Below are 56,756 nucleotides of genomic sequence, written 5' to 3'. Positions count from 1 at the left end.
CTTGAAGAACAAGGTACTGCCGGAAGCGATCAAGGCCAGCCCCAACCAGCGTCTGCGGATCTGGTCGGCGGCCTGCTCGTCGGGTCAGGAACCGTACTCGCTGTCGATGTCGATCGACGAGTTCGAGCGCAGCAACCTGGGCCAGTTGAAGATGGGCGTGCAGATCGTTGCCACTGATCTGTCGGGCCTGATGCTCAACAATTGCAAGACCGGCGAGTACGACAGCCTGGCGATCGGTCGCGGACTGTCGCCGGAACGCCTGCAACGCTATTTCGACCCGAAAGGGCCGGGGCGCTGGGTGGTCAAGGCGCCGATCAAGAGCCGGGTGGAATTCCGCTCGTTCAACTTGCTCGACAGCTACGCAGCGCTGGGCAAGTTCGACATCGTGTTCTGCCGCAATGTGTTGATCTACTTCTCTGCCGAAGTGAAGAAAGACATCCTGTTGCGCATTCACAGCACGTTGAAGCCGGGCGGGTATCTGTTCCTTGGCGCGTCTGAGGCGCTGAACGGTTTGCCGGATCATTACCAGATGGTCCAGTGCAGCCCGGGGATTATCTACAAGGCGAAATAACCGGTTCGCGGCAATACAAAAACGGGAGGCCCTCAAGGTCTCCCGTTTTTTATGCCTGAATGTTCTCTGCGAATCCTCTGTAGGAGTGAGCCTGCTCGCGATAGCGGCCTACCAGATGCCACATAAGTGACTGATACACCGCAATCGCGAGCAGGCTCACTCCTACAATGGATCTGCGGTGTCAGGGAGAGGGACGGCAAGCGGCAGAAAAGCGGCATCCAGCGGAAACCGGTTGCCGCTTTTCTGGCATTGCCGCTTTGCCTGTTCGGCGCAAAGCCCCGGAATACGGGGGTTCTTCCATTTGGCACGGCGCTTGCTAAAGCTCAGTTACGAAAAACCGGTCACCTGAAGGTTCCCGACATGAGCATCAGCTTCGACAAAGCGCTGGGCATTCACGAAAAGGCATTGGGCTTCCGCGCCCAGCGTGCTGAAGTGCTGGCCAACAACATCGCCAACGCCGACACCCCGAACTACAAGGCGCGGGATCTGGATTTCTCCAAAGTGCTCGAAGCACAGACCGAGAAGACCAAGACCGGCGGCCACTTTGCCCTGAACATGACCAACAGCCGCCACATCGAGGCTGAAGGGTTGGGTAACGGCGACGAGTCGCTGATGTATCGCACGCCGATGCAGCCTTCCATCGACCAGAACACAGTCGACGCTCAACTGGAACAGTCGAACTACGCGGAAAACGCGGTCGGCTTCCAGGCCAGCTTCACCTTGCTCAACAGCAAATTCAAAGGGCTGGTGTCAGCCCTGCGCGGAGAATAATCCATGTCCCTGTCCAGCGTTTTCAACATTGCCGGCAGCGGCATGAGCGCGCAGACCACGCGTCTGAACACCGTGGCGTCGAACATCGCCAACGCCGAAACCGTTTCGTCGAGCATCGACCAGACCTACCGCGCCCGTCACCCGGTGTTCGCCACCATGTTCCAGGGCGGCCAGGCCGGCGGCAGCGATTCGCTGTTCCAGAACCAGGACGCAGCCGGGCAGGGCGTGCAGGTGCTTGGCGTGGTCGAAGACCAGAGCAACCTCGAAGCGCGCTACGAGCCGAACCATCCGGCCGCTGACGCCAAGGGCTATGTCTATTACCCGAACGTCAACGTGGTGGAAGAAATGGCTGACATGATTTCCGCGAGTCGGTCGTTCCAGACCAACGCCGAAATGATGAACACCGCCAAAACCATGATGCAGAAGGTACTGACCCTCGGTCAGTAATAAGGGACGAATGCCATGAGCGTTACGGACACCACCAGCACCCTGAGCATGAAGGACATCCTGGCCAACTCGTCGAAGACGGCCAGCAGCACGACGCCGGGCGGCATCGCCTCGGCGACCAACAGTGCCACCGGCGGCCAGGCGCTGGGCAAGGATGCGTTCCTGCAATTGCTGGTCACCCAGCTGAAAAACCAGAACCCGCTCGACCCGCAGGACAACAGCGCTTTCGTGGCGCAACTGGCGCAGTTCAGCAGCCTTGAAGGCATCACGACGCTGAACTCCACCGTCAGTGGCCTTGCCGGCAACTACAACTCGTCGCAGGCGCTGCAGGCGTCGTCGCTGGTCGGTCGCAACGTGATCGTGCAGACCAACACCGCCCAGCTCGATGACCCGAGCAAAGGCCTGACCGGTTCGGTCACCGTGCCTTCGTCGATTGCCGGCGGCACCGTGACCATCACCGACAAGGACGGCAAAGCCGTGCGCACCATCGACCTCGGCAGCCGCGCCGCCGGCGATGCCAGCTTCACTTGGGACGGCAAGGACACTGCCGGCACCGTGGTTCCGGTCGGCACTTACACGTTCAAGGCCAACGCACCGATCAACGGCACCGCGACCGACCTGGCGACCTACCTGCCAGCGACGGTCAACAGCGTGACGATCAGCCAGACCGGTGGCGAGCTGATGCTCAACCTGGCCGGCAAGGGCACCGTTGCCCTGTCCAAAGTACAAACCATTGGTATATAGAGCCGACTAACCCGGCACGAAGGAGTGGAACATGTCTTTTAACATCGGCCTTAGCGGTCTCTATGCCGCCAACAAACAACTCGACGTGACCGGCAACAACATCGCCAACGTCGCCACCGCCGGTTTCAAATCCTCCCGCGCGGAATTCGAGGACGTGTATTCGTCGACCCGCCTGGGCAGCGGCAGCAAAGTCATCGGTAACGGCGTGCGCCTGGCCAACGTGTCCCAGCAGTTCACCCAGGGTGACATCAACAACACTGGCAACGTGCTGGACATGGGCATCAACGGTTCCGGCTTCTTCACCATGAGCAACAATGGCTCGATCTCGTATACCCGTGCCGGTACGTTCAAGGTCGACAACGCCGGTTACATCACCAACACCGACTACACCTCGCGTCTGCAGGGTTACGGTGTGGATGCCAACGGCAAGATCATCAACGGCGTGTTGACCGATCTGAAGATCGACACCTCGAACCTGGCGCCGAAGTCGTCTTCTTCGGTGACCTCGAGCATCAACCTCAATTCGTCTTCGCCAGTGATCGTTGATACCGGCGCCAGCGCCGTCAAATTCGACCCGTCGAAGCCTGAGACTTACACCAAGTCCTTCAGCACGCCGATCTATGACACTCAGGGTAACTCCCACGTCATGGATCAGTACATGGTCAAGACTGGCGAGAATACCTGGAAGGTTTACACCCTGGTTGATGGACGCAACCCGGACGCTACCGGCAGCAACCCTGTGACCACTGCGCCGGTTGCTTCGACATTGTCGTTCGACAGCTCCGGCAAGCTGGTTCAGGTGAGCACGCCTAACCCGGCGGATCCAGCCAACCCGATCATCAGCAGCGATCTGAAGATGACCGGTTGGGTGCCGGGCACTGTAACCAATGGCGTGTTTACGCCTAACGGCGCGGCAGCGAACCCGAATGGCGTGACCATCTCGATGGCCAACACCACTCAGTACAACGCTGATACCTCGCGTACGATCCCGACTCAGGATGGTTACGCCACTGGCCAGATCACTAACCTGACCATCGACGGCACCGGTACGCTGTTTGCCAACTTCAGCAACAACCAGAGCAAGGCGATTGGTCAGGTTGCGCTGGCCAGCTTCACCAACGAACAGGGCCTGCAGGCTGTGGGTGGCACTAGCTGGAAAGAGACGTTCGCTTCGGGTATTCCGGGCTACGACGCGCCGAAGACCGGTACTTTGGGTGAGGTGGTGTCCAACTCGCTGGAAGAGTCGAACGTTAACCTGACCAACGAGCTGGTTGATCTGATCAAGGGTCAGAGCAACTATCAGGCGAACGCCAAGACCATTTCGACGCAGAGCACGATTATGCAGACCATTATTCAGATGACCTGATTTGGGTTACTGACTGGTTTTTTGGGCCCCTCGGTTTTGAGGGGCTTTTTTTTTGGCCTTGGCGGCCTTTGGGCCGACCAGGCTTTGGTTGGTTTGGGTGAATATCCGTTTTTTGCGGTGTTGCGGATGGCGGTTTCGCCCTTACGGCGAGGCACTTTTTCCAGACGCCGAAAAAGTACCCAAAAAGGCTTGCTCCTGCGTTCGGCCCTCGCAGGCTCGGGTTCCTTCGCTGCGGGATCGATCCGGGCGCAGCGGCTCCGGTTTGCTTCGCTGCACCTACACTCGCTGTGTTTGGCTGCGCCAAACGGTCGCTGCGCTCCCACACCCGGATCAATCCCTCCACTCAGCCTTCCGACGTCGCCCGTAGATCAAAAGCACTCGAGCTTGCGCTCATTGTTGAGTGGTGCGGCTTCGCCGCGGGCAGCTGCGCTGTTTTGCTTTTCTGTAGGAGTGAGCCTGCTCGCGAAGGCGGCCTGCCAGACGGCCTGTTCTTGAGTGGTACGCGATCCAACTGTAGGAGCTGCCGAAGGCTGCGATCTTTTGATCTTGCTTTTGCTTTTGCTTTTGCTCTGGCTCTTGATCTTTTGCCCCTTCGGCAGGCTTCGTTACGGGATTGATCCGGGGGTGGGAGCGCAGCGACCGTACGACGCAGTCGTACACAGCGAGTGTAGGTGCAGCGGAGCAAACCGGAGCCGCTGCGCCCGGATCGGTCCCGTAACGAAGGTACCCCGAGCCCCAGCGAGCGGGCCGTACGCCGGGGCAAAGCCTTTTGCTTACTTTTTGGCGTTTGAAAAAGTGAGTCGCTGTAAGAGCGAAACCGCCAGCCGCAGCACCGAGAAAACGGATATTCACCCAAACCCCCAAGAGCCTGGTCGGCCCAGAGGCCGCCAAGCCCGGCAAAAACAAAACCCCCGACAAACCAGAAGTCTGTCGGGGGTTTCTTTTGCCTGAAGATCCCAAGCGTCTCGCAACGCCTGGGATCAGCTCAGCTTATTGGCAAGCTTCGCAATCCGGCTCGTCAATCGCGCAAGCCTTTGGCACTGGCGCCGGACCTGCCGGAGCGGCCAGGACCGAATCGTCGCCATGGTTGCCGCCGCTGGAAACAGCGTTCAGCTTGCCGGTGTTGATGGTCGACTTCTCGGTGCTGGTCGCGGCCAGGGCACGGAGGTAGTAAGTGGTTTTCAGGCCACGGTACCAGGCCATGCGGTAGGTCACGTCGAGCTTCTTGCCCGATGCGCCGGCGATGTACAGGTTCAGCGACTGGGCCTGGTCGATCCACTTCTGACGACGGCTGGCGGCGTCAACGATCCACTTGGTGTCCACTTCGAACGCGGTCGCGTAGAGCTCTTTGAGTTCTTGCGGGATGCGCTCGATCTGCTGCACCGAACCGTCGTAGTACTTCAGGTCGTTGATCATCACCGAGTCCCACAGACCGCGAGCTTTCAGGTCGCGAACCAGGTACGGGTTGATCACGGTGAATTCGCCCGACAGGTTCGATTTCACGTAGAGGTTCTGGTAGGTCGGTTCGATCGACTGCGAGACGCCAGTGATGTTGGCGATGGTCGCGGTCGGGGCGATGGCCATGATGTTCGAGTTACGGATACCTTTCTGTACACGGGCGCGAACCGGTGCCCAGTCCAGGGTTTCCTTCAGGTCGACGTCGATGTACTTCTCGCCGCGCTGCTCGATCAGGATCTGTTGCGAATCCAGCGGCAGGATGCCCTTGGACCACAGCGAACCGTTGAACGTCTCGTAGGCGCCGCGCTCGTCGGCCAGGTCGCAGGAGGCCTGGATCGCATAGTAGCTGACCGCTTCCATCGACTTGTCGGCGAACTCGACGGCAGCGTCGGAGCCGTAGGCGATGTGCTGCAGGTACAGAGCGTCCTGGAAGCCCATGATGCCCAGACCGACCGGACGGTGGCGGAAGTTGGAGTTCTTCGCTTGCGGCACCGAGTAGTAGTTGATGTCGATCACGTTATCGAGCATGCGCACGGCGGTGTTCACGGTGCGTTGCAGCTTGGCGGTATCGAGCTTGCCGTCGACGATGTGGTTCGGCAGGTTGATCGAGCCCAGGTTGCAAACGGCGATCTCGTCCTTGTTGGTGTTCAAGGTGATCTCGGTGCACAGGTTCGAACTGTGGACCACGCCGACGTGTTGCTGCGGGCTGCGCAGGTTGCACGGGTCCTTGAACGTCAGCCATGGGTGGCCGGTTTCGAACAGCATGGACAGCATCTTGCGCCACAGGTCTTTGGCCTGGATGGTCTTGAACAGCTTGACCTTGCCCGGGTACTCGGTCAGCGCTTCGTAGTACTCGTAGCGCTCTTCGAAGGCTTTACCGGTCAGGTCGTGCAGGTCCGGTACTTCGGATGGCGAGAACAGGGTCCACTTGCCGTCATCGAAGACACGCTTCATGAACAGGTCAGGGATCCAGTTGGCGGTGTTCATGTCGTGGGTACGACGACGATCATCACCGGTGTTCTTGCGCAGCTCGATGAACTCTTCGATGTCCATGTGCCAGGTTTCCAGGTAGGCACACACAGCGCCTTTGCGCTTGCCACCCTGGTTCACGGCCACAGCGGTGTCGTTCACCACTTTGAGGAACGGCACCACGCCTTGCGACTTGCCGTTGGTGCCCTTGATGTACGAACCCAGTGCACGCACCGGCGTCCAGTCGTTGCCCAGGCCGCCGGCAAACTTCGACAGCATGGCATTGTCGTGGATCGCGTGATAGATGCCCGACAGGTCATCCGGCACGGTGGTCAGGTAGCAGCTCGACAGCTGTGGACGCAGGGTGCCGGCGTTGAACAGGGTCGGGGTCGAAGCCATGTAGTCGAACGAGGACAGCAGGTTGTAGAACTCGATCGCACGGTCTTCTTTCTGCTTCTCTTCGATCGCAAGACCCATGGCCACGCGCATGAAGAAGATCTGCGGCAGTTCGAAACGCACGCCATCCTTGTGGATGAAGTAACGGTCGTACAGGGTCTGCAGGCCCAGGTAGGTGAATTGCTGATCGCGTTCGTGGTTGATCGCCTTGCCCAGTTTTTCCAGGTCGAAGGTGGCCAGCACAGGGTTCAGCAGTTCGAACTCGATACCTTTGGCGATGTAGGCCGGCAGTGCCTTGGCGTACAGGTCGGCCATTTCGTGATGGGTGGCGCTTTCGGCGACTTCGAGGAAGTTCAGGCCTTCGGCACGCAGGGTGTCCATCAGCAGGCGGGCGGTGACGAACGAGTAGTTCGGCTCGCGCTCGACCAGGGTACGGGCGGTCATTACCAGGGCGGTGTTGACGTCGGTCAGGGCCACGCCGTCGTACAGGTTCTTCAGGGTTTCGCGCTGGATCAGGTCGCCGTCGACTTCTTCCAGACCTTCGCAGGCCTCGGTGACGATGGTGTTCAGGCGGCCCATGTCCAGCGGCGCGAGGCTGCCGTCGGCGCGGGTGATGCGGATCGACGGGTGTGCATTGACGGCTGCTTCGGCCGGGGCGTGGGCAGCGCGCTCTTTCGAACGGCCGTCACGGTAGATCACGTAGTCACGCGCGACTTTCTGCTCGCCGGCGCGCATCAGGGCCAGTTCGACCTGGTCCTGGATTTCTTCGATGTGGATGGTGCCACCCGATGGCATGCGACGCTTGAAGGTCGCGGTGACCTGTTCGGTCAGGCGCGCAACAGTGTCGTGGATTCGCGACGAAGCGGCAGCGGTGCCGCCCTCAACTGCGAGAAACGCTTTGGTGATAGCGACGGTGATCTTGTCATCGGTGTAAGGAACGACAGTGCCATTACGCTTGATCACGCGCAGCTGGCCAGGCGCGGTGGCTGCCAGATCCGAAGTCGAATCGGCGGCCTGCGGCAAGGTGCCCTGCGGGTTCTCGCGAGTTGTGTCGGTTTGCATGGGGGGTGGTCTCCACATTCTCTATGTTTGTTTGGCACCGTCATGGTGCTCACCGTTCTGTACCGAAGCACTGCAACCGACGGGCGTCGGCATTACAAACTTCGGAACAGTAGGAAAAAGGCTGCAACGCCGCATCCTTGCCGAAGTTTTGGTCGTGAGCCGAAGCTCGCTACCGGATTCCTTCGCGGGTGACAGTCATGACTGCAACACCCATACCGTTTTGTCCGTTTCGGACCAAATAAAACGGTGCCATCCGCCAGTGCGGTTCGGACTTGAAAAAACTCGTTCGTTCTACCGGAAACTGGCCATAAAGCACTTGAGTTTCAGGTCTGAAATGTGGTTGGGCGATTTTGACGAAAACCCCATATGTAGGGTCTGCGTTTTCGCGGTGCTACAAGATAATGCGTTTCAGGGGAGGATTGCAACGTACTACCTGTGGATAAGCCTGTGCGTAATTTGTGTAAGAAACAGGGAAAACGCGTGTAGGCCGCGAACCTGCTGAGCCAGACCGTTTGTCACTGTTTTTTTGCCTGGAAAAACGCTTCAGCGGTTTTTTAAGGGCGCGAACCCTACCACAGAATTCCGCCTTGTCCGAACGCATTTACCGACTTGTTTTCCGGGTGATCGGCGTTTATACAATCGCTGGGTGCACGGGCATTTTTATCCTCCCGAAACATGACAAATGAACGGGAGGAGGGACCGCGTTCATTCAGCACAGCCTTCTCATATCAATAAAAACAGCAAGCAGAGGTCACCGGTGGAGCAACAAACCTGGCAGGTATTGATCGTCGAGGATGACCAGCGACTGGCCGAGCTGACCCGCGATTACCTGCAAGCCAATGGCCTGCGCGTGGAGATCGAAGGCAACGGTGCGCTGGCGGCGGCGCGGATCATCAAGGAGCAACCGGATCTGGTGATCCTCGATCTGATGCTGCCCGGCGAGGATGGCCTGAGCATTTGCCGCAAGGTGCGCGACCGGTACGACGGGCCGATCCTGATGCTCACCGCGCGCACCGACGACGCCGATCAGATCCACGGCCTCGACCTCGGTGCCGACGATTACGTGTGCAAACCGGTGCGCCCGCGCTTGTTGCTGGCGCGCATCCAGGCGTTGCTGCGACGCAGTGACACACCCGAGCCGGTCGCGGAAAAATCCCGTCGTCTGCAATTCGGTCCACTGGTGGTCGACAACGCGTTGCGCGAAGCCTGGCTTAGCGACAACGGCATCGAGTTGACCAGCGCCGAGTTCGACCTGCTCTGGCTGCTGGTCTCCAACGCCGGGCGGATTCTTTCGCGCGAAGAAATCTTCACTGCCCTGCGCGGCATCGGCTACGACGGCCAGGATCGCTCGATCGACGTGCGCATCTCGCGCATCCGCCCGAAAATCGGCGACGACCCCGACCATCCGCGCCTGATCAAGACCATCCGCAGCAAAGGCTACCTGTTCGTCCCTGAAGCCTGCGCAGACCTGGCCTTGTGAATTCGATTTTCCTGCGCATCTATGGCGGCATGTGCGCCGCGCTGATTCTGGTGGCGGTGCTTGGCGTGCTGGCGCTGAACCTGCTCAATCAGGTGCGCAGCGAGCAATACCGCGAGCGCCTGGCCCACGGCACGTTCTCGCTGATGGCCGACAACCTGCAACCGATGAACCAGACCGAGCGCCATCGCGCGCTGCTGGTGTGGGAGCGGCTGCTCGGTATTCCGCTGACGCTGAAGAAATTCGCCGAAACCGACCTCGATCTGGCCCAGCGCACCCGCGTGCTGCGCGGTCAGGCGCTGGTCGAGCAGACCGGGCCGCACGCGGCCAAGGTCTATCGGCTGATCAATGAAAAAGAGCAGCTTGTACTGGTAGGAGAGGTGCAGCAGATCAGCGAGCAACTGGCTCGGGCGACTATTTACCTGCTCGCCGATGAACTGGTGCGGGTGCCGGTCGGCGAACAGCCCAAACGTCTGGCGCAGATAAAGCAGGAAAAGGGTTTCGGCTTCGATCTGCGTCTGGTCACGGTGAATGACGCCGACATGGACGAAGACCAGAGTCGCCGCGTGGCCGAGGGCGACACGGTGATGGCGCTGGGCAAGGGCGGCGATTCGATTCGCGTGTTTGCCGGCATGGTCGGTACGCCGTGGGTGCTGGAAATCGGCCCGCTGTATCAAATGAATCCGTACCCGCCGGAATGGCTGGTGCTGATTGCCGCGCTGGGGCTGACGCTGATCGGCCTTATCGTTTATCTGCTGGTGCGTCAGCTCGAGCGGCGTTTGCGTGGTCTCGAAGCGGCGGCCACGCGCATTGCCAAGGGCAGTCTTGAAACCCGCGTGCCGGCGCGTGGCGCCGACTCGGTCGGGCGTCTGGCATCGGCGTTCAATGGCATGGCTGAGCATCTGCAACAGTTGCTGGCGATCCAGCGTGAACTGGTGCGCGCGGTGTCCCATGAACTGCGCACGCCAGTGGCGCGCCTGCGTTTCGGTCTGGAAATGATCGGCACGGCGACCACCCCGCAAGCGCTGGAGAAATACCGCGAAGGCATGGATCACGACATCGAGGACCTCGATAAGCTGGTCGACGAAATGCTCACCTACGCGCGACTGGAACAGGGCTCGCCAGCGCTGACTTTCCAGCGCATCGATCTGGATGCGCTGGTCAATCAGGTGATCGAGGAGCTGGCGCCGCTACGCGCCGAGGTCACTGTGCAGCGCGGTTTGTGTCTGTCAGCCGCCGACAACGATGGCGCGTGGGTCGAGGCCGAGCCGCGTTATCTGCATCGGGCGCTGCAGAACCTGGTGGGCAACGCGATGCGTCATGCCCATTCACAGGTGACGGTGAGTTATCAGGTCGGCCAGCTGCGCTGTCGCATCGACGTCGAGGACGACGGACCGGGCGTGCCGGAAGTGGCGTGGGAGCGGATCTTCACGCCGTTCCTGCGCCTGGACGACAGCCGTACGCGGGCGTCGGGCGGGCATGGCTTGGGGTTGTCGATCGTGCGGCGGATCATTCACTGGCACGACGGCCGGGCGATCATTGGCAAGAGCAAGAGTCTGGGCGGGGCGTGTTTCAGTCTGAGTTGGCCGAGAAATCAGGAGCGCCGGTAGGTTGTGTGGTGGCAGGGCTGGCCTCATCGCGAGCAGGCTCACTCCTACATTTGGAATGCGTTCACCCTGTAGGAGTGAGCCTGCTCGCGATAGCGCCAGTGCCGGCAATGCAAATCTTCAGGCCTGAATGCTGACCAGACTCAACAATTGCCCATCCTGCACCCCGAACTGCGCCTCCAGCTCCGAACCGTTGCGCCATTCGCTCGACAGATCCGTCAATAACCGCAGCCTGACCTGACCCGCCTCAGTCCATTCCAGCACTTCGGCGTGCTCGAAATAGAAGCGCTGCTGGACGATCGGGTACAGCGCCTTGAACAGACTCTCCTTGACCGAAAACGTCAAGGTCACCAGCAGCGCCAGTTGATCCTGCGGCCCAGCCGCCATGCGCTGCATTTCCGCCGGGGTGAGGATTTCCCCGGCCAGACGTTCGGCGCGCTCATGGCTCAGCAGGTTTTCCAGATCCATGCCCAAGCCGCGCCAGTGCCGCTTGTTGGCGACAATCGCTGCGGCGCGGCCGGTGCTGTGGGTGATCGAGCCGCAGATATGCGCTGGCCACACCGGCGCGCGGTCCTCGCCGATCGGCGGGATGACGTTCAAACCTTCGAGTTGTTGCAGCGCGGCACGGGCACAGATTCGCCCGGCGAGAAACTCGGCCTGACGCTTGGCCACTGAACGCTGAATGCTCGGCGGCGCGATGACAGCGCTGCGCTGAAAGTCATCGCCAAGCAACTGCGCCGGGTTGAAGTGGGTACTGAGCAGCACGGTGTCGGCCAACACCGTCGGCAACGGCCAGTGGCTGTCGAGCGCGGTGCAGCAGGCGGGCAGGGCGGGGATGGTATGCATGGCGGGCATTTTGCCGGTTAGCTTCGAGGCTGAACAGTAGGCCCTGTTTTTGTGGCGAGGGAGCTTGCTCCCGCTGGGGCGCGAAGCGCCCCCCCAAAAACCTGCTGATATCTGTCAGCGAGAAGGTCGCCAGCAGGTTTGGCGACGACTGCGTCGCCGAGCGGGAGCAAGCTCCCTCGCCACAAAGGCGCGTTAGCCGAAAATCTTCTTGAAGAACGCCTGCATGTCCGCCCAGGATTTTTCATCCGCCGCCTTGTTGTAACCAATGTCCGGCCCACCATGCTCGCCATGACTCAAGCGGTCGGCATCCGGATTGCTGAAGCCGTGCTTGGCGCCATCCAGGCTGACGAACTGGTAGTCCGCCCCGGCCTTGTCCATTTCCGCCTTGAACGCAGTGACGTTGTCCTGCGTGACCATGCTGTCCAGCGCACCATGCTCGACCAGGATTTTCGCCTTCACGCTGCCCGGGGTCGCCGGGGTCTTGGTCGCCAGCGCGCCATGGAAACTCACCACACCGGCCACCGGCACACCCTGACGCGCTGCATTCAGCACCACGCCGCCGCCGAAGCAGTAGCCGATGGCGGCAATCCTGTTCGGGTCGGTCTGCGTTTGCTGCTTCAGCAGCTCCAGCCCGGCGGCGAAGCGTTTACTGGCGGCATCGGCATCCTTGGTCGCTGCCTGCATGAAGGCCATGGCATCTTTCGGGTGCTCGGTGTTTTTGCCATCGCCGTACATGTCGATGGCCAGTGCGCTGTAGCCGAGTTCGGCGAGATCCCGTGCGCGGCGTTTGGCGTAATCGTTCAGCCCCCACCATTCGTGGACCACGACAACGCCGGGGCGTGGGCTTTTGATCGCGTCGTCATAGGCGTAGTAACCGATCAGTTTGCTGCCGTCGGCGCTTTGATAAGGGATTTCTTCAGTCTTGATCGCAGCCTGGGTGAAGCTGCTGACCGCCAGCAAAGCAAGGGCGAGGAACAGGCGCATGGTCGGGTCTCCTTATGGAAAGTGGTCAGAACAGCCTAGTCGATCTGGTTCAGGTCAGGTTCAGAGACGGTTCAGGGGCCGTACAGGGGCGGCTCAGTAACCTTGCGCCATACCCAAACAGCACTGTGAAAGAGGAAATACCCATGACTCGTATCAACAAACTGCTGCTGGCTTTTACCCTGTTAGGCTCCAGCATCGCGGCCAACGCCGACGACACCAGCAACTTCGCCGGCCTGACGTTCGGCCAGACCAGCGACAAGATCGACAAGTCCCACGCACTGAACAATAACCTCGGCCACCCCAACGCCACCGGAGCCATCGACGGCAACAACACCTACGGCATGCGCCTCGGTCAGCAAAACAGCCAGGGCCGCTACTACGCCACCTACGACAACGTTTCCGGCTCGCACAATGGCGTTAAACTGCGCCAGGAAAACCTGCTCGGCAGCTATGACCTGTTCTACCCGGTGGGCGGCAGCACCAAGTTGTTCGGCGGCGCCACGGCCGGTCTGACCAAACTGACTCAGGATTCGCCAGGCTTCAGCCGTGACAGCGACATCGGTTACGCCATCGGTGGCCAGGTCGGGGTCTTGCAGCAAGTTTCACAAAACACCTCGGTGGAACTCGGTTACCGTTACCTGCGCAGCAACGCCAGCACCGAAATGAAAGAGAGCGGCGGCAGCAAACAGGGCTCGCTGGACTTGACCAGCAGCGCGCAGACCTACCTGTCGGCCAACTACTATTTCTAAGCAGTTGTCGCCGATTGAATAGTGGGAGCAAGCCTGCTCGCGAAAGCGATGTTTCATTCAACATCATCGTTGACTGAATAACCGCATTCGCGAGCAGGCTCGCTCCCACAGGTTGTGTCTGGAGTGTTCAAGTGATGGGGAGAAGGGCATGAAACTGTTGGTCGTCGAAGATGAGGCGCTGTTGCGTCATCACCTGCAAACCCGCCTGACGGAGAGCGGCCACGTGGTCGAGTCCGTGGCCAATGCCGAGGAGGCGCTGTACCAGACCGGCCAGTACAACTTCGATCTGGCGGTGATCGATCTCGGCCTGCCGGGCATGGGCGGCCTCGACCTGATCCGCCAGTTGCGCTCGGGCGGCAAGACCTTCCCGATCCTGATCCTCACCGCGCGCGGCAACTGGCAGGACAAAGTCGAGGGCCTTGCCGCCGGTGCCGACGATTACGTGGTCAAGCCGTTCCAGTTCGAAGAACTCGACGCACGCCTCAACGCACTGTTGCGCCGCTCCAGCGGTTTCACCCAGTCGACCATCGTTGCCGGGCCGTTGCTGCTCGACCTCAATCGCAAACAGGCCAGCCTCGATGAACAACCGCTGGCGCTGACCGCCTACGAATACCGTATCCTCGAATACCTGATGCGCCACCATCAGCAAGTGGTGCCCAAGGATCGCTTGATGGAGCAGCTCTACCCGGATGACGACGAGCGCGATCCGAATGTCATCGAAGTGCTGGTCGGCCGTCTGCGGCGCAAGCTCGAAGGCCCGGCCGGGTTCAAGCCGATCGACACCGTGCGCGGCCTCGGCTACCTGTTCAATGAGCGCTGCACTTGATCCGTTCCCTTCGCGTTCGTTTGATGCTTGCCGCCACCACGTTGGCGGTGTTGTTCATGCTCGCCTTGCTGCCGGCGATGCAGGGTGCGTTCAGCCTCGCGTTGCAGGATTCGATCGAGCAACGCCTGGCCTCCGACGTCACCACACTGATCTCCGCGGCGCGGGTGGAAAACGGTCATTTGGTGATGCCCTCGCAATTGCCGGACGAGCGCTTCAACCTCACCGATTTCCGCTTGCTCGGCTATATCTACGACCGCGACGGCAAGCTGGTGTGGCGATCGAAAGCCACCCAGGAAGAGCAGATCAACTACAAGCCGCGTTACGACGGCCTCGGCAACGAGTTCGCGCGGATCCGTGAAGACAGCGGTCAGGAGTTCTTCGTCTACGACGTCGAAGTCAAATTGCTCGGCGGCAAGAGCGCGGCGTTCAGCATCGTTGCTCTGCAACCGGTCCGTGAGTACGAAACCACCCTGGAAGGCCTGCGCGAAAATCTCTATCTGGGCTTCGGCGCGGCATTGCTGGTACTGCTGGCATTGCTGTGGATCGGCCTGACTTGGGGCCTCAAGGCTCTGCGGCGATTGAGCCAGGAACTCGACGAAATCGAAGGCGGCACCCGCGAAAGCCTGACGGAAAAACACCCGCGCGAACTGCTGCGCCTGACCGGCTCGCTCAACCGCCTGCTGCTCAGCGAACGCCAGCAGCGCAGCCGCTACCGCGACTCCCTCGACGACCTCGCCCACAGCCTGAAAACCCCGTTGGCGGTGTTGCAAGGCGTCAGCGAAGACATGGCCCAGCGTCCCGAAGACCGCGATCAGGCCTGGGTCCTGCAAAGCCAGATCGAGCGCATGAGCCAGCAGATCAGCTACCAGCTGCAACGGGCCAGCCTGCGCAAAAGCGGCCTGGTTCGCCATCAGGTGCGCCTGCAACCGGTGCTCAAAAGCCTGTGCGATACGCTGGACAAGGTCTACCGCGACAAACATGTGCGCGTGACTTTTGATCTGCCTGAACATTGCTACGTGCCGATCGAGCAGGGCGCCTTGCTGGAAATGCTCGGCAACCTGCTGGAAAACGCCTATCGCCTGTGCCTGGGCGAAGTGCGCGTCAGCGTGCGCGAGTCACTGGCAGGGATCGAATTGTGTGTCGAGGACGATGGGCCGGGCGTGCCCCTCGATCAGCGGGCGCGGATTCTCGAGCGCGGCGAACGCCTGGACGCCCAGCATCCGGGGCAGGGGATCGGCCTGGCGGTGGTCAAGGACATCATCGAAAGCTACAACGCCCGCCTGGCTCTGGGCGATTCGCCGATGGGTGGGGCGGCGTTCAGGATTCATTTTCCTGCGGTGTGAATGAAGCGGCCCTCACCCTAACCCTCTCCCAGTGGGAGAGGGAACTGACCTAAGTGTCTTGAGAAATTTATCGACCTGAGCAACTTGCAGTGGATATGGATTCACTGAATAACTGTCAGGCCGGTCCAGATCTTCAGCATCCCCCAATCAATCCCCTCTCCCTCTGGGAGAGGGTTAGGGTGAGGGGCTTTTGATCTTTCACAACTCCTGCGCCCGATAAGCCCCCGGTGTCAGCCCCGTCCATTTCTTGAACGCCCGATGAAACGCCGACGGTTCGGAAAATCCGAGCTGCTCGGCAATCTGCTGCAACGACAAATCCGCCCGGCCCAGATGATAGATGGCGATATCCCGCCGCAGTTGATCCTTCAGCTCCTGAAAACTCGTGCCTTCCTCGCGCAAGTGCCGGCGCAAGGTTTGCGGGCTGATGTGCAGATGCGCCGCGACGGCTTCCAGATCCGGCCAGCGCGCAGCGTCACGGCTGAGCAAGCGGCGCAGGCGGCTGCTCAGGCTGTCGCCGTCGTCCGGGCGTGAGAGCAGGTCGGCAGGGGAGCGTTCGAGGAAATGTTTGAGGGTGCGTTCGTCCTGCAACAGCGGCATGGCCAAGTAGCGACTGTGAAACAGCAGGCTGCTCCGGGCGCCGTCGAAGGTCAGGGGGCAGGGGAACAGCAGGTCGTATTCGCTGCCGTGAGCGGGGCGCGGATAACTGAAGGTGGCCTGCTCAAGGCGAATCCGCTGGCCGATCAGCCAACTGCCGAAGCGGTGCCAGATCACCAGCAGGCTTTCGCTGAGAAAGTGGTCCGGGTCCCACAACAGCGCGTCATCCAGGCTCAACCGTACCCATTCGTCTTCGCGGCTCAAGCTCAGGCGCGGGGCATCAGGGAATAGGCTATAAAACAATAAACCGCGTTGCAGGGCCTTCTCCAGATTGCGGCAGTGAATCGAGGCGTGGCACATCATGGCAAAGCTGCCGGGCTTGCTCGGTGCGTTGCCGAAACCCAGGTATTCATCGTCCAGCGCCAGCCACAACTCCTGAATCAGGCGGGTGAACTGCTCCGGCGCGATGCGTGCGCGGGGCTCGTCGAGCAACTCCGGGCTGATTCCCAGTTGCTGCAACAGATTTGAGTAGTCGAAACCGCGACGGCGTGCGCCGCCAAGGGCGGCGCGGGCGAAATGGCTGGCGATGGTGCGTTCGCGCATAAGCGGCAATCCTTGTTCTGGCACCGATCGTAACGGCGGGCCTGCAACGCAACAAGGCGGATTTCCGCCAAATTGTAGGACGAGGGGCGGTGACTTGGCGGAAATCCGCCACGTTGAAGTAGTCAACGCGGTCCGGACAGATCTTGCAATGCCTGATATCAAAAGGCTTGCTGCCAATCGCACCAATCTGGCACGACGTTTGCGATACAAGCGACAGAAGCGTGCATTTCTCCCGCTCGGGAGGATGCCGTTCCAACAACAAATCCCTCCAGTGCAGGAGGGTTCGCAATTAAGGTTCGGCGCTCGACAGATGGATGTTGCCGCTGGACGCTTGAGGAAACCTGCAATGACGACTCGTCAGCCACTGTACAAATCCCTGTATTTCCAGGTGATCGTTGCCATCGCCATCGGCATTCTGCTCGGTCACTTCTACCCGCAGACCGGCGTGGCCCTCAAGCCACTGGGTGACGGCTTCATCAAGCTGATCAAAATGGTCATCGCCCCGATCATCTTCTGTACTGTTGTCAGCGGCATCGCCGGCATGCAGAACATGAAGTCGGTAGGCAAGACCGGCGGCTACGCGCTGCTGTACTTCGAAATCGTTTCCACCATTGCCCTGCTGATCGGTCTGGTCGTGGTCAACGTTGTGCAACCGGGCGCCGGCATGCACATCGACGTCACCACCCTCGACGCCTCGAAAATCGCCACCTACGTGACGGCCAGTAAAGACCAGAGCATTGTCGGCTTCCTCCTCAATGTGATCCCGAACACCATCGTCGGCGCGTTTGCCACCGGTGATATCCTGCAAGTGCTGATGTTCTCGGTGATCTTCGGCTACGCCCTGCATCGCCTGGGTTCGTACGGTCGTCCGCTGCTGGACATGATCGATCGCTTCGCCCACGTGATGTTCAACATCATCAACATGATCATGAAACTGGCGCCACTCGGTGCGCTGGGCGCCATGGCGTTCACCATCGGTGCCTACGGTGTCGGCTCGCTGGTGCAGCTGGGTCAACTGATGATCTGCTTCTACATCACCTGCGTACTGTTCGTTGTGCTGGTGCTGGGTGCGATCTGCCGGGCTCACGGTTTCAGCGTGTTCAAACTGGTGCGTTACATCCGTGAAGAGCTGTTGATCGTACTGGGTACGTCCTCGTCGGAATCGGCACTGCCACGCATGCTGATCAAGATGGAACGTCTGGGTGCGAAGAAATCGGTAGTTGGTCTGGTGATCCCGACCGGTTACTCGTTCAACCTCGACGGTACTTCGATCTACCTGACCATGGCCGCCGTGTTCATCGCCCAGGCGACTGACACGCACATGGACATCACCCACCAGATCACCCTGCTGCTGGTACTGCTGCTGTCCTCCAAAGGTGCGGCGGGTGTAACCGGTTCGGGCTTCATCGTGCTGGCCGCAACCCTGTCGGCGGTAGGTCACCTGCCGGTGGCCGGCCTGGCGCTGATCCTCGGCATCGACCGCTTCATGTCCGAAGCCCGCGCGCTGACCAACCTGGTCGGTAACGCGGTAGCGACCATCGTCGTGGCCAAGTGGGTCAAGGAGCTGGATACCGATCAACTGCAGGCCGAGCTGGCTTCCGGCGGTCGCGGTATCTCCGACGAGCGTGAAGAAGACGACCTGGGTGTTGCTGAAGGCCCAACCCCGAGCAATGTGAAGTAAGCATCGCTTGCACGGAAAAACCCGCTTCGGCGGGTTTTTTCTTGCCCGGGATTTGAGCGCAACGGTCACACCTGCTGACATTTGCGGTGATTGCCGCATCGACGATGGCTGCCTAGGCTGAGTGCATCGCCCAAGGAGTTCGCCCATGTCCGCACCGCTGGCCTCACTGAAGATTCTTGATTTCTCGACCTTGCTGCCGGGGCCTTTCGCCTCGCTGCTGCTGGCGGACATGGGCGCCGAGGTGCTGCGCATCGAATCGCCGACGCGTATGGATCTGCTGCGGGTGCTGCCGCCGCATGATGGCGGGGTATCGGCCAGCCACGCTTACCTGAACCGCAACAAGCGCAGTCTGGCGCTGGATCTGAAACAGCCCGCGGCGCTGGAGATCATCAAGCAGCTGCTGGGTGAGTACGACATCGTTCTCGAGCAATTCCGCCCCGGGGTGATGGAGCGCCTGGGCCTGGGCTATGAGGCGTTGAAGGCGATCAACCCGCGGCTGATTTTCGTGTCGATCAGCGGTTACGGCCAGACCGGGCCGTACAAGGAGCGTGCGGGGCATGACATCAACTATCTGGCGCTGGCCGGGCTGGCCAGTTACACCGGCCGCGCCGACAGCGGGCCCTTGCCGCTGGGCATGCAGGTGGCGGACGTGGCCGGCGGCTCGTTGCACGGGGTGATCGGCTTGCTGGCGGCGGTGATCGCTCGCCAGCAGAGCGGGCAAGGCACGCATCTGGATGTGAGCATGACCGACTGCGCGTTCAGCCTGAACGCCATGGCCGGCGCTGGCTATCTGGCCTGTGGCGCGGAGCCGGGCTGGGAAGATCAGATGCTCAACGGCGGCAGTTTCTACGATTATTACCGCACGCGGGATGGGCGCTGGATGTCAGTGGGCAGTCTCGAGCCGGCGTTCATGCAGCAACTGTGCACGGCGCTGGGCCGACCGGAACTGGCGGCGCAGGGATTGTCCCCCAGGGCAGAGCAGCAACAGGCGCTGAAAGAGGCATTGCGGATCGAATTCGAGCGACATGATTTTGCTGAACTGTGTGAGCTGTTCGCCGGAGTCGATGCCTGTGTCGAACCGGTGTTGAATCTGGGCGAGGCGCTGCGCCATCCGCAATTGCAGGCGCGGGAGCTGGTGACCCAGGTGCCGCGCGGCGATGGCACGACGCAGGCGCAGATGGCTTGTCCGTTGAAATTCTCTGAAGCGTTGCCGGCGCCAAGGCATGTCGGTGCGGGGTTGGGGCAGCATACGGATCAGGTGTTGGAGGAGTTGGGGTTGAGTGCTGAGCGGATTGCCGAGTTGCGTTCGGCCAAGGTGATTCTTTAGTGCCTGAGCCGCCGCCTTCGCGAGCAGGCTCGCTCCCACATTGAAATGCATTCCCCTGTGGGAGCGAGCCTGCTCGCGATGGGGCCGGTCAAAGCAACACAGAAACCAACTATTCCACCCGCATCTCACCACTGAACTCCAAAGTACTGCGGCAGCGCCGGCACAAGTACCGCCGCCCTTGCCGTACCAGGCCATGGCGCTGGGCGGTAAACGGGAAGTCACTGTCGGGGCACGGACATTTGTAGATATAGCGGGTCACGCTGCGCCGCTTGATCTCGTAGGTGTGGCAGCGGTCGGGCGGCAGTTCGTATACGCCGCGCATGATCAATTGCCACTCCTCGCCATGGGGCTGGATGCGGTCGCCGAACAGTTGATGAGCGATCAGGTGCGCGACTTCGTGGGCCACGGTCTGCTTGAGGAAGTGTTCGGTGTTTTCCCGGTACAACTGCGGGTTGAAGCGCAGCAGGTTCTCGTGCAGATGAGCGACACCGGCTTTCTGCCCGCGCAGCTTGAGACTGACGACGGGGCGTTTGAAGGAACGTTTGAAAAAGGATTCAGCGAGTTGGTAACAATCTTCGACGCGGGTATTGAGTTGCTCGGGCATGCTTGATGGATCTCCAGAGAAGCCGAGTATGCCGCAACCCCGGCGACTTGCGAATCGCCGACCTGCCGAATGGTCGTCGCCCAACGAGAAGGCCGCCTTGCGGCGGCCTGTATTGGCAGAGGTTGTTTTTCTCAGGGAGGAAACGAGTCAGTTGGTATAGACGGGCCCGACACCCAGCCCCCAGATGATCACGGTAAACGCCATGATCGCCACCAGCACCACCAGCCCGACCGCGAGCACCGAACTGGAAAACAGAAAACCTTCATCCGAAGGAATGTTCATGAAGGTCGGCAGGCCGACGTACAGCAGGTATACCGTGTAGCAGATGGCCGCCGTGCCGACGATCATCCCCAGCCACATGTGCGGGTACAGCGCCGCCAGGCCGCCGACGAACAACGGTGTCGCCGTGTAAGTGGCAAACGCCACGCAACGGGCCAGGCTCGGATTGGCGTCATAGGTGCGCGCCATCCAGTGCACGAAGGCGCCCATCACCGCGACCCCGCCGAGCATCGCCAGGTACGACATGATGGTCATCCACAAGGCACTTTCGAACGTTAGCATCACCGGCGCGCGGTTGCCGATCACCCAGCCGACCTGGGTCGTGCCGATGAACGCCGAGACAGCGGGGATCGCCGCCAGAATCAGCGTGTGGGTCAAGTACATGTGGCTGATGCTTTCCTCTTGGTCGCCACGGATCTCCTTCCATTCCTGATCGGGGTGGGTAAACAGTCCCACTACGTGATGGATCATGCCATTCACTCCTCTTGTCATTGCCATCGCCCCCCAACGGAGCGCCTACGGGCCAAGGTGGCCGAGCAAATACAGGTCTAAAGACGTGTGCGACCTTATGTCGCAGTATAGAAAGGACTCCAGCGCACCGGTATGCCGGGCTTAGAGCAAATCGCGCTGTAAACAAAGGGCTTAATCGCGCCAGAATCTTGGTGCTTAGGAACCGAATGGTTCGGTGGTGAGGGAGCTTGCTCCCGCCCGGCTGCGCAGCAGTCGCAAACCCTCCCGGCTCGCCGTGTCAGGAAAAATTCCGTTGCAGGTTTGGGGGCGCTTCGCACCCCAGCGGGAGCAAGCTCCCTCGCCACAGTAGAGGTGAGTCAATTCGACTGCGGCCCTTCGCCCGCGCCGGGTTTTTTGCGTAAAATGCCGGCCTTTCGTCACACCTCACGGATTTCGCGTCATGGGCACTCTTACGGTCAACCAGAACAAACTGCAAAAGCGCCTGCGCCGCCTGGCCGGCGAGGCGGTCGCCGATTTCAACATGATCGAAGACGGCGACAAGGTCATGGTCTGCCTGTCCGGGGGCAAGGACAGCTACACCATGCTCGACGTGCTGATGCACCTGCAGAAGGTTGCACCGATCAAATTCGACATCGTCGCGGTGAACATGGACCAGAAACAGCCGGGCTTTCCCGAGCACGTGCTGCCGGCCTACCTGAAAGAACTGGGCATCGAGTACCACATCGTCGAGAAAGACACCTACTCGGTGGTCAAGGAACTGGTGCCGGAAGGCAAGACCACCTGCTCGCTGTGCTCGCGCCTGCGTCGCGGCACGCTGTACACCTTTGCTGACGAAATCGGCGCGACGAAGATGGCCCTCGGTCATCACCGCGACGACATCGTCGAGACGTTTTTCCTCAACATGTTCTTCAACGGCACCCTGAAAGCGATGCCGCCGAAACTGCGTGCCGACGATGGCCGCAACGTGGTGATTCGGCCGCTGGCGTACTGCAACGAGAAAGACATCCAGGCCTACTCGGACTTCAAGCAATTCCCGATCATTCCGTGCAACCTTTGCGGCTCGCAGGAGAACCTGCAGCGCCAGGTGGTCAAGGAAATGCTTCAGGACTGGGACCGCAAGACCCCGGGTCGCACCGAATCGATTTTCCGCAGCCTGCAGAACGTGGTGCCGTCGCAACTGGCCGACCGTAACCTGTTCGACTTCACCAGCCTGAAGATCGACGAGACCGCGGCTTCGCGTTTCGTCAATGTCGTCAATCTGTAAACCCGATCCAGATGTGGGAGCGAGCCTGCTCGCGAAAGCGGTGTGTCATTCAGCCCAAGTGTTGACTGATCCAATCCCTTCGCGAGCAGGCTCGCTCCCACAGGGATCTGTTCGTTTCATTCAATAGGAGAGGGCATGCGCGATTACAAGTGGCTGCACGAATACTGTCTGAACCGTTTTGGTTCGGCGGCTGAACTGGAAGCCCATCTGCCCGTTCCCAAGACCCCCGCACAATTGCGCAAGATCCGCGACGACCGCTACCTCTCGACCATGGCCCTGCGGGTGTTTCGCGCCGGGCTCAAGCACAGCCTGGTAGACGCCAAGTGGCCGGCCTTCGAAGAAGTGTTCTTCAAGTTCGATCCGGAAAAAGTCGTGCTGATGAGCGCCGAACACCTGGAGCGCCTGATGCAGGACGCGCGGATCATCCGCCATCTGGGCAAGCTGAAAAGCGTGCCGCGCAATGCGCAGTTCATCCTCGATGTGGAAAAGGACAAGGGCAGCTTCGGCGCGCTGATCGCCGACTGGCCGGTGACCGACATCGTTGGTCTGTGGACGTACCTGAAAAAGCACGGCCACCAACTCGGCGGGCTGTCGGCGCCGCGGTTTTTGCGCATGGTCGGCAAGGACACATTCGTGCCGAGCTACGACGTGGTCGCGGCGCTGAATGCGCAGAAGATCGTCGACAAAGTGCCGACCAGCCAGCGTGATCTGGCAACGGTGCAGAACGCGTTCAACCAGTGGCACGAACAGAGTGGCGGACGGCCGATGAGCCAGATCTCGATGATGCTGGCCTACACCGTGAACCATTAAGACCGCGTCGCTGCATTCGCGAGCAGGCTCGCTCCCACAGGGGATCTGTGGCGTACACAAATCTCCTGTAGGAGTGAGCCTGCTCGCGATAGCTATTTGTCAGGCGACGGAGACTTCGCCTTCGCCAGCCAATTTGCGATTCAACTGATACCGCCAGCGCACATACAGCAGCGCCGAACAGAACACTGCCAGGCTCGCGGCCATTTCCAGCAGACCGAACACGTGCCGGTTGGGATCGTATGCGGCCAGTGCGCCTTTGATGAAATACAGGTTCACTACAAAACACATCCACGAATGTCCACGGGCGCTGCCTATGATCATCGCCGGGGCGAGCACCAGCCACGGGATCAGCTCGACCAGCAGAATCACCCACGGCCGTGCGCCGTGCAGGTCGGCGAACAGCAGGTAATAAGCGGCGAGCAATCCGGCGAGGGCGAAAAAGCTCAGCAGGCTGAGCACGCGCATTGCCTTGACCCGTGGCTCAAGCCACGCCACCGAGGGCAGGACTTTCGGCTTCTTCGCCATCAGCCCACCAGTTTCTGCGCGGTTTTCGCCAGACGCAGACCGAGTGCGCGGCACAGCGCCACTTCGTGCTGATCGAGACCGTTCTTGCCGTCGGCACCGGCGTGATGGCTGGCCCCGTAGGGCGTGCCGCCACCTTCGGTTTCGAGCAGGGCCGATTCGCTGTAGGGCAGGCCGGTGATCAACATGCCGTGGTGCAACAGCGGCAGCATCATCGACAGCAGCGTGGTTTCCTGCCCGCCGTGCAGGCTGGCGGTGGAGGTGAACACGCCGGCCGGTTTGCCGACCAGCGCGCCGGTCAGCCAGAGGTTGCTGGTGCCGTCCAGAAAATATTTGAGCGGCGCGGCCATATTGCCGAAACGCGTCGGACTGCCCAGTGCGAGACCGGCGCAGTTCTTCAGATCGTCGAGGCTGGCGTAGAGCGCGCCTTCATCGGGAATATCCGCGGCCACCGCTTCGCATTCGGTGGAGATAGCCGGGACCGTGCGCAGACGCGCTTCCATTCCGGCCTGCTCGACACCCCGGGCGATCTGCCGGGCCATCTCGTTGGTCGAACCGCTGCGGCTGTAATAGAGCACCAGAATGTACGGCGCGCTCATGGCAACAACTCCAACACGTTCTCCGGTGGGCGACCGATGACGGCTTTGTTGCCGGCTTCGAGAATCGGCCGCTCCATCAGTTTCGGGTGCGCAGCGATGGCGTCGATCAATTGCTGCTCGCTGAGACTGGCGTCCGCCAGGTTCAGGGTTTTGTATTCCTCTTCGCCGCTGCGCAGCAGTTGCCGCGCGCTGATCCCGAGCTTGCCGAGCAGGGCCTTGACTTGCGCGGCGTTCAGCGGCGTTTCCAGGTAGCGCACGATAGTCGGCTGCAAGCCGCGGGCTTCGAGCAGTTCCAGCGCGGCGCGGGATTTCGAGCAGCGCGGATTGTGATAAAGCGTCAGATCGGTCATGGCGGGTCGCTTCTGGCGTAAAGTGGCGGCTATTCTAACTGTGCGGCGCGCAATCCAGAACCGTCAGAGGCGATGGGTCGCAGGCGCTTTCGAATTTTCACAAGGAACACGACATGACACGGCGATTGGCAGCGGCATTGACCATTATCGGGGCGTTGATGCTGGGGGGCTGCGGCAATGATTACGGGATCGACCAGAACGGCCAGAAGGTTGCGTCCGAACGTCTGGACAAACAATGGGTGGTGCTTAACTACTGGGCCGAATGGTGTGGCCCGTGCCGTACGGAGATTCCTGAACTGAATCATTTGGCTGACGAACTCAAAGGCAGGAACGTCGGTGTGTTCGGAGTCAATTTCGACAATGTGCAGGGCGCGGAGCTGAAAGAAGCCAGCGAGAAACTGGGCATCAAGTTCACCGTGCTGGCGCAGGATCCGGCAGAGCTGTTCGACCTGCCGCGCAGTGAGGCGCTGCCGGTGACCTTCATCATCGATGACAAGGGCAAGGTGCGTGAACAGTTGCTCGGTGAGCAGACAGCGGCGGGGGTGATGGCGAAGCTGGAGGCGTTGCAGGCTACGAAGTAAACCGCCAGAAGCCCCTCACCCCAGCCCTCTCCCCGAGGGAGAGGGGGCCGACCGAGGTGTCTGAGACACCGAGTCGATTATGCATCCGCTAGAGAGGGGCCAGTACATCAGGGATTCAGCGAAGAACTTTCAAGTCGGCGTATCTCTCGAATATCCCCCAATCAGTCCCCTCTACCTCTGGGAGAGGGCTAGGGTGAGGGGCTTGGCGGTCCAAGCGATCAACCCTCTTCCAGCCACCAGCGCAACGGTTTGCCTTCAGCCGGCCAGAAGCGTATCTGCTCGATCGGCGAAATGTCCCAGCGCTCGACCTTTTCCAGCGCCTGCAGGAATCGCTGTTCCTGCTCCATCAGCGCCGGGGCGCAGAGCTTGCGGGTCTTGCCGATCTTGCCGAAGGTCAGCTTGTCGCCGTCCTGCGTATAGGGCGCGAACCAATGGTTGCAGCCGCCATTGCCATAGGCGCGGCCGTCATCGCCGAGGGTTACCGTCAGATGGCTGTAATCCATCAGCGGCCGCTCGCCGATCCATTCCAGAATGTAGCTGCGGTTGTGCTGCAGTTGCACCGGCTCTGCGGCGCAACCGGCCAGGCCGACACCGATCAGCGCGGTCAGGACGAGGCGTTTCATCACGCAGGCTCCTGGCATTTCGGGCACAGGTGCCTGTCGCCAACGGCTTTCCAGCCCAGCTCGGCGATGCGCGCAGTGGCAGCCGGTTTTTCTGCGGTTTTGCCGAGTTTGGCGTCCACGGCGAATTCAAAGCTCAGCTCTTTCGCGCAGCTGTCGCAATTGACCTGCCAGGTGTGAATGGCCAGTTCGCCGAACACCGGGCCTGTGGTCATTGCGGTCCATTGGCCCGGCGGGTTGATCAGGTGGCGGACCGTGTCGACGGTCAGGCGCATGGACAAGTCCTTGCTGCCTTTGAGGGTGACCAACAGGGCATCGCCGATGCGGATCGAGCCACCGTTGCCAGTCACCTGATAGCGGCCCGGAACGAGGGCGCGGCATTCGGTGAGGGTGTGTTGCGGGTTCATCAGGGTGTAGCGGAAATCGTGTTCGACCATGGGTCCTCCAAATATGCGCGACATGCTAGCACGGGCTCGATTGCAGAATGATGCACGCGTGCGACCTTCGATCCGGTTCAAATAGGCCGACAGTCATGGCAAACTGCCGGCCCCCGAATCTGAAGGAACGGAACATGGCGCTGATCGAATGTTATGAATGCAAGCGGAGCATCAGTTCCGAAGCGCTGGTGTGCATTCACTGCGGCGCCCCGATGGCCGAGCACGCCGCCATGCAGGCGCAGTCCATTGCGGCATCGGCGCAGACCTCGACGATTTCCTTCGGCAGCCTGCCACGCAACAAGGCTGTGCCCGAAGCGGTTGTACCGCCAGTGGCCGAGCCGTTACCGAAAGTGATGCCCGCAGCAGCAGGGCGCCGTCGTCGTCAGCAGGCGGCAGAACAGGCTCGCCAGGCACAACAACCGCTCAACGCCGATGGCAGCCGCCCGGTGGAAGGCTGGCTGAAAATCATGGTGTTTCTGTTGCCGGCGTTTTTCGTCTGGTTCCTGCTGCGCAGCGGCCATTCGAGCAAGCAGCGCCTGCTCGGTTTCGGTTGGCTGGGCTTGCTGATCCTGGCGTCTTCGCTGCCCAAGTAAAACGGTTCAACCCTCGACCTGGTTCTGCGGCGCACCTGCCGCCCAGGTCGCGATGTTATCCAGGGTGGTGGCGGCAATCGCGCCCAGCGCCTCGCGGGTCAGAAATGCCTGATGCGCCGTGATGATCACGTTGGGAAACGTCAGCAGGCGTGCCAGCACATCATCCTGCAACGGCAGGTCTGAGCGATCCTCGAAAAACAGCTGCGCCTCTTCCTCGTAAACATCCAGCCCCAGATACCCGAGTTGACCGTCCTTCAGCGCGTCGATCAGCGCCGGGGTGTCCACCAGACCACCGCGCCCGGTGTTGATCAACATCGCCCCCGCCTGCATGTGTGCCAGTGACTGGCGATTGATCAGGTGTTTGCTCTGCTCGTTGAGCGGGCAATGCAGGCTGATGATCCGCGACTGCGCGAGCAACTCCGGCAGGCTCAGATAACGCGCGCCCAAGGCCAGCACCTCGGGATTGGGATACGGGTCGCAGGCCAGCAATTCACAGCCGAAGCCGTGCATGATTTTCGCGAACGTTGCGCCAATCTGCCCGGTGCCGACGATGCCGACAGTTTTGCCGACCAGATCGAAACCGCTCAGGCCATGCAGGCTGAAATCACCTTCGCGGGTGCGGTTGTAGGCGCGGTGCAGGCGACGATTGAGGGCGAGGATCAGCGCGACGGCATGTTCGGCCACAGCGTGCGGCGAGTAGGCCGGCACACGCACGACGGCCAGGCCGAGGCGCTTCGCTGCGGGCAGATCGACATGGTTGTAACCGGCGGAACGCAGGGCAATCAGCCGCGTGCCGCCAGCCGCAAGGCGTTCCAGCACCGGGGCGCTGAGGTCGTCATTGATGAACGCGCAGACCACTTCGTGCTGCTCGGCCAGCGCCGCCGTATCTACGCTCAGTCGCGCCGCTTGAAAGTGCAGTTCGAGCCCGGCCGGGCAGTCGGCGCCGAGGAAGCTGTCGCGATCGTAGGTCTGGCTGCTGAAAAAGATCGTGCGCATGAATCCTCCTGGAACATCGACGCGGGCGGCAATCGCCCGCGACAACTGTAGCGCTTTGCGCGCACCGTGCCTTGCCCTGGATCAGGCGCTGATGCGCGCCTGCGCCGCGAGTCGGTTGATCGAGCGTTCCAGTTCGTCCAGCGCGGCAGCCGCTTTCGGATCGTCCTGCTTGAGCAGGGTTTCGCTGCGCTGGCAGGCGGCGCGCAGTTGCGGCACCCCGCAATAACGGGTGGCGCCGTGCAGGCGGTGCACGCGTTCGAGCAAGGCATTCTGGTCGTGGCTGTCCCGCGCCGCGCGAATCGCTTCGCGGTCGGCTTCCAGCGAGGCCAGCAGCATGGCGAGCATGTCCGCCGCCAGATCCGCCTTGCCGGCGGCCAGACGCAAGCCTTCTTCGTGATCGAGTACCGGCAGTTCCTGCTGACTCGCCGCGCTGTCGCCGCTACGATCCGGCGCCTGATTGCGCAGGGCCAGTCCGGTCCACTTCAACACCACCTGCGCCAGTTGCCGCTCGCTGATCGGTTTGGTCAGGTAGTCGTCCATGCCGCTTTGCAGCAGCGCGCGTTTTTCGTTGGCCATGGCGTGGGCGGTGAGGGCGACGATCGGCAGCGGTGTGCAATGCCGTTCGCTTTCCCATTGGCGAATGGTTTCGGTGGTCTGGCGACCGTCCATGCCCGGCATCTGCACGTCCATCAGCACCAGATCGAAGGATTCGCTCTGGACAGCTTTGACTGCCGCGTAGCCGCTTTCCACGGCGAGCACGCGGGCGCCCATATCTTCGAGCAGGGTTTGCACCAGCAACAGATTGGCCGGATTGTCGTCTACGCACAGCACGCGCGGCGCACGACTCGACAGCGGCTCGCCCGGTTCGCTGCGGATCTGGCGCGGATTGACCAGATCGGCCAGCGCCCGGCGCAACTTGCGCGTGCACGCCGGTTTGGCTTGAAGCTGGCTGTGCGGGTTGGGCACCGACAGATGGAACAGCGTCTGCTCGGTGGTCGGGCACAGCACCAGCACTTTGCAGCCCAGGTGTTCGAGGTCCCAGATGTGCTGGTTCAAACGCTCCGGGAGCATGTCGTTGCTGGTGATGCCGATGACCGCCAGATCGATCGCCTGATCGGTCTGATGTGCGCCGGTGACGCCATTGCTCAGGCTTTCCAGAGTATTGAACGGCGTGACGTCGAGGCCGCAGTCTTCCAGTTGATGCTGCAAGGCCTGACGCGCCAGTTCGTGATTTTCCAGTACCGCCACGCGGCGCCCGAGCAATGGCGCGGCGGGCAGGTCTTCGGCGTCGTCGCGAGTCTTCGGCAGGCTCAGGCTGATCCAGAATTCCGAGCCTTCGCCCGGGGTGCTGTCGACGCCGATCTCGCCGCCCATCTGCTCGATCAGGCGCTTGGAAATCACCAGCCCCAGACCGGTGCCGCCGGGCTGGCGGGACAGCGAGTTGTCGGCCTGACTGAAGGCCTGAAACAGCGCGCGCACATCCTGGCTCGACAAACCGATGCCGGTGTCCTGAATGCTGATGCGCAATTGCACGCTGTCTTCGTGCTCGTCTTCGAGCATCGCTCGGGCGACGATGGTGCCTTCGCGGGTGAACTTGATCGCATTGCTCACCAGGTTGGTGAGGATCTGCTTGAGGCGCAGCGGATCGCCGACCAGCGACAGCGGCGTGTCGCGATAGACCAGACTCACCAGCTCAAGCTGTTTGGCATGCGCCGCCGGGGCGAGAATGGTCAGGGTGTCCTGCAAAAGATCACGCAGATTGAACGGTATGTGATCGAGCACCAGTTTGCCGGCCTCGATTTTCGAGAAATCAAGAATCTCGTTGATGATCCCCAGCAGACTGTCGGCAGACTTTTCGATGGTGCCGAGATAGTCGAGCTGGCGCGGGGTCAGTTCGCTTTTCTGCAACAAGTGAGTGAAGCCGAGAATGCCGTTGAGCGGGGTGCGGATCTCGTGGCTCATGTTGGCAAGGAATTCGGATTTGATCCGACTGGCCTCCAGCGCCTCTTTGCGCGCCAGGTCCAGTTCGATGTTCTGGATTTCGATGGTTTCCAGGTTCTGCCGGACGTCTTCGGTGGCCTGATCGACGCTGTGCTGCAACTCTTCACGAGCGTTCTGCAGGGTGCCGGCCATGCGGTTGATGCCGGAGGCCAGTTCGTCCAGTTCCTGACTGCCGAGGGGCGGCAAACGGGTTTCCAGATGCCCGTCCTTGAGCTGCGCGACAGCCTGTTTGATCTGGCTCAGCGGACGGTTGATGGTGCGGCCCATGCGCAGCGCGAGGAGGGCGGCGCCGGCGAGTCCGGCGGCGATCAATAGCAGGCTGGCGAACAGGCTGCGATAACCGCGCAACAGCATGCCGTTGTGCGACAGCTCAAGTTCGACCCAACCGAGCAACCGCTCGGACTCCTCGGGAATGATTTCACCGGCGAGGTTGCGGTGCTTGCCGAACACCGGCATCAGGTAGCGCGTCGCGTCGTTGCCGCTGCGCCGTTGCAACAATGCGCTGTCGCCGCTGGGCGCCTGATTGAGCATGGTCGGGCCGGCGTGGGCCAGTGGCGAGCGGTCCGCCGCGAGGAAGGTCACCGCGCGCACGTCGGGTTGTTCAAGGGACTGGGTGGCGATGCGCTCGAGCAGATCGGCATCGCCGTGGCCCATCGCCGGCGCGACCAGCGGCGCCAGTTGCTCGGCGATCATTTCGCCGCGCTGCATCAATTGGCTCTGCAGGTCGGTCTGCTGCGTCCAGGTGAAATAGCCACCCAGCACCAGCGCCATCAGGCTGGTCGGCAACAAGGTCAGCAACAGCACGCGACCTTTGATTCCCAGTTTCTTGAGCACGCCTATCTCCCGCATCCCGCTGATCTGTTGACACATGCGTGCATCCAGCACGCGACATGGGCGCAGTGTAGCGATTTGCTGGCGGGCAATCTTGCGGAAAATGCAGCGCGCCCAAGCACGCGTTCGTCCGACAGGCCAAGCTTGTGTTGCCCGCTGTCGGACAATCTTGAATAATCCGCCAACTGAGAATTACTTGCAGATACTCATGACTCCTGTTTCCGCTGGCCCGCCACGCATCCTTTCCATTGAAGACGATCCGGTCCTCGGCGCCTATGTGCACGAGCATCTGGGCCGCAGCGGTTTTCAGGTGACCTGGTGCCAGAACGGCCAGGAAGGTCTCAATATTGCGCAGCGTCAGCCTTTCGACGTGGTGCTGATGGACATTCTGCTGCCCGGGCTCGATGGTCTGAAACTGTTGACGCAACTGCGCCAGAGCCACTCGACGCCGGTGTTGCTGATGTCCGCGCTGGGCGCCGAGGCCGATCGCATCAGCGGCTTCCGTCTCGGTGCCGATGATTACCTGCCCAAGCCGTTCAGCATGGCCGAGTTGCATGTGCGCATCGAAGCGATCCTGCGGCGAGTCGCACTGGATCGGCGCCCACCTGCGGTGGCCGCTGCTCAGGTCGGAGGCACCCTGCGTTTCGATGACCAACAGTGCGACGTGTTCTTCCGCGAGCAAGCGGCCGGGCTGACCCGCAGCGAATTCCGTTTGCTGGAAACCCTGCACCGCAACCACGAGGAAGTGCTGAGCAAAGCCTTCCTTTATCAGCACGTCCTGCAACGCGGTTTTGCTGCCCACGACCGCAGCCTCGATATGCACATCAGCCAGATCCGCCGCAAACTCAAAGCCATCGGTTACACCGAACGCGAAGTGCGCACGGTGTGGGGCAAGGGCTATGTGTTGAGCGGTGCCGATGAAACTGTCTGAGCTGCCAGGGCGGCATTCGCTGTTCTGGAAACTGGCGTGCCTGTTGGTAGCGTTCTGTCTGTTGATGATCTGGCTGAGCTGGTCGTGGGGGCGCTACATGGAGGAACGCAATCAGTTCCTTTCCAGTGAAGCGCGCAACACTCTCAGCCGGTATGCCGCACAAGCCGAACAGGCGTGGCAGCGCGGCGGGCGCGATGGTGTCGATGACTGGTTGCGAAGCATGGAATTGCGCGAGGCCAGTTGGGTCGGGGTGATCGGCGCGGACCTGCAATCGCTGAGCAGCCGCCCGTTGAACGCGGCAGAAGTGCAGCACCTGACCTTTCTGCGTGGCCTCGACTGGCCGATCCACAAGAAGGGCCGGCCGTGGCTGCGGGTACCGTTTCCCCAGGATCCGGCCGCCGGCATTCTGGTCATCGAATTGCCCGAGCGCTTTGTCCCGGGCAAGTACCGGGTGTTCTGGCGCGTGATCACCAACGGCGTGATTCCCGGACTGTTCACCCTGTTGCTCTGTGTCGGCCTGTATCGCCTGCTGGTGGTGCCGCTGAACAACCTGCGCGAACAGGCCAACGCCTGGCGCGCCGACCAATTGAATGTGCGCCTGTCGAGCGGCATCACCCAGCGCCCGGATGAACTCGGTGAGCTGGCGCGGGCCTTCGATTCCATGTCCGAACGCCTGCAGACCACCGTCGCCCTGCAACAGCAATTGTTGCGCGACCTGTCGCATGAGTTGCGCACGCCACTGAGCCGCTTGCGCGTGGCCAGCGAAAGCGAACAAAGCCTGCCGCAATTGCGCGAACGAATCGGCCGCGAGGTGGACGGCATGCAACGCCTGGTCGAAGACACCCTGCAACTGGCCTGGCTCGACACCGACCGCTCGCCATTGCCGGATGAAGCGATCCAGATTCAGGCACTGTGGGAAATGCTCACCGACAACGCCTGTTATGAAAGCGGCTGGCCGAGTCTGCAACTGCAATGCTCGGTCGAAGCATCGTGCTGGGTGCGCGGCAACCTCAACACTCTCGCGCAAGCGCTGGAAAACATTTTGCGCAATGCCATTCGTCACTCGCCCGACGGCGGGATTGTGCGGCTGGATGGCCGGCGTGATGGTGAGTATTGGCACTTGTGGCTGGAGGATCAGGGCGGCGGCGTGGCTGAAGAGGATCTGCAGCGGATCTTTTCGCCGTTCATTCGACTGGACGGATCGCGGCCCGGGGATGACGGGTTTGGGCTGGGGTTGAGCATTGCGCGTAACGCGGTGCAGCGCCAGGGCGGGTTGCTCTGGGCGGAAAATGCAGGGGCTGGGTTGCGGTTGAATTTGCGCTTGTTGGCGGATGATGGTGTTGCGCCGAATGACGCTATCGCGAGCAGGCTCACTCCTACAGTGGAATTGCGTACGCCGCAGATTATTTGAACAACATAAATCCCCTTGTAGGAGTGAGCCTGTTCGCGATGTAGTCCATTCGCGCTCCCAATCCCACTGACTTGCCGGAGCGCTCGTCTTTTTCTGTATGACATTTCCCAAGCTGCACCAGCGGTCATTTCAAGCTTCCTGAACGGTTTAGGCTCGTGCTTCACCAAACCTTCAAGGAATTGCGCATGAATGCATCCAGCCTTACCGGCAGCTCAGATGGCGATCGTTTCAATGAAGTGCTCGCGCTGATTCACAGTTCCAGACACAAGGCCATGCAAGCGGTCAATACTCACCTGATCGAGCTTTACTGGCAGGTGGGCGCGCATATCAGTCGCAAGATTGAGCGGGCGGAGTGGGGGGATTCGGTGGTTGGCCAATTGGCTGAGCATCTGGCTAAAACGCAACCGGGGCTGCGAGGCTTTACACGCTCCAACTTGTTTCGCATGCGCCAGTTTTATGAGCTTTATCACGCCGAAGAGAAAGTCGCACCACTGGTGCGACAATTGTCCTGGTCCCACAATTTGATCATTTTCAGCCAGTGCAAAAGGCCGGAAGAGCGCGAATTCTACGTACGAATGGCCGTTCGAGAAAAATGGTCAAAGCGCGAACTGGAGCGGCAACTTAAAGCCGCTCTGTTCGAGCGAACCCTCGCCGATCCAGCGAAAGCCTCCGCCGCGCTCAAACAAACGCACCCGGCAGCGCTTGATATATTCCGCGACTCGTACATGGTCGAATTTCTCGACCTGCCTTCTGCTCATTCTGAGACCGATCTGCACCAAGGGCTCCTGACGAGGCTGAAAGACTTCCTAATCGAGTTGGGTCGGGACTTCTGCTTTGTCGGCTCCGAATATCCGCTGCAAGTCGGCGGCCGGGATTTCGCTCTGGATCTTCTGTTCTTCCACCGGGGGCTTAATTGCCTGGTCGCGATTGAACTCAAGGTCGGGCGTTTCGAGCCAGAGTATTTGGGCAAGCTGGATTTCTATCTGGAGGCGCTGGATCGCAATGTCCGCAAGCCCCACGAAAATCCGGCGATCGGTGTGTTGCTCTGTGCCAGCAAAGAGGACGAGGTCGTCGAGTACGCCCTCAACCGCAGTCTTTCGCCCGCATTGATTGCGCAATATCAAACATGCTTGCCGGATAAACAGTTGCTGCAAGCCAAGCTCCATGAGTTTTACGCCTTGGATACAGCCCATATGGAAAACCCGACCAGTGATCCCTTATTCCCATAAACCATAAGCACCGCACTTTGCGTGATATGGCCTGCGCGGGTTTGCCGGTATGATAGGCGCCCCCGCACGTCTGGATTGCGAATACGCCATGACCCTGCAGTACCCAACCATCGCCGATTGCGTCGGCAACACGCCGCTGGTGCGTTTGCAGCGCCTGCCCGGCGCCACCAGCAACACCCTTTTGCTCAAGCTCGAAGGGAACAACCCGGCGGGTTCGGTCAAGGACCGGCCGGCGCTGTCGATGATCACCCGTGCCGAGCTGCGCGGGCAGATCAATCCCGGCGATACGCTGATCGAGGCGACCTCCGGCAACACCGGTATCGCTCTGGCGATGGCCGCTGCGATCAAGGGTTACAAGATGATCCTGATCATGCCGGACAACTCCAGCGCCGAGCGCAAAGCGGCGATGACCGCTTACGGCGCCGAGCTGATTCTGGTCACTCAGGAAGAGGGCATGGAAGGCGCCCGCGATCTGGCCCAGCGTATGGAAGCCGAAGGCCGTGGCAAGGTGCTCGACCAGTTCGCCAACGGCGACAACCCAGAAGCGCACTACACCACCACCGGTCCGGAAATCTGGCGTCAGACCCAAGGCAGCATCACCCATTTCGTCAGTTCGATGGGCACCACCGGGACCATCATGGGCGTGTCGCGCTACCTCAAAGAGCAGAGCGACAGCGTGCAGATCGTCGGCCTGCAACCGATGGAAGGCTCGGCCATTCCCGGCATCCGCCGCTGGCCGCAGGAATACCTGCCGAAGATCTATCAGGCTGACCGCGTCGATCGCATCGTCGACATGGCGCAAAGCGAAGCCGAAGACGTCACTCGTCGTCTGGCCCGCGAAGAAGGCATCTTCTGCGGCGTGTCCTCGGGCGGTGCGGTGGCAGCGATGCTGCGCCTGTCCAAAGAAGTTGAAAACGCGGTGATCGTTGCGATCATCTGCGACCGTGGCGACCGTTACCTGTCGACCGGCATTTTCGACGCGCCCAACTGATGGCCAAACACGAAAGAGGCCTGCGCTTCCAGCCCACGGGTGGCAGCAAGGCGCCGCAAATTCCGACCGGTAAAAAGCAGCGCTTGAGCATCGAGCGCCTGGCCAATGACGGTCGCGGTATCGCGTTTTTCGAAGGCAAAACCTGGTTCGTCCTCGGCGCCCTTGCCGGTGAAGAGGTCGAAGCGCGGGTGCTTGGCGCCCACGGCAAAGTGGTCGAAGCGCGCACCGAGCGTGTGTTTACCGCAAGCGATTTGCGTCGTCCGGCAGCGTGCGCGCACTTCGGCCGCTGTGGCGGTTGCAGCGTCCAGCACTTGCCCCACGCCGAACAGCTCGCCCTGAAACAGCGCATGCTCGCCGAGCAATTGTCGCGAGTTGCCGGTGTCGAACCCGAAGAATGGACAGCGCCGCTGACCGGCCCGGAATTCGGCTACCGTCGGCGCGCACGCATCGCCGTGCGCTGGGACATGAAAGCGAAGAACCTCGAAGTGGGTTTCCGCGCCGCCGGCAGTCAGGACATCGTTGCGATCAGCGAATGCCCGGTGCTGGTACAGCCCTTGCAACCGATCATGACCCGTTTGCCGGAGATGCTGCGGCGCCTGAGCAAACCCCAGGCGCTGGGCCATGTCGAGTTGTTCAGCGGCTCATCTCTGGCGGTGTTGCTGCGGCACATGGCGCCGTTGTCCGAAGCGGATCTGACGATTCTCAAGGATTTCTGCCAGTTCCATCAGGCGCAGTTGTGGTTGCATGGCGAAGGTGAACCGCAACCGGTCGAGGCCGGTCAGAGCCTCGGTTATCGCCTGGAGCAGTGGGATCTAGAACTGGCGTACCGGCCGGGAGACTTTGTTCAGGTCAACGCCGGGGTCAACGAAGCGATGATCGCTCAGGCGCTGGAGTGGCTGCAGCCGACGGCTGACGAGCGCGTGCTCGATCTGTTCTGCGGGCTGGGCAATTTTGCCCTGCCGCTGGCCAAAAGCGTACGTGAAGTGGTGGCGGTAGAGGGCGTGCAGACCATGGTCGAGCGTGCCGCTGCCAATGCCGTCAGTAACAATTTGCATAACACAAAGTTTTTTCAAGCCGATTTATCCCAGCCTTTGACCGATGCTCAGTGGATCGGAAACGGCTTTTCTGCGGTACTCTTGGACCCACCGCGTGACGGTGCTTTCGAGGTGGTGCGCAAGCTCGCGACCCTGGGCGCCAGACGGTTGGTATACGTGTCGTGCAACCCGGCCACGCTGGCGCGCGACACGCAGGAATTGATCAAGCAGGGCTACCGGTTAAAACGTGCCGGGATTCTCGATATGTTTCCTCAGACGGCACATGTCGAGGCCATGGCGTTATTTGAAGCGAGCCAGGACGGCTCGTCTGAATCCGTCTGATCTGTCCGCGCAGCGCTCGCCTGAGCCCCGCGAGCGCGAACGGACACTGAGGATCAGCGATTTGACGCATTGAATCTGCGTCGTAGGGAAGGTAAAGCAGCATGGTACAGGTGAGAGCACACCAGCCGATCAACACCGACGGCAGTATCAATCTTGAGGCCTGGCTCGATCACGCGGTCAGTGTCGATCTGGCACTGGATCGCGAGGCCTTGAAAGAAGCCTGCGAGTTCGCTCGCGAGGCCGAACAACAGTCCAACGCCAGGAAGAACCTGTGGGCCGAAGGCTCCGGCAGTTTCAGCACTGGCCTTGAGATCGCCGAAATCCTTGCCGACCTCAAGCTCGATCAGGATTCACTGGTCGCCGCCGTGTTGTATCGCGGCGTGCGCGAAGGGCAGATCGAACTGGCGGCAGTCGGCCAGCGCTTCGGCCCGGTGGTGGCCAAACTGATCGACGGCGTGCAGCGCATGGCGGCCATCAGCGCCAGTCTCAGCCCACGGCAGTCGATGGTCATGGGCACTCAGGGGCAGGTCGAAAACCTGCGCAAGATGCTCGTGGCGATGGTCGATGACGTGCGCGTTGCGCTGATCAAACTGGCCGAACGCACCTGCGCCATTCGTGCGGTGAAAACCGCCGACGATGAAAAGCGCAACCGCGTCGCCCGGGAAGTCTTCGACATCTATGCGCCGCTCGCGCATCGTCTCGGCATCGGTCACATCAAATGGGAGCTGGAGGACTTGTCCTTCCGCTATCTCGAACCTGATCAATACAAGCAGATCGCCAAGTTGCTCCACGAGCGGCGGCTGGATCGCGAGCGCTTCATCAGCGACGTGATGACCCAGCTCAAGGACGAACTGCAGGCCACCGGCGTCGACGCCGACATCAGCGGCCGGGCGAAACACATCTACTCGATCTGGCGCAAAATGCAGCGCAAGGGCCTGGAATTCAGCCAGATCTACGACGTTCGCGCCGTGCGCGTGCTGGTGCCGGAAATGCGCGACTGCTACACCGCGCTCGGCATCGTCCACACTCTGTGGCGGCATATCCCGAAAGAATTCGACGACTACATCGCCAACCCGAAAGAGAACGGCTACCGCTCGCTGCACACGGCGGTGATCGGCCCGGAGGGCAAGGTCCTCGAGGTGCAGATCCGCACTCATTCGATGCACGAAGAAGCCGAACTTGGCGTCTGCGCGCACTGGCGCTACAAGGGCACCGACGTCAAATCCGGTTCAAACCATTACGAAGAGAAAATTTCCTGGCTGCGTCAGGTTCTCGAATGGCACGAAGAGCTCGGTGACATCGGCGGTCTGGCTGAACAGCTGCGCGTCGACATCGAGCCTGATCGGGTCTACATCTTCACGCCCGACGGTCACGCCATCGACTTGCCGAAAGGCGCGACGCCGCTGGATTTCGCCTACCGCGTGCACACCGAAATCGGCCACAACTGTCGCGGCGCGAAGATCAACGGCCGTATCGTGCCGCTGAACTACAGCCTGCAGACCGGCGAGCAGGTCGAGATCATCACCAGCAAGCACGGCACGCCGAGCCGCGACTGGCTGAACCCGAACCTCGGTTACGTGACCACCTCGAGGGCGCGGGCGAAGATCGTTCACTGGTTCAAGTTGCAGGCTCGCGATCAGAACGTTGCCGCTGGTAAAACCCTGATCGAGCGCGAACTCAATCGCCTTGGCCTGCCGGCGGTGGATTTCGACAAGCTGGCCGAAAAGGCCAACATGAAAACCGCCGAAGACATGTTCGCCGCCCTTGGGGCCGGCGACCTGCGTCAGGCGCATCTGGTCAACCTCGCGCAGCAACTGGTCGAGCCGGAGCGCGGCAATGAACAGTTGGAGCTGATCCCGCGCAAGGCTACCGGTTACAAGCCGGGCAAGCGCGGCGATATCCAGATTCAGGGCGTCGGCAACCTGATGACGCAGATGGCCGGCTGCTGCCAGCCGCTGCCGGGCGACGCGATCGTCGGTTACATCACCCAGGGCCGTGGCGTGAGCATTCACCGTCAGGACTGCGCCTCGGTGTTGCAACTGGGCGGGCGCGAGCCGGAGCGGATCATTCAGGTCAGCTGGGGCCCGGTGCCGGTGCTCACCTATCCGGTGGACATCATCATCCGCGCCTACGACCGTTCCGGGCTGCTGCGTGACGTCTCGCAGGTGCTGCTCAACGAGCGCATCAACGTGCTGGCGGTCAACACCCGCTCGAACAAGGAAGACAATACCGCGCTGATGTCGTTGACCATCGAGATCCCCGGTCTGGATGCGCTCGGGCGGCTGCTGGGGCGGATTTCGCAATTGCCGAACATCATCGAAACGCGGCGTAACCGCACACCGTGATGCAATTGATTGTTCCCTGTGGGAGCGAGCCTGCTCGCGAAGAGGGTGTGTCAGTCGACATCTTTGTTGCAGACACGCCGCTTTCGCGAGCAGGCTCGCTCCCACATGGGATTTGTGGTGAGCCAGATAAATGAAGTACACCCTCGAAGACCTGCTCCATCTGATGTCCCGTCTGCGCGATCCGCAGTTCGGTTGTCCGTGGGACATCAAGCAAACCTACGCGACCATCGTCCCGCACACCCTCGAAGAAGCCTATGAAGTGGCCGATGCCATCGAACGCGGCGATCTCGATCATTTGCAGGGCGAGTTGGGCGATCTGTTGTTTCAGGTGGTGTATTACAGCCAGTTGGCCAAGGAAGAAGGGCGGTTCGAATTCGCCGGAGTGATCGACAGCATCACGCGCAAACTGATTCGTCGTCATCCCCACGTATTCCCCACCGGCGATCTGTACGCGCCGCTTGACGTGCCGCGCTTGAGCGAAGCGCAGGTCAAGCAGCGCTGGGAGGAGATCAAGGCCGAAGAGCGCGCGGAAAAATCCGCGGCGCCCGAGCAGTTGTCGCTGCTCGACGATGTGCCGGCCACGTTGCCGGCACTGTCGCGCTCAGCCAAGTTGCAGAAGCGCGCCGGGCAGGTCGGTTTCGACTGGCCGGACGCCTTGCCGGTGCTCGACAAGGTCCGCGAAGAGCTCGATGAAGTGCTCGAAGCCATGTCCGAAAACGATCCGGTGGCGGTGGCCGACGAGATCGGCGACCTGCTGTTTTCCGTGGTCAATCTGGCCCGGCATCTGAAGGTCGATCCGGAAACCGCCTTGCGCGGCGCCAACGGCAAGTTTGAAAGACGTTTCCGTTTCATCGAACAGGCATTGCGCGACACCCACCGTCCCATGGAAGATTGCACCCTCGAAGAGTTGGACGCCCTCTGGGGCGAAGCCAAACGCCAGGAAAAGAATGAGCCCAGCTGCGGCTGAGCCGTTGCCCAAGTGAGTAAGCATTGATGAGCCTTTCCCTTCGCGACCAGTTGCTCAAAGCAGGCCTGGTCAATCAAAAGCAGGCCAAGCAGGTCAGCAAAGACAAGCAGAAGCAACAGCGTCTGGCCCACAAAGGCCAGGCCGAGCTGGATGATTCGCAGCAGCGCGCCGCCCAGGAAGCCATGGCCGAGAAGGTCAAGCGCGACCAGGAGCTGAACCGTCAGCAGCAGGAGAAGGCCGAGGCCAAGGCCCGCGCCGCACAGGTCAAGCAGTTGATCGAGGTCTCGCGTCTGCCCAAGCTGACCACCGAGGACTACTACAACTTCGTCGACGACAAGAAGGTCAAGCGCATCTCGGTCAACACGCTGATGCGCAACAAGCTCAGCAGCGGTTCGCTGGCGATCGTGCACCACAACGGCGGCTATGAAGTGATTCCCCGTGAAGCGGCACTCAAGATTCAGGAGCGCGACCCGCAGCGCATCGTCCAGCTCAACGTGCAGACCGAAGAGGTCAACGCCGAGGACGATCCGTACGCGGCTTATCAGATCCCTGACGATCTGATGTGGTAAGCGATTGTGGCGAGGGAGCTTGCTCCCGCTGGCGCGCGAAGCGGCCCCGCTCTTTATCCTGAGAGCAGGGCCTGCTGCGCAGTCCAGCGGGAGCAAGCTCCCTCGCCACAATGTGCAATGTTTGCCTGATCAGGCGGACTTCAGTTCTCTTTGCTGTTCCTGCATTTCCAGTTCGGCCTTGTAGTTGTGGGCATCGATCTCGTTGTGGAACATGCCGACCAGCAAGTCTTGTTGATGCACGTCCCAGATACGGATACCGGCGGCCAGGCCTTCGTGGGACATGTGTGAATCGTCGCGTTCAGTTACTTTTACAGTCATCTGCTAGCTCCAGATCTCAAGTTGCTGCACCAAGGCGTGTGCAGGACTCTGTTATAGGATTTGTTAGCCAGCTAAGTAAACCGCCGATTGGCGCAAGGTGTTGTTGCGGATTTCGCAACAGTGCTGCAGCCCGCGTAAACCGCGACATTCGGTCGCAGGGTGATTGGTTTCATGACGAATCTTTCATCTCCAGCGCACCGCGAAACCCTGTAGGAGTGAGCCTGCTCGCGATAGCGGAGTGTCAGCCACAGAAGATGTTGGCTGATCCAGCGCTATCGCGAGCAGGCTCACTCCTACAAAGGATTTTTGTCGGCTCGGAGATTCCATAGACCAAAAAAAACGCCCCGAACCAGTCGGGGCGTTTTCATGTGTGGCTCGGCAGTGGGGACTTACTTGCCTTCCCAGCGCTTCAGCACCAGCGTGGCGTTGGTGCCGCCGAAGCCGAAGCTGTTGCTCATCACAGTGTTGATGGTGGCGTTCTCGCGGGTCTTGGTCAGCACCGGCAGATCGGCCACTTCCGGGTCCAGCTCGTCGATGTTGGCGGAGCCGGCAATGAAGTTGCCTTCCATCATCAGCATGCAGTAGATCGCTTCATGCACGCCGGCAGCGCCCAGGGAGTGACCGGACAGGCTCTTGGTCGAGCTGATCGCTGGAGCCTTGTCGCCGAACACTTCACGCACGCCTTTCATTTCCGCGACGTCGCCGACCGGAGTCGAAGTGCCGTGGGTGTTCAGGTAGTCGATCGGGGTGTCGACGGTGGACAGCGCCTGCTGCATGCAGCGGATTGCGCCTTCACCGCTCGGGGCAACCATGTCGTAGCCGTCGGACGTTGCGCCGTAGCCAACGATCTCGGCGTAGATTTTCGCGCCGCGGGCCAGAGCGTGTTCCAGCTCTTCGACGACAACCATGCCGCCGCCGCCAGCGATGACGAAACCGTCACGGTCCTTGTCGTAGGCGCGGGAAGCTTGTTCCGGGGTGTCATTGCGCTTGCTGGACAGGGCGCCCATGGCGTCGAACAGGAAAGACTGGCTCCAGTGCTCTTCTTCACCGCCACCGGCGAAGACGATGTCCTGCTTGCCCATCTGGATCTGTTCCATGGCGGTACCGATGCAGTGAGCACTGGTGGCGCAGGCAGACGCGATGGAGTAGTTCAGGCCCTTGATCTTGAACGGCGTGGCCAGGCAGGCGGAAACGGTGCTGCTCATGGTCCGCGTGACGCGGTACGGGCCGACGCGTTTCACGCCTTTCTCACGGAGGATGTCCAGCGCTTCCATCTGGTTCAGCGTGGAGGCACCGCCGGAGCCGGCGATCAGGCCGGTGCGCGGATTGGACACCTGCTCTTCGGTCAGGCCGGAGTCAGTGATGGCGTCTTTCATGGCCAGGTAGGCATAAGCCGCTGCATGGCCGACGAAGCGATAGATCTTGCGATCGATCAGCTCTTCAAGGTTGAGGTCGATGGAGCCGGAAACCTGGCTACGCAGACCCATTTCAGCATATTCCGGGTTGAACCGGATGCCAGGGCGGCTTGCACGCAGGTTAGCGGAGACGGTCTCTTTGTCATTGCCCAGGCACGAAACGATGCCCAGACCAGTGATAACGACGCGGCGCATGCGAATAACCCTTAGAAGTTGTCAGTGGAGGTGAACACGCCGACGCGCAGGCCTTCGGCGGTGTAGATTTCGCGTCCGTCGACACTCACCGAACCATCGGCGATGGCCATGTTCAGCTTGCCCTTGAGGACGCGTTTGATATGAATGTTGTAAGTGACTTTCTTGGCGGTCGGCAGCACCTGACCGAAGAATTTCACCTCGCCCGAACCCAGCGCACGGCCGCGGCCCGGCAGGCCTTGCCAGCCCAGGAAGAAGCCGACCAGTTGCCACATGGCATCCAGACCCAGGCAGCCCGGCATCACCGGATCGCCTTCGAAATGGCAGGCGAAGAACCACAGGTCAGGGTTGATATCCAGTTCGGCGACCAATTCACCTTTGCCGTACTTGCCGCCTTCTTCGCTGATATGGGTGATGCGATCCACCATCAGCATGTTCGGGGCGGGCAGTTGCGCGTTACCTGGGCCGAACAGCTCACCGCGACTGCAGCGCAGCAGGTCTTCCCGAGTAAAGGCGTTTTGTTTGGTCATGCGAGCTCCTCAATAATCCCATGCGGCAGGTGGGGCAGATCTTCCCGACCGTTCGAAGCGTTCATGCCTCGAACCGGCAGCCTACTCATAGACTATTGCGTTGTGGTGAAAGTCACAGCACCAAGGACATGAATGTACACTTGTGCACTGAAATTTTTAATCAAGCCCCTTTTGGGGCTCGTTCGGGTGCCTAAGACTGCCGCACTTTCGCTTTTCACGCCAGTCGCAGATGGTCGAAAGGCCCACACTACGACACCCAGCGCTGCAAAATCTGCTGCAGGTCATTGCGTTTGAACGGCTTGGCCAGGTAATCGTTCATACCCGCCGCCAGACAGGTTTCGCGGTCGCCCTGCAAGGCATTGGCAGTCAGCGCGATGATCGGCACATCGCGGCGTCCGGGCAGGTCGCGAATCTGCCGCGTGGCCTCGTAGCCGTCGATGACCGGCAGACGGCAGTCCATCAGAATCACTTCGAATTCGCCGTCCCCGGCGCTGCGCACCGCTTGCGCGCCATCGGTCGCCACGCTGACGGCAAAACCCAGACTGCGCAGCATCGCTTCGATCACGGTCTGGTTGACCGGGTTGTCTTCGACCAGCAACACATGACGCCCGTCGCCCTGACCGTTGCCGTTCAGCGCACGCGGCGCGGCCAGCGCCGGCATTGCCTGCTTATAGAGCGCCAATGGAATTTCCAGAGTGAACACCGAACCGCGTCCTTCCTCACTCTGCGCGCGCAAGGTGCCGCCCATGCGTTCGGCGAGCGTGCGCGCGATCGGCAGACCCAGGCCGGTGCCGCCGTAACGGCGAGAGATCGAGCTGTCGGCCTGCTGGAAGGCATTGAACATCAGCTCCAGACTCTGCGATGAAATGCCGATGCCGCTGTCGCGCACCGAGCAGGTGAACCACAGCAATTCATGATCCAGCGATTGCCATTGCGCCTCGATGCTGACCCGGCCCTGCTCGGTGAACTTCAAGGCATTGCCGACCAGATTGACCAGAATCTGCCGGATCCGTGTCGGATCGCCCTGCACCTGCAAACCGCGCATGTCGTCGGGAATGCGCAGATTCAGCGCCAGGCCTCGCTGCACCGCACTGTGCTGGAACGATTGCGCGCAGGCGCCGATCAGCTCGGCGAGGTTGAACGGAATGTGCTCAAGCTCCAGCTCCGAACGTTCGATTCGCGAGAAGTCGAGAATGTCGTTGATGACCTTGAGCAAATGCTCGGTCGACTCCGAAGCGAGAGCGGCGTATTCCACCTGCTCGTCGGTCATCTCGGTGGTTTCGAGCAACTGCAGCATGCCCAGCACGCCGTTCATGGGTGTGCGCAGTTCGTGGCTCATCATCGCCAGGAAATCCGATTTGGCGTTGTTGGCCTTTTCCGCTTCTTCGCGGGTCTGGATCAGTTGCGCCATCGCCTGTTGCTGTTCGCGACTGGCCTGTTCCAGCGCCTGGGCGAGGTTGTTGATGTGCTGCGACAGCGCGCCCAGTTCGGTGTCGTCGACAATCGGCAGCGGGGTTTTGTAGTCGCCTTCCTGAATGGCCTTGACTGCGTCGCCGATGTCGCGGATCGGTTGCGACAGACTGCCGGCCAGACGCCGGGCGACGACGAAGGTGAAGAGCAGGGCAAACAGCGCGAGAATCCCGGCCTTGAACAGGATCTCCTGCTGGCGCTGACTGAAAGCGTCGTTGGACAGGCCGACGATCACCCGCCCCAGATAATCCTCGCCCGCGGCGCTGTTGCTGACTTTGCCGTCCTGGAAAAAATCATTGTGCAAAGCGATCCGCTGCAGGCGCACCGGGGCCTGGAACACTTCGACCTGATGCGGGCGGCTGTGGCTGTCGGCCGGTTGTTCGACATACACCAGAATCCGGTTGGCGCTGTCCTGCACTTCGAGAAAACGCACATTGGGCGTGGCCAGTGTCGCTTTGAGCAGGCTTTCCAGCACTTCGTTGTTGCCCGAGATCACCCCGTATTCCGTGGCCGGGGCCAGTTGGTTGGCGATCAACTGGCCGGTGTGGTTCAGCTCCTGACGCAAATCCTGGATGCGCACGAAGGTAAAGAAGCTGATCAGCAGCAACGTCAGCAACAGCGCCGGGCCGAGGCTGATCAGCTGCGTGCGGGTGTTGATGTCCCAACGGCGACGGAAATTCATGGGCGGCGCTCTCCTTCGGCCAAGGCACTGGCGACAGATGCTTCATTCAACGGTTCGATGCCTAGGGAACGAGCCACCTGCGCATTACTTGAGACTTTGAAACGATCGGGATAGAGCGCCCGCGGCCATGCGCTGGTCGGCTGATCGAGCAAATGGTCGAGGATCGCCAGCCAGTCGCTTTGATCGCTGTAGGTACTGGCGAGACTGCCAGCGCGAACGAATGCAATGTTGGGGCCGATCAGCGCAACCTGCCGCGAGTAGCTGCTGAGCAACAGATTCTTTGCAGTTTGTGAGTTGTACAGATCGGGGTCGTCGAGACCGAGCAATACGTCGCTGTTTTTCAGCACGGCTTGCAACGGACGGCTGTCGTGGGTGTTGTCCCAGCGCTGGCTGACGATGTCCAGATTCAAGGACCGGGCAGCCACGCGCAGTTCGTCGAGAAGGAATTCGCCGTGCTCATCGAACAGCACGCCGACGCGCCGGGCCTGGGGCAGAATTCGCCGGATCAGTTGCAGTTGTCGGCTCAGCGGCGGGTCGCTCCACAGCAGACTCAGGCGCGCCGGGTGGGCATCGGCGAAACGCTGGCGCGCCTGCAAGCGGCTGATGCGCAACACCAGGGTCGACGGGCCTTGCGCGTCCTGCAGGCGCCAGTCGAGGCTCGGCAGATCGAGCAGGATCAGGCGCAGGCTGGCCGGCAGTTTGCCCGGCGCCGGCAGGCTCGCCAGCGGCTGAAACCGCACGTTGTCGGTCGGGCGCAGTTCACTCAATGCTTGGACGAACGCCTGCACGCCGGGGCTTTCCTCGGCGCCGGTCAGGAGAATGTCGGCGGCCTGCACCGCGACCCCGTGCAGCCACGCGGTCAAGAACAGGCAGAGCCCCGCCAGCCAGTGGCCAAGGGTTGGCGTCTTCCGTGACGAGCCGTTGCGCATCCTAGAACTCCAGCTCGGCGCTGAAATACATCACCCGGCGTTCGTCATAATTGTTATCGACGAAGGTGTTCGGCTGATGGTCGAGACGCTGTTGCAGCACGCCCGCCAGTTGCAGCTGCGCTTTGCCAATGGCGATGCGTTTGGCGATGCGCGTGTCGACGCGTTCGAAGCGATAGCCGTTGAGCGCGTTGTCACCGTAATAGAAGAGGGCGCTGTTCCAGCCATGGCCCCAACTGCGCAGCCAACCGGCGGAACCGCTGTTGCGCGAGGTGAACTGCTGATCCAGCGGATTGCTCGCCTCGGCGTCGACGAAGGCGTAGGTGAAGCGCAAACGGTCGGCGCTGCTGAGGCGCCAGTCGAGTTGCGTTTCCGTGCCGCGAAAGCGCGAACTGTTGGCGTTGCTGGCGATGTACTGATTGTTGCGCAGCGGCTCGCTGATCATCCCGGTGATTTCGTCGTAGAACAGCTTCACGTCTACGGCCAGTCCGAGTTCGGCGAAATAGCCGTTGTAGCCCAATTCCCGCGAGCGCATGTGCTCCTGATCGAGATCGCCAGGGCCGCGGGTCTTGACGAAATAGCGCGCCGACGACTGGCCATACGCCGAAGGTCGCAGGTTGCTGACCTGATAGCTCCAGTTGACGTTGTTCTCGAACATGTCCGGCGAACGGATCGCCTCCGAGTACACCGCGCGCAGGCCGTGACGCGGGTTGATCAGGTAGTTGACCGCGAAGCGCGGGGTCAGCGAACTGCCGATCAGTTGCGTGTCTTCGAACATCGCACCGCCCTGCACCAGCCAGTGCTCGGTAGCGCGCCATTCCAGTTGGCCGAAGGCGCGCCAGGTGGTGTCGTCGAGGGTACCGTTGAAGTACGTCTCGGAGTCGGCGCGGTCGTAGCGGTAGTTGAGGCCGCTGACCAGACGCAGGCTGTCGGACAGGCTGAGGGTGTCCTGCAGTTCGAGGTCGTAACGCGACTCGCGGGCGCTCTGATCGATGTCGCCGCACAGGGTTCTGCTCGCGCCGTTACGCCATTGTTCGAGCACCTGATTGGCCAGGGCCATTTCCTCTGGCGTGCCGGGTGCCGCGCCGGGGCCGGTGAACTGGCTGATATTACGCGCCAGGCGTTCGGTGTAATTCGGGTTGAGCTGCCACAATTGCGTCAGTTCAGGACTGAACGACACCTCGGCATCGCAGGCGCGCCAGACTTGCTGGCGGTCCCAATGCTGCGCCGAGCCTTGCACGTACAGGCTGTGGTCCGGGTTGAGATCGAGGTTCCAGCGCACCGAGCCGGCGTAATCCTTAGCGACCACGTCGGAATTGTTCCCGGCGTCGGTAATCCCGGAGAACACCGGTCGGTAGGTATAGGGCCGTTGATTGCTGCCGTCCTTGGCGTTGAGCTGCCAGTCGAGGCTTTGTCCTTCATTGAGGTCGTGACTGACCGCCAGACTCAGACGATTCAAGCGCCGACTGTCGCGGTAATCGGCGCCGTTGCGGTCGCTGTCGAAACCGTCATCTTCCTGGCCGGACAGCGACAGGCGCAAATCGCCGCCATCCCAACCGGTGCCCTGGCTGGCATAAAAGTCGTTGATGCCGCGCTGGCCGCGAGTGATTTTCAGGCGCGTGCCGTGACTGTCGGCCGGATGGCGAGTGATGATGTTGATCACCGCCATCAATGCGTTGGCGCCGTAGCTGACGGTGTTCGGGCCGCGAAACACCTCGATCCGCTCGATGTCTTCCATGGCCACTGGAATATCGCTCCAGTCCACCGTCGCCAGACCGGCGCGATACACCGAACGGCCATCGATCAGCACCTGCATGCGTCGTGCTTCGCTGGCGTTGGTCCCGTGGTAATTCACCGCCGGCTGATTGCCGTTGATGTTGCCGACCATCATCCCCGGCACCAGCCGCAACAGTTCGCTGATATCGCGGGCACCGCTGGCAGTGATCAATTCGTTGTCGAGGACGGTCATGCTCCCGGGCACTTCTGCCGGCGTCTGCTTCAGCCGCGTGGCCGTGAGCACCGGCGGCAGCGTCTGGCTGTCGACGAACAGGTCGTCCGCCAGCACCAGCGGGCTGAACAGCAGTGCCAGTAGCAGGGGCGAGCGCGGGGGAGGAGGGCCAGAAAACACGACACAGCCTGTAGAGAGAAGAATTGGCGCGCATGTTAACCGAGGGCGGCGACTTTTCCAGTGACGTTACAGGCATTTTCCTAGGCTTTATTGGTCTTCTTCCTACAAATGTCGGTAATTGTTGCTGGGGCTGGCCGCCACCGGGGCGCCCCGTATAATGCCCGGCATCGCCACTGGTATGGATTAACGGATTGCATATGACTGAACAGCGCCCGATTGCGGTCCTGGGAGGCGGAAGTTTTGGTACCGCCGTGGCCAATCTGCTGGCCGAGAACGGCCATCAAGTCCTTCAGTGGATGCGTGACCCCGAGCAGGCCGAGGCCATCCGGGTCAATCGCGAAAACCCACGCTACCTCAAAGGCATCAAGATTCTGCCGGGGGTGAGCGCCGTCACCGACCTGCAGGCCACCCTCGACGCCTGCGATCTGTGCTTTGTCGCGCTGCCCTCCAGCGCCTTGCGCACGGTGCTTGCGGCCCACGCCCAGCGCTTGAGCGGCAAGATGCTGGTCAGCCTGACCAAAGGCATTGAAGCGCAGACCTTCAAACTGATGAGCCAGATCCTCGAAGAGATCGCCCCGCAGGCGCGAATCGGCGTGTTGTCCGGGCCGAACCTGGCGCGGGAAATCGCCGAACATGCATTGACCGCCACAGTGGTCGCCAGCGAAGACGAAGAGCTGTGCAAACAAGTGCAAGCCGCGCTGCACGGGCGCACCTTCCGCGTTTACGCCAGCGCCGACCGGTTCGGTGTCGAGCTGGGCGGGGCGTTGAAAAACGTTTACGCGATCATCGCCGGCATGGCGGTTGCGCTGGAGATGGGCGAGAACACCAAGAGCATGCTGATCACTCGCGCCTTGGCCGAGATGACCCGCTTCGCTGTGAATCAAGGCGCCAACCCGATGACCTTTCTCGGCCTGGCCGGGGTCGGCGATCTGATCGTGACGTGTTCGTCGCCCAAGAGCCGCAACTATCAGGTCGGTTTCGCCCTTGGTCAGGGCTTGAGCCTCGACGAAGCGGTGTCGCGTCTCGGCGAAGTCGCCGAAGGGGTCAATACCCTCAAAGTGCTCAAGGCCAAGTCCCAGGAAGTCGGTGTGTACATGCCGCTGGTCGCCGGGCTGCACGCAATCCTGTTCGAAGGACGCACGCTGGAGCAGGTGATCGGTCTACTGATGCGTGCCGAGCCGAAAACCGACGTCGACTTTATTTCCACCAGCGGTTTCAACTGATTCAGCTGTTACACGGACAGGAAGCAAGCCATGAACGATCCGAAAACCGAAACCCAATACGAATCCATTCTCCTGCGGGTGTTGTGGATGATCGTTTATCTGCTGGTCTGGCAAGTCGCGCAATTCATTCTCGGCGCGGTGGTACTGGTGCAACTGATCTACCGTTTGATCTACGGCGCACCGAGCGCCAGCCTGATGAATTTTGGCGACAGCCTCAGCCAGTTCCTCGCGCAGATCGGCCGCTTCGGCACGTTCCACAGTGACCAGAAGCCCTGGCCGTTCGCCGACTGGCCAGCGCCGCGCACCCCGGAAGGGGAAACGCCGCACACCGTCGCCCCGGCCGCGCATCCGGTGCGCGATGAGGAGCCCAAACTATGAAACTCTGGGTATTGCGTCACGGTGAGGCGGTGCCTCACGGTTCGAAAATCGATTCCGAACGTGAGCTGACCGAGCACGGCCGCAAGGAAGCCCTGACGAGCGCGGCGCATCTGATGGGCCAGCCGCTGACCGCGATTTACGCCAGCCCTTACCTGCGCGCGCAGCAGACTGCGCAGATCGTTCGTGAGGTACTCGGCTTCGAGCCGGAGATTCGCACGGTCGACTGGCTGACGCCGGATACTGATCCCGACAAGGTGGCCGAGCAATTGGTTGCGGTGAGCAATGTACTGCTGGTCAGCCACAACCCGTTGGTGGGCAATCTGCTCAGCTATCTGCAACATGGCGCCGGGCATCCACCGGAGCGGGTCAGTACAGCGGGACTGGCGGAGCTTGAACACAGTGAACTGCTGATTGGCTCAATGAAGCTCAATAGCCTTAAGCACCCTTAAAAGCAAAGATCGCAGCCTTCGGCAGCTCCTACATTGGAATGCATACCCCTGTAGGAGCAGCCGAAGGCTGCGATCTCTTGATCTTGTCTCTTTTGGTAAAAAATTCAACCAAGCACTTGCTTGGTTGACTACGCTTGCTCCAGACCCAAAAACAGGAGCGAGTCGCATGTCTGCCGCCTTCCGTTTGCCGCTGGACGTGTTCTACGAACGGGAAGCCCGGCACCCGCGCCAGCGCTTTCTGGTGCAGCCCATTGGTGGCGGCCAGGTCGAGACGCTGAGCTGGGCGGACGTCGGCCATCAGGCACGCTGCGCGGCCCACTGGCTACGGGCGCGGGAATTGCCGCCCGGCAGCCACATCGCCCTGATCTCGAAAAACTGCGCGCACTGGATCATCGCCGACCTGGCGATCTGGATGGCCGGGCATGTCTCGGTGCCGCTGTATCCCAACCTCACCGCGGAATCCGTGACGCAGGTGCTGACCCACTCGGAAAGTGCGCTGGCGTTCATCGGCAAGCTCGATGACTGGGCAGGCATGTCCCAAGGTGTGCCGGCGGGTTTGCCGACCATCAGCCTGCCGCTGCATCCGCCGGGCGAATTCGATTTCAATTGGGCGGACCTGCAAAGCTGTTCGCCGATCCAGGACGATCCGCGTCCGGCCGCCGAGCAACTGGCGACGATCATCTACACCTCCGGCACCACCGGCCTGCCCAAAGGCGTGATGCACAGTTTCGCCAATCTCGGTTTCGCCACCAGTCGGGGCACGCAGCTGTTCGGGCTCAACGAGAACGATCGGCTGCTGTCGTACTTGCCGCTGTGTCACGTCGCCGAGCGCATGTTTGTCGAACTGGCGTCGATCTACACCGGACAGACGGTTTTTTTCGCCGAAAGCCTCGACACCTTCATTACCGATCTGCAGCGCGCGCGCCCGACGGCCATGTTTGGCGTGCCGCGTATCTGGACCAAATTCCAGATGGGGGTGTACAGCAAGATCCCGGCGCAGCGTCTGGACTTTCTCCTCGGGCTGCCCTTTATCGGCAAGCGGGTCGGGCATAAAGTGCTGGCCGGGCTTGGCCTGGATGCCTTGCGCGTGGCGTTGTCCGGTGCCGCGCCAGTGCCGCAGACCTTGCTTGCCTGGTATCAGAAACTCGGCCTCGATGTGCTGGAGGTCTACGGCATGACCGAGGGCTGCGGTTATTCGCATATCTGCCTCCCCGGGCAATACAAGCAGGGCTGGATTGGTCAGCCGTGCCCGGAAGTGGAAGTGCGCATCGATGAATCGGGCGAAGTGCAGGTGCGCAGCCAGGCCAACATGCTCGGTTATTTCAAGGAGCCGCAGAAGACCGCCGAGACTTTGACCGCCGACGGTTTTCTGCGCACCGGCGACAAGGGCGAGCAGGACAGTGAAGGGCGCCTGCGCCTGACCGGGCGTCTCAAGGAAATCTTCAAGACCAGCAAAGGCAAATACGTCGCGCCGGCGCCGATCGAAAACCGTCTGGCCGTGCATTCGCGCATTGAACAAGTGTGCGTAGTCGGCGATGGCCTGAGTGCGCCACTGGGGTTGTGCGTGCTGTCGACGGTCAATCAGCAAGAGCCCCGAGCGAACCTGCACGCGAGCCTGGAAAAGCTCCTGGAAGAGGTCAACGCCGCCCTCGACAAGCACGAACGCCTGCGCCGGCTGGTGGTGGTCAAGGACAACTGGGCGGTGGACAACGGCTTCCTCACGCCGACCCTGAAAATCAAACGCAATGTCATTGAAGACCGCTACGGCGCGCGCTTCGAAGAATGGAGCGCGCGCAGTGAGGCGGTGCTGTGGCAGGATTGAGCGTCGACTACAACAACAAAGGAAGTCTGCGATGAGCTTGTGGCGTACTGCACCCGACATCGAACAGTTGAACGCAATCCAGAAGAACACCATTGGCGAAGTGCTGGACATTCGCTTCGAAGCCTTCGACGAACAATCGCTGACCGCGAGCATGGTCATTGACCATCGCACCCATCAGCCCTACGGTCTGCTGCATGGCGGCGCATCGGTGGTGCTGGCGGAAACCGTCGGCTCGATGGCCAGTTATCTGTGCATCGATGCCAGCAAGTTCTATTGCGTCGGCCTGGAGATCAACGCCAACCACTTGCGTGGCTTGCGGAGCGGGCGAGTGACCGCGGTGGCCACGCCGATCCACATTGGCCGCACCACACACGTCTGGGACATCCGCCTGACCAGCGATGAAGGCAAGGCCAGTTGCGTGTCGCGCCTGACCATGGCGGTGGTGCCGCTGGGGGAAAAGCCACCATTGCGCTGACAATTATCGAGTTCCGTCAGGGCCAGCCCTCTTCCAGAGGGAGAGGGGGCCGACCGTGTGGTTTCGGCGATCGTCGTAGACCTGAAAGATCTGCGTGTTCCAGAGTGAGTTCTGATCGGCGGTTTCGCGCCGACCTTCAGAATTGAATTATCCCCGATCGCTCCCTTTCCCCCCTCGCCGCCTTTGGGGGAGAGGGGGAAGCAGTCTCGTTCACACACCCATCACCCTGACCAGACTGTCATCATTCCTGGCACTTACAGTCATTGCTGCGGCGCCGGGTCTTGCGGACAATCAACGCCACGTTTCTCGTCCAGTGGATTTGCCCGCATGTCGCAACCGATCTTTTTCGCCCACGCCAACGGTTTCCCTTCGGGGACCTATGGCAAGTTGTTCGCGGCGCTGGCGCCGGAGTACCGGGTCGCGCATCTGGAGCAGCATGCCCATGACCCGCGTTTTCCGGCGGACGACAACTGGTACAACCTCGTCGATGAGCTGATCCATCACCTGGAACAGCAGGAGCAGCCGGTGTGGGGCGTCGGGCATTCCTTTGGCGGTCTGCTGCACCTGCACGCAGCGTTGCGCTGTCCCGAGCTGTACCGGGGCGTGGTGATGCTCGATTCGCCGGTGCTGACCCGCACCGATCAGTGGGTGATTCGCGCGGCCAAGCGCTTTGGTTTCATCGATAAGCTGACCCCGGCCGGGCGCACGCTCGGGCGCCGTGAAGAATTCGCCGATCTGGACAGCGCGCGCAGTTACTTTGCCGGCAAAACCCTGTTTCGTGGTTTCGACCCGGAATGCTTCGACGCCTACCTGCAACACGGTTTGCATCAGGTCGACGATAAACTGCGCCTGCGTTTTGATCCCGCCACGGAGATCAGCATTTATCGCGGCGTGCCACACACCAGCCCCGGGCGTACCCGGCAATTGCAGGTGCCACTGGCCATGGTGCGCGGGCACAAGAGCCGCGTGGTCATGCGTCATCACACACGCTTCGTTTCGCGTCTGCCGCAAGGCGAGGCGCTGAGCATGCCCGGCGGGCACATGTTTCCGCTGGAGCGCCCGCAGGACACGGCACGGTTGCTCAAGAGCCTGTTCATGCGCTGGGAACAGCGACAGAACAAGGATTGCGCATGAGCCCGACCTGCGAAGAAGTACGCCTGAACCTGCCGCACATCGAGCTGGCCGCGCACCTGTTCGGCCCTGACGACGGCTTGCCGGTGATCGCGCTGCACGGCTGGCTCGACAACGCCAACAGCTTTGCCCGGCTGGCGCCGATGCTCAAAGGCTTGCGCATCGTCGCGCTGGACATGGCCGGGCATGGCCATTCCGGGCATCGGCCGAACGGCGCCGGTTATGCCCTGTGGGACTACGCCCACGATGTGCTGCAAGTCGCCGAACAACTGGGCTGGAAGCGTTTCGGCCTGCTCGGGCATTCGATGGGCGCGATCGTCTCGATGGTCCTCGCCGGTTCGCTGCCGGAACGCATCAGTCATCTGGCGCTCATCGATGGGGTGATTCCTCCTACAGACAAAGGAGAAAACGCCGCCGAGCGCATGGGCATGGCCCTGCAGGCGCAACTCGATCTGCGGGAAAAGCGCAAACCGGTCTACACCACCCTCGAGCGTGCCATCGAGGCGCGGATGAAAGGCCTGGTGGCGGTCAGTCGCGAAGCCGCTGAACTGTTGGCCCAACGCGGCTTGATGCCGGTGCCTGGCGGTTACACCTGGCGCACCGACAATCGCCTGACGCTGCCATCGCCGCTGCGCCTGACCGAGGAACAGGCGATGGCATTCGCTCTGCGCGTCAGCTGTCCGGCCCATCTGGTGGTCGCGGCGGATGGCATGCTGGCCAGGCATCCCGAGCTGCTGCAGCGTCTACCGTTCAGTCACGAACAGTTGCCGGGCGGGCATCATCTGCACCTGAATGACCAGGCTGGCGCAGGTCTTGTAGCAGACTGTTTCAATCGCTTCTTCGCCATGCCTTGACTTGCTGCGGGCAACTGCCGAGGCTGGGCGGGTTGAAATGGGAGACAAACTCGATGGATTTCTATACCGCTGCGACCCCGACCCGCCCAGCCTTGACCGTCCGGTGAGCCTGACTATGCGGTCACTCAGTCTTTTCGCGCTGGGCTGCTTCAGCTCCTTATCGTTCGCCGCCGATGTGCCGGGCAGCCATGATCTGCAGATCGTGCCGCGTCTGGCCGACGCGCAGATCGTCGACTATCGCCCGGCTGCCGAGCTGGAGCGCATCTATCCGCTGGGCTCGATCCGCAAGATCAGCGGCCAGTTGCGTTTCGACAGGCAGATCACCGCCCGCGGCCAGACCACCTCGGTGACCTACGAATTGCCGCCGGAACATTCCGCTACCGAAGCCTTCACCGCCGCCCGCGAAGCTCTGCAAAAGCAGGACGCCGAGCTGCTGTTCTGGTGTCAGGCCCGTGATTGCGGCGAAAGCAGCCTGTGGGCCAACGAGGTGTTCGGCAACGCCAAGTTGTACGGTTCCGATGAGCAACAGGCCTATCTGTTGCTCAGGCTGGCGGCGCCAAAGGACAACACGTTGGTGGCGCTCTACAGCATCACGCGTGGCAATCGCAAAGCCTATCTGCATGTCGAGCAATTCGAGGCGACTGCGCCATTGGGCGAGTTGCTGCCAACCTCAGCGACCCTGTTGCGGCAGTTGAAAAGCACTGGCGAGCTGGATTTCCCGAAACTTGCCGATGAGCCGGATGTCACCTGGCTGCGCCTGATTTCCCGGGGGCTGAATCTCGATACGACCTTGCGGGTCACGGTTTCCGGGCCCAGGGCCGAAGCCTGGCGCCAGGCGTTGATCACTCAGGGGGTGCGGGCGGCGCGGTTGGAAACCGGCAATCTCGAAGGCTCTGGCCTTCGCATCGACCTGTTGCGATAAGCTGTGCCCGGCGAGCATGCGATGCGTGTTCGCCTACTCTTTCGCTGACTGACTTTGCCGGGACTTTCCATGCTCAATAACGATCGCCTGCTGGTGCAGATTCTGCTGCTGGTGTTGTTTGGCGCCAGCCTGTGGGTGATGGCGCCGTTCTGGTCGGCGCTGTTCTGGGGCGCGGTGCTGGCATTCGCCAGTTGGCCGCTGATGCGTTTGCTGACCCGTGCGCTCAATGGCCGCGAATCGCTGGCCGCGTTGATCCTGACACTGGGCTGGATGTTGCTGGTGGCCGCACCGTTGGTTTGGCTGGGGTTCAATCTCGCCGATCATGTGCGCGATGCCACAGCATTCATCAAGGATGTGCAGGTCGACGGTCTGCCCGAAGCACCGACCTGGCTGGGCAGCGTGCCTCTGGTCGGTGAGCGGCTGGTGGCGATGTGGGACAGCATCGACCAGCAGGGCGCGGCGTTGATGGTCTCGATCAAACCGTATCTGGGGCAGGTCGGCAACTGGCTGCTGGCACGCAGCGCGCAGATCGGCGGCGGGATTCTCGAGCTGACGCTGAGTCTGGTGTTCGTATTCTTTTTCTACCGTGACGGGCCGCGACTGGCGGCGTTCGTGCACAGTCTGCTGCAGCGCTTGATCGGCGATCGTGCCGGGTATTACATCGAGCTCGTGGCCGGAACTGTTCAGCGGGTGGTCAATGGCGTGATTGGTACGGCGGCTGCGCAGGCGGTACTGGCGTTGATCGGCTTTTTGATTGCTGGCGTTCCGGGGGCGCTGGTGCTGGGGATCGTCACGTTCCTGCTCAGCCTGATTCCGATGGGGCCGCCGCTGGTGTGGGTGCCGGCCACGGCGTGGCTGGCGTGGAAGGGCGATTACGGGATGGCGGTGTTTCTCGGGATCTGGGGGACGTTCATCATCAGTGGCGTGGACAATGTGCTCAAGCCGTATCTGATCAGCCGTGGCGGCAATCTGCCGTTGGTGATTGTGTTGCTCGGGGTGTTTGGCGGGTTGATTGCGTTTGGGTTTATCGGGTTGTTTATTGGGCCTACGTTGTTGGCGGTGGCTTATAGTCTGTTGACGGATTGGAGTAAGAGTCAGGCTCGGGTCTAGGGGGGCTTGGCGGCCTTTGGGCCGACCATGCTGCTTGGGGTTTTGGGTGAATATCCGTTTTTGCGGTAACGGCGACTTAGGGTTCCGCCCTTACGGCGGGTCACCTTTTTCAAACGCCAAAAAGGTAACCCAA

The 56,756-nt window shown here is 61.2% G+C and carries 52 protein-coding genes (1 of these 52 running past the window's edge); 33 read left to right on the top strand and 19 right to left on the bottom strand.

Going from position 1 to position 56,756, the window contains the following annotated elements:
• The 5 genes from cheR to flgE all read left to right on the top strand — a co-directional run.
• Positions 1-571: the 3' portion of a protein-glutamate O-methyltransferase CheR gene (gene cheR / locus QRN33_RS25255; RefSeq protein WP_016773612.1), read on the top strand. The gene continues 257 nt to the left of window position 1, outside the view; the window shows 571 of its 828 coding nt (coding positions 258-828); the start codon falls outside the window, past its left edge; the stop codon is at positions 569-571.
• A gap of 360 nt (positions 572-931) precedes the next feature.
• Positions 932-1,342 carry a flagellar basal body rod protein FlgB gene (gene flgB / locus QRN33_RS25250; RefSeq protein ID WP_016773613.1) on the top strand — a complete coding sequence of 137 codons (411 nt, stop codon included), beginning with the start codon at positions 932-934 and terminating at the stop codon, positions 1,340-1,342.
• Positions 1,343-1,345: 3 nt separating this feature from the next.
• Positions 1,346-1,789, top strand: coding sequence for a flagellar basal body rod protein FlgC (gene flgC, locus QRN33_RS25245; protein WP_042607186.1), 444 nt, complete (start codon positions 1,346-1,348; stop codon positions 1,787-1,789).
• 15 nt (positions 1,790-1,804) lie between these two features.
• The gene (flgD, locus tag QRN33_RS25240; protein ID WP_042607185.1) at positions 1,805-2,533 is read left to right on the top strand and encodes a flagellar hook assembly protein FlgD; all 729 of its coding nucleotides are present in this window, start codon (positions 1,805-1,807) and stop codon (positions 2,531-2,533) included.
• Between the two features lie 31 nt (positions 2,534-2,564).
• Positions 2,565-3,899, top strand: coding sequence for a flagellar hook protein FlgE (flgE, locus tag QRN33_RS25235; RefSeq protein ID WP_285410794.1), 1,335 nt, complete (start codon positions 2,565-2,567; stop codon positions 3,897-3,899).
• 990 nt (positions 3,900-4,889) lie between these two features.
• Here flgE and QRN33_RS25230 read toward each other — a convergent pair.
• Positions 4,890-7,784, bottom strand: coding sequence for a ribonucleoside-diphosphate reductase subunit alpha (locus QRN33_RS25230; protein ID WP_024013986.1), 2,895 nt, complete (start codon positions 7,782-7,784; stop codon positions 4,890-4,892).
• A gap of 757 nt (positions 7,785-8,541) precedes the next feature.
• On the opposite strand from QRN33_RS25230, the gene QRN33_RS25225 reads away from it, so the two are divergent.
• Both QRN33_RS25225 and QRN33_RS25220 read left to right on the top strand, forming a co-directional pair.
• Complete coding sequence (locus QRN33_RS25225; RefSeq protein ID WP_042607182.1) at positions 8,542-9,264, top strand: response regulator; 723 nt, start codon at positions 8,542-8,544, stop codon at positions 9,262-9,264.
• Complete coding sequence (locus QRN33_RS25220) at positions 9,261-10,871, top strand: ATP-binding protein (protein ID WP_285410792.1); 1,611 nt, start codon at positions 9,261-9,263, stop codon at positions 10,869-10,871. Before QRN33_RS25225 ends, QRN33_RS25220 begins: the two co-directional genes overlap by 4 nt.
• A gap of 117 nt (positions 10,872-10,988) precedes the next feature.
• On the opposite strand, the gene QRN33_RS25215 is transcribed toward QRN33_RS25220, so the two are convergent.
• Entirely contained in the window at positions 10,989-11,714 is a 726-nt protein-coding gene (locus QRN33_RS25215; protein WP_065616788.1) for a 4'-phosphopantetheinyl transferase family protein, read from the bottom strand.
• A 192-nt stretch (positions 11,715-11,906) separates the two neighbouring features.
• Positions 11,907-12,698 (bottom strand): dienelactone hydrolase family protein, encoded by a 792-nt coding sequence (locus tag QRN33_RS25210; protein WP_285410790.1) that lies wholly within the window; start codon positions 12,696-12,698, stop codon positions 11,907-11,909.
• A 143-nt stretch (positions 12,699-12,841) separates the two neighbouring features.
• Between QRN33_RS25210 and QRN33_RS25205 the strand changes: the two genes are divergently transcribed.
• The 3 genes from QRN33_RS25205 to QRN33_RS25195 all read left to right on the top strand — a co-directional run bounded on the left by QRN33_RS25205 (position 12,842) and on the right by QRN33_RS25195 (position 15,616).
• Positions 12,842-13,447: a membrane protein gene (locus tag QRN33_RS25205; RefSeq protein WP_039757849.1), complete on the top strand. Its 606-nt coding sequence runs from the start codon at positions 12,842-12,844 to the stop codon at positions 13,445-13,447.
• A gap of 148 nt (positions 13,448-13,595) precedes the next feature.
• Positions 13,596-14,273, top strand: coding sequence for a response regulator transcription factor (locus QRN33_RS25200; protein ID WP_016773623.1), 678 nt, complete (start codon positions 13,596-13,598; stop codon positions 14,271-14,273).
• Positions 14,270-15,616 (top strand): ATP-binding protein, encoded by a 1,347-nt coding sequence (locus QRN33_RS25195; protein WP_285410788.1) that lies wholly within the window; start codon positions 14,270-14,272, stop codon positions 15,614-15,616. Before QRN33_RS25200 ends, QRN33_RS25195 begins: the two co-directional genes overlap by 4 nt.
• A gap of 198 nt (positions 15,617-15,814) precedes the next feature.
• Here QRN33_RS25195 and QRN33_RS25190 read toward each other — a convergent pair whose 3' ends face one another.
• Positions 15,815-16,813, bottom strand: a complete 999-nt coding sequence (locus QRN33_RS25190; RefSeq protein WP_285410787.1) for an AraC family transcriptional regulator — start codon at positions 16,811-16,813, stop codon at positions 15,815-15,817.
• A gap of 346 nt (positions 16,814-17,159) precedes the next feature.
• Between QRN33_RS25190 and QRN33_RS25185 the strand changes: the two genes are divergently transcribed.
• Together QRN33_RS25185 and QRN33_RS25180 are read left to right on the top strand one after the other, a co-directional pair.
• Positions 17,160-18,494, top strand: a complete 1,335-nt coding sequence (locus tag QRN33_RS25185; protein ID WP_042607176.1) for a dicarboxylate/amino acid:cation symporter — start codon at positions 17,160-17,162, stop codon at positions 18,492-18,494.
• A 145-nt stretch (positions 18,495-18,639) separates the two neighbouring features.
• Positions 18,640-19,821 (top strand): CaiB/BaiF CoA transferase family protein, encoded by a 1,182-nt coding sequence (locus tag QRN33_RS25180; protein ID WP_123418934.1) that lies wholly within the window; start codon positions 18,640-18,642, stop codon positions 19,819-19,821.
• Between the two features lie 109 nt (positions 19,822-19,930).
• Here QRN33_RS25180 and QRN33_RS25175 read toward each other — a convergent pair whose 3' ends face one another.
• Together QRN33_RS25175 and QRN33_RS25170 are read right to left on the bottom strand one after the other, a co-directional pair.
• Positions 19,931-20,425, bottom strand: a complete 495-nt coding sequence (locus QRN33_RS25175) for a SprT family zinc-dependent metalloprotease (RefSeq protein ID WP_253504496.1) — start codon at positions 20,423-20,425, stop codon at positions 19,931-19,933.
• A gap of 147 nt (positions 20,426-20,572) precedes the next feature.
• Positions 20,573-21,175, bottom strand: coding sequence for a Yip1 family protein (locus QRN33_RS25170; RefSeq protein WP_042607174.1), 603 nt, complete (start codon positions 21,173-21,175; stop codon positions 20,573-20,575).
• Between the two features lie 439 nt (positions 21,176-21,614).
• On the opposite strand from QRN33_RS25170, the gene ttcA reads away from it, so the two are divergent.
• Both ttcA and QRN33_RS25160 read left to right on the top strand, forming a co-directional pair.
• Complete coding sequence (gene ttcA, locus QRN33_RS25165) at positions 21,615-22,439, top strand: tRNA 2-thiocytidine(32) synthetase TtcA (protein ID WP_039757843.1); 825 nt, start codon at positions 21,615-21,617, stop codon at positions 22,437-22,439.
• Positions 22,440-22,574: 135 nt separating this feature from the next.
• On the top strand, positions 22,575-23,249 hold the full coding sequence (locus QRN33_RS25160) for a DNA-3-methyladenine glycosylase I (RefSeq protein ID WP_016773632.1): 675 nt from the start codon (positions 22,575-22,577) through the stop codon (positions 23,247-23,249).
• 99 nt (positions 23,250-23,348) lie between these two features.
• On the opposite strand, the gene QRN33_RS25155 is transcribed toward QRN33_RS25160, so the two are convergent.
• Genes QRN33_RS25155 through arsC form a run of 3 tightly spaced genes read right to left on the bottom strand, consistent with a single transcriptional unit; the run spans position 23,349 to position 24,720 of the window.
• On the bottom strand, positions 23,349-23,774 hold the full coding sequence (locus QRN33_RS25155; RefSeq protein WP_258638872.1) for a DUF2069 domain-containing protein: 426 nt from the start codon (positions 23,772-23,774) through the stop codon (positions 23,349-23,351).
• Positions 23,774-24,370, bottom strand: a complete 597-nt coding sequence (gene wrbA, locus QRN33_RS25150) for an NAD(P)H:quinone oxidoreductase (RefSeq protein ID WP_042607172.1) — start codon at positions 24,368-24,370, stop codon at positions 23,774-23,776. The genes QRN33_RS25155 and wrbA overlap by 1 nt, the downstream gene beginning before the upstream one ends.
• On the bottom strand, positions 24,367-24,720 hold the full coding sequence (arsC, locus tag QRN33_RS25145; RefSeq protein WP_285410780.1) for an arsenate reductase (glutaredoxin): 354 nt from the start codon (positions 24,718-24,720) through the stop codon (positions 24,367-24,369). Before arsC ends, wrbA begins: the two co-directional genes overlap by 4 nt.
• Before the next feature lie 113 nt (positions 24,721-24,833).
• Here arsC and QRN33_RS25140 point away from each other — a divergent pair, with 113 nt between their 5' ends.
• Positions 24,834-25,301 (top strand): TlpA disulfide reductase family protein, encoded by a 468-nt coding sequence (locus QRN33_RS25140; protein WP_042607170.1) that lies wholly within the window; start codon positions 24,834-24,836, stop codon positions 25,299-25,301.
• Positions 25,302-25,519: 218 nt separating this feature from the next.
• On the opposite strand, the gene QRN33_RS25135 is transcribed toward QRN33_RS25140, so the two are convergent.
• Together QRN33_RS25135 and QRN33_RS25130 are read right to left on the bottom strand one after the other, a co-directional pair.
• Entirely contained in the window at positions 25,520-25,924 is a 405-nt protein-coding gene (locus QRN33_RS25135; RefSeq protein ID WP_042607169.1) for an META domain-containing protein, read from the bottom strand.
• On the bottom strand, positions 25,924-26,358 hold the full coding sequence (locus QRN33_RS25130) for a hypothetical protein (RefSeq protein ID WP_285410778.1): 435 nt from the start codon (positions 26,356-26,358) through the stop codon (positions 25,924-25,926). Before QRN33_RS25130 ends, QRN33_RS25135 begins: the two co-directional genes overlap by 1 nt.
• 134 nt (positions 26,359-26,492) lie before the next feature.
• Between QRN33_RS25130 and QRN33_RS25125 the strand changes: the two genes are divergently transcribed.
• Positions 26,493-26,951 carry a hypothetical protein gene (locus tag QRN33_RS25125; protein ID WP_042607168.1) on the top strand — a complete coding sequence of 153 codons (459 nt, stop codon included), beginning with the start codon at positions 26,493-26,495 and terminating at the stop codon, positions 26,949-26,951.
• Between the two features lie 6 nt (positions 26,952-26,957).
• Here the strand turns inward: QRN33_RS25125 and QRN33_RS25120 are convergent, their stop codons facing one another.
• Both QRN33_RS25120 and QRN33_RS25115 read right to left on the bottom strand, forming a co-directional pair.
• Complete coding sequence (locus QRN33_RS25120) at positions 26,958-27,947, bottom strand: 2-hydroxyacid dehydrogenase (RefSeq protein ID WP_042607167.1); 990 nt, start codon at positions 27,945-27,947, stop codon at positions 26,958-26,960.
• Positions 27,948-28,028: 81 nt separating this feature from the next.
• On the bottom strand, positions 28,029-30,782 hold the full coding sequence (locus tag QRN33_RS25115; protein WP_064365099.1) for a response regulator: 2,754 nt from the start codon (positions 30,780-30,782) through the stop codon (positions 28,029-28,031).
• Positions 30,783-30,987: 205 nt separating this feature from the next.
• On the opposite strand from QRN33_RS25115, the gene QRN33_RS25110 reads away from it, so the two are divergent.
• The 8 genes from QRN33_RS25110 to QRN33_RS25075 all read left to right on the top strand — a co-directional run bounded on the left by QRN33_RS25110 (position 30,988) and on the right by QRN33_RS25075 (position 40,598).
• Entirely contained in the window at positions 30,988-31,710 is a 723-nt protein-coding gene (locus QRN33_RS25110; protein ID WP_123418938.1) for a response regulator transcription factor, read from the top strand.
• A complete protein-coding gene (locus QRN33_RS25105) occupies positions 31,697-33,121 on the top strand; it encodes a sensor histidine kinase (RefSeq protein ID WP_285410775.1) in 1,425 nt (474 codons plus the stop codon). The genes QRN33_RS25110 and QRN33_RS25105 overlap by 14 nt, the downstream gene beginning before the upstream one ends.
• A 185-nt stretch (positions 33,122-33,306) precedes the next feature.
• Positions 33,307-34,350 carry a PDDEXK nuclease domain-containing protein gene (locus QRN33_RS25100; protein ID WP_285410772.1) on the top strand — a complete coding sequence of 348 codons (1,044 nt, stop codon included), beginning with the start codon at positions 33,307-33,309 and terminating at the stop codon, positions 34,348-34,350.
• A gap of 88 nt (positions 34,351-34,438) precedes the next feature.
• A complete protein-coding gene (cysM, locus tag QRN33_RS25095; protein WP_039757833.1) occupies positions 34,439-35,341 on the top strand; it encodes a cysteine synthase CysM in 903 nt (300 codons plus the stop codon).
• Positions 35,341-36,717 (top strand): 23S rRNA (uracil(1939)-C(5))-methyltransferase RlmD, encoded by a 1,377-nt coding sequence (gene rlmD / locus QRN33_RS25090; RefSeq protein ID WP_285410771.1) that lies wholly within the window; start codon positions 35,341-35,343, stop codon positions 36,715-36,717. The genes cysM and rlmD overlap by 1 nt, the downstream gene beginning before the upstream one ends.
• 101 nt (positions 36,718-36,818) lie before the next feature.
• Positions 36,819-39,062, top strand: a complete 2,244-nt coding sequence (relA, locus tag QRN33_RS25085; protein ID WP_064364824.1) for a GTP diphosphokinase — start codon at positions 36,819-36,821, stop codon at positions 39,060-39,062.
• 130 nt (positions 39,063-39,192) lie between these two features.
• Complete coding sequence (gene mazG, locus QRN33_RS25080) at positions 39,193-40,029, top strand: nucleoside triphosphate pyrophosphohydrolase (protein WP_042607161.1); 837 nt, start codon at positions 39,193-39,195, stop codon at positions 40,027-40,029.
• A 26-nt stretch (positions 40,030-40,055) separates the two neighbouring features.
• On the top strand, positions 40,056-40,598 hold the full coding sequence (locus tag QRN33_RS25075) for a DUF2058 domain-containing protein (protein ID WP_016773645.1): 543 nt from the start codon (positions 40,056-40,058) through the stop codon (positions 40,596-40,598).
• Between the two features lie 129 nt (positions 40,599-40,727).
• Here QRN33_RS25075 and QRN33_RS25070 read toward each other — a convergent pair whose 3' ends face one another.
• From QRN33_RS25070 to QRN33_RS25045, 6 genes are all read right to left on the bottom strand, one after another.
• Positions 40,728-40,916 (bottom strand): hypothetical protein, encoded by a 189-nt coding sequence (locus QRN33_RS25070; protein ID WP_042607160.1) that lies wholly within the window; start codon positions 40,914-40,916, stop codon positions 40,728-40,730.
• Positions 40,917-41,305: 389 nt separating this feature from the next.
• A complete protein-coding gene (gene fabB, locus QRN33_RS25065) occupies positions 41,306-42,526 on the bottom strand; it encodes a beta-ketoacyl-ACP synthase I (protein ID WP_016773647.1) in 1,221 nt (406 codons plus the stop codon).
• Positions 42,527-42,537: 11 nt separating this feature from the next.
• Positions 42,538-43,053: a 3-hydroxyacyl-[acyl-carrier-protein] dehydratase FabA gene (fabA, locus tag QRN33_RS25060; protein WP_024013962.1), complete on the bottom strand. Its 516-nt coding sequence runs from the start codon at positions 43,051-43,053 to the stop codon at positions 42,538-42,540.
• Positions 43,054-43,300: 247 nt separating this feature from the next.
• The gene (locus QRN33_RS25055) at positions 43,301-45,205 is read right to left on the bottom strand and encodes an ATP-binding protein (RefSeq protein WP_285410768.1); all 1,905 of its coding nucleotides are present in this window, start codon (positions 45,203-45,205) and stop codon (positions 43,301-43,303) included.
• Positions 45,202-46,134, bottom strand: a complete 933-nt coding sequence (locus QRN33_RS25050) for an ABC transporter substrate-binding protein (RefSeq protein WP_065616801.1) — start codon at positions 46,132-46,134, stop codon at positions 45,202-45,204. The genes QRN33_RS25055 and QRN33_RS25050 overlap by 4 nt, the downstream gene beginning before the upstream one ends.
• 1 nt (position 46,135) lies before the next feature.
• Positions 46,136-48,259: a TonB-dependent receptor plug domain-containing protein gene (locus tag QRN33_RS25045; RefSeq protein WP_285410766.1), complete on the bottom strand. Its 2,124-nt coding sequence runs from the start codon at positions 48,257-48,259 to the stop codon at positions 46,136-46,138.
• A gap of 197 nt (positions 48,260-48,456) precedes the next feature.
• Between QRN33_RS25045 and QRN33_RS25040 the strand changes: the two genes are divergently transcribed.
• From QRN33_RS25040 to QRN33_RS25000, 9 genes are all read left to right on the top strand, one after another.
• Positions 48,457-49,482, top strand: coding sequence for an NAD(P)H-dependent glycerol-3-phosphate dehydrogenase (locus QRN33_RS25040; protein ID WP_042607156.1), 1,026 nt, complete (start codon positions 48,457-48,459; stop codon positions 49,480-49,482).
• A 30-nt stretch (positions 49,483-49,512) separates the two neighbouring features.
• The gene (locus tag QRN33_RS25035) at positions 49,513-49,860 is read left to right on the top strand and encodes a DUF4389 domain-containing protein (RefSeq protein WP_083352189.1); all 348 of its coding nucleotides are present in this window, start codon (positions 49,513-49,515) and stop codon (positions 49,858-49,860) included.
• Positions 49,857-50,309, top strand: coding sequence for a phosphohistidine phosphatase SixA (sixA, locus tag QRN33_RS25030; RefSeq protein ID WP_042607154.1), 453 nt, complete (start codon positions 49,857-49,859; stop codon positions 50,307-50,309). The genes QRN33_RS25035 and sixA overlap by 4 nt, the downstream gene beginning before the upstream one ends.
• Before the next feature lie 166 nt (positions 50,310-50,475).
• A complete protein-coding gene (locus QRN33_RS25025; protein WP_285410761.1) occupies positions 50,476-52,131 on the top strand; it encodes an AMP-binding protein in 1,656 nt (551 codons plus the stop codon).
• A gap of 31 nt (positions 52,132-52,162) precedes the next feature.
• Positions 52,163-52,606: a hotdog fold thioesterase gene (locus QRN33_RS25020; protein ID WP_285410760.1), complete on the top strand. Its 444-nt coding sequence runs from the start codon at positions 52,163-52,165 to the stop codon at positions 52,604-52,606.
• 327 nt (positions 52,607-52,933) lie between these two features.
• Positions 52,934-53,740, top strand: a complete 807-nt coding sequence (locus tag QRN33_RS25015) for an alpha/beta fold hydrolase (RefSeq protein ID WP_042607151.1) — start codon at positions 52,934-52,936, stop codon at positions 53,738-53,740.
• Entirely contained in the window at positions 53,737-54,591 is an 855-nt protein-coding gene (locus QRN33_RS25010) for an alpha/beta hydrolase (RefSeq protein ID WP_227972854.1), read from the top strand. Before QRN33_RS25015 ends, QRN33_RS25010 begins: the two co-directional genes overlap by 4 nt.
• A gap of 115 nt (positions 54,592-54,706) precedes the next feature.
• The gene (locus QRN33_RS25005; RefSeq protein WP_285410756.1) at positions 54,707-55,513 is read left to right on the top strand and encodes a DUF4892 domain-containing protein; all 807 of its coding nucleotides are present in this window, start codon (positions 54,707-54,709) and stop codon (positions 55,511-55,513) included.
• A 69-nt stretch (positions 55,514-55,582) separates the two neighbouring features.
• On the top strand, positions 55,583-56,623 hold the full coding sequence (locus QRN33_RS25000) for an AI-2E family transporter (protein WP_042607148.1): 1,041 nt from the start codon (positions 55,583-55,585) through the stop codon (positions 56,621-56,623).
• Positions 56,624-56,756 lie beyond the last annotated feature (133 nt).

It is taken from the genome of Pseudomonas sp. FR229a (assembly GCF_030209115.1).
Classification (GTDB): domain Bacteria; phylum Pseudomonadota; class Gammaproteobacteria; order Pseudomonadales; family Pseudomonadaceae; genus Aquipseudomonas; species Aquipseudomonas moraviensis_A.
Note: the sequence above shows the minus strand (reverse complement) of the source record. Positions and strands in the feature narration are given on the sequence as shown.

Bases quoted from the DNA above. Each gene is read 5' to 3' on its own strand.
- flgB (WP_016773613.1), top strand. From the start codon at position 932: ATGAGCATCAGCTTCGACAAAGCGCTGGGCATTCACGAAAAGGCATTG.
- flgC (WP_042607186.1), top strand. From the start codon at position 1,346: ATGTCCCTGTCCAGCGTTTTCAACATTGCCGGCAGCGGCATGAGCGCG.
- flgD (WP_042607185.1), top strand. From the start codon at position 1,805: ATGAGCGTTACGGACACCACCAGCACCCTGAGCATGAAGGACATCCTG.
- flgE (WP_285410794.1), top strand. From the start codon at position 2,565: ATGTCTTTTAACATCGGCCTTAGCGGTCTCTATGCCGCCAACAAACAA.
- QRN33_RS25230 (WP_024013986.1), bottom strand. From the start codon at position 7,784: ATGCAAACCGACACAACTCGCGAGAACCCGCAGGGCACCTTGCCGCAG.
- QRN33_RS25215 (WP_065616788.1), bottom strand. From the start codon at position 11,714: ATGCATACCATCCCCGCCCTGCCCGCCTGCTGCACCGCGCTCGACAGC.
- QRN33_RS25210 (WP_285410790.1), bottom strand. From the start codon at position 12,698: ATGCGCCTGTTCCTCGCCCTTGCTTTGCTGGCGGTCAGCAGCTTCACC.
- QRN33_RS25205 (WP_039757849.1), top strand. From the start codon at position 12,842: ATGACTCGTATCAACAAACTGCTGCTGGCTTTTACCCTGTTAGGCTCC.
- QRN33_RS25200 (WP_016773623.1), top strand. From the start codon at position 13,596: ATGAAACTGTTGGTCGTCGAAGATGAGGCGCTGTTGCGTCATCACCTG.
- QRN33_RS25190 (WP_285410787.1), bottom strand. From the start codon at position 16,813: ATGCGCGAACGCACCATCGCCAGCCATTTCGCCCGCGCCGCCCTTGGC.
- QRN33_RS25185 (WP_042607176.1), top strand. From the start codon at position 17,160: ATGACGACTCGTCAGCCACTGTACAAATCCCTGTATTTCCAGGTGATC.
- QRN33_RS25180 (WP_123418934.1), top strand. From the start codon at position 18,640: ATGTCCGCACCGCTGGCCTCACTGAAGATTCTTGATTTCTCGACCTTG.
- QRN33_RS25175 (WP_253504496.1), bottom strand. From the start codon at position 20,425: ATGCCCGAGCAACTCAATACCCGCGTCGAAGATTGTTACCAACTCGCT.
- QRN33_RS25170 (WP_042607174.1), bottom strand. From the start codon at position 21,175: ATGATCCATCACGTAGTGGGACTGTTTACCCACCCCGATCAGGAATGG.
- ttcA (WP_039757843.1), top strand. From the start codon at position 21,615: ATGGGCACTCTTACGGTCAACCAGAACAAACTGCAAAAGCGCCTGCGC.
- QRN33_RS25160 (WP_016773632.1), top strand. From the start codon at position 22,575: ATGCGCGATTACAAGTGGCTGCACGAATACTGTCTGAACCGTTTTGGT.
- QRN33_RS25155 (WP_258638872.1), bottom strand. From the start codon at position 23,774: ATGGCGAAGAAGCCGAAAGTCCTGCCCTCGGTGGCGTGGCTTGAGCCA.
- wrbA (WP_042607172.1), bottom strand. From the start codon at position 24,370: ATGAGCGCGCCGTACATTCTGGTGCTCTATTACAGCCGCAGCGGTTCG.
- arsC (WP_285410780.1), bottom strand. From the start codon at position 24,720: ATGACCGATCTGACGCTTTATCACAATCCGCGCTGCTCGAAATCCCGC.
- QRN33_RS25140 (WP_042607170.1), top strand. From the start codon at position 24,834: ATGACACGGCGATTGGCAGCGGCATTGACCATTATCGGGGCGTTGATG.
- QRN33_RS25135 (WP_042607169.1), bottom strand. From the start codon at position 25,924: ATGAAACGCCTCGTCCTGACCGCGCTGATCGGTGTCGGCCTGGCCGGT.
- QRN33_RS25130 (WP_285410778.1), bottom strand. From the start codon at position 26,358: ATGGTCGAACACGATTTCCGCTACACCCTGATGAACCCGCAACACACC.
- QRN33_RS25125 (WP_042607168.1), top strand. From the start codon at position 26,493: ATGGCGCTGATCGAATGTTATGAATGCAAGCGGAGCATCAGTTCCGAA.
- QRN33_RS25120 (WP_042607167.1), bottom strand. From the start codon at position 27,947: ATGCGCACGATCTTTTTCAGCAGCCAGACCTACGATCGCGACAGCTTC.
- QRN33_RS25110 (WP_123418938.1), top strand. From the start codon at position 30,988: ATGACTCCTGTTTCCGCTGGCCCGCCACGCATCCTTTCCATTGAAGAC.
- QRN33_RS25105 (WP_285410775.1), top strand. From the start codon at position 31,697: ATGAAACTGTCTGAGCTGCCAGGGCGGCATTCGCTGTTCTGGAAACTG.
- QRN33_RS25100 (WP_285410772.1), top strand. From the start codon at position 33,307: ATGAATGCATCCAGCCTTACCGGCAGCTCAGATGGCGATCGTTTCAAT.
- cysM (WP_039757833.1), top strand. From the start codon at position 34,439: ATGACCCTGCAGTACCCAACCATCGCCGATTGCGTCGGCAACACGCCG.
- rlmD (WP_285410771.1), top strand. From the start codon at position 35,341: ATGGCCAAACACGAAAGAGGCCTGCGCTTCCAGCCCACGGGTGGCAGC.
- relA (WP_064364824.1), top strand. From the start codon at position 36,819: ATGGTACAGGTGAGAGCACACCAGCCGATCAACACCGACGGCAGTATC.
- mazG (WP_042607161.1), top strand. From the start codon at position 39,193: ATGAAGTACACCCTCGAAGACCTGCTCCATCTGATGTCCCGTCTGCGC.
- QRN33_RS25075 (WP_016773645.1), top strand. From the start codon at position 40,056: ATGAGCCTTTCCCTTCGCGACCAGTTGCTCAAAGCAGGCCTGGTCAAT.
- QRN33_RS25070 (WP_042607160.1), bottom strand. From the start codon at position 40,916: ATGACTGTAAAAGTAACTGAACGCGACGATTCACACATGTCCCACGAA.
- fabB (WP_016773647.1), bottom strand. From the start codon at position 42,526: ATGCGCCGCGTCGTTATCACTGGTCTGGGCATCGTTTCGTGCCTGGGC.
- fabA (WP_024013962.1), bottom strand. From the start codon at position 43,053: ATGACCAAACAAAACGCCTTTACTCGGGAAGACCTGCTGCGCTGCAGT.
- QRN33_RS25055 (WP_285410768.1), bottom strand. From the start codon at position 45,205: ATGAATTTCCGTCGCCGTTGGGACATCAACACCCGCACGCAGCTGATC.
- QRN33_RS25050 (WP_065616801.1), bottom strand. From the start codon at position 46,134: ATGCGCAACGGCTCGTCACGGAAGACGCCAACCCTTGGCCACTGGCTG.
- QRN33_RS25040 (WP_042607156.1), top strand. From the start codon at position 48,457: ATGACTGAACAGCGCCCGATTGCGGTCCTGGGAGGCGGAAGTTTTGGT.
- QRN33_RS25035 (WP_083352189.1), top strand. From the start codon at position 49,513: ATGAACGATCCGAAAACCGAAACCCAATACGAATCCATTCTCCTGCGG.
- sixA (WP_042607154.1), top strand. From the start codon at position 49,857: ATGAAACTCTGGGTATTGCGTCACGGTGAGGCGGTGCCTCACGGTTCG.
- QRN33_RS25025 (WP_285410761.1), top strand. From the start codon at position 50,476: ATGTCTGCCGCCTTCCGTTTGCCGCTGGACGTGTTCTACGAACGGGAA.
- QRN33_RS25020 (WP_285410760.1), top strand. From the start codon at position 52,163: ATGAGCTTGTGGCGTACTGCACCCGACATCGAACAGTTGAACGCAATC.
- QRN33_RS25015 (WP_042607151.1), top strand. From the start codon at position 52,934: ATGTCGCAACCGATCTTTTTCGCCCACGCCAACGGTTTCCCTTCGGGG.
- QRN33_RS25010 (WP_227972854.1), top strand. From the start codon at position 53,737: ATGAGCCCGACCTGCGAAGAAGTACGCCTGAACCTGCCGCACATCGAG.
- QRN33_RS25005 (WP_285410756.1), top strand. From the start codon at position 54,707: ATGCGGTCACTCAGTCTTTTCGCGCTGGGCTGCTTCAGCTCCTTATCG.
- QRN33_RS25000 (WP_042607148.1), top strand. From the start codon at position 55,583: ATGCTCAATAACGATCGCCTGCTGGTGCAGATTCTGCTGCTGGTGTTG.